The sequence below is a fragment of the Streptomyces corynorhini genome, from assembly GCF_003346515.1.
In the GTDB taxonomy this organism is placed as follows: Bacteria; Actinomycetota; Actinomycetes; order Streptomycetales; family Streptomycetaceae; genus Streptomyces; species Streptomyces corynorhini.
This window is the reverse complement of sequence record NZ_QQNA01000006.1, coordinates 1-56,377: the sequence shown is the minus strand read 5'-3', so window position 1 is coordinate 56,377 and position 56,377 is coordinate 1. Positions and strand designations below refer to the sequence as shown.

56 protein-coding genes and 1 pseudogene (1 of these 57 cut by a window edge) are annotated in these 56,377 nt (G+C 72.0%); 44 read left to right on the top strand and 13 right to left on the bottom strand.

All coding sequences use genetic code 11. The features are described from left to right. On the bottom strand, positions 1 to 518 hold the 5' portion of the coding sequence (locus DVH02_RS01555) for a MerR family transcriptional regulator (RefSeq protein WP_199566126.1). Its footprint begins 145 nt before the window's first position; only the first 518 of its 663 coding nucleotides appear in the window; it begins with the start codon at positions 516 to 518; the stop codon falls past the left edge of the window. A gap of 93 nt (positions 519 to 611) precedes the next feature. Here DVH02_RS01555 and DVH02_RS01550 point away from each other — a divergent pair, with 93 nt between their 5' ends. Further along, on the top strand, positions 612 to 1,100 hold the full coding sequence (locus DVH02_RS01550) for a DUF4188 domain-containing protein (RefSeq protein WP_233517974.1): 489 nt from the start codon (positions 612 to 614) through the stop codon (positions 1,098 to 1,100). 58 nt (positions 1,101 to 1,158) lie between these two features. Here DVH02_RS01550 and ndgR read toward each other — a convergent pair whose 3' ends face one another. Continuing rightward, positions 1,159 to 1,875, bottom strand: a complete 717-nt coding sequence (ndgR, locus tag DVH02_RS01545; RefSeq protein ID WP_114621840.1) for an IclR family transcriptional regulator NdgR — start codon at positions 1,873 to 1,875, stop codon at positions 1,159 to 1,161. Between the two features lie 181 nt (positions 1,876 to 2,056). Here ndgR and leuC point away from each other — a divergent pair, with 181 nt between their 5' ends. From leuC to DVH02_RS01525, 4 genes are all read left to right on the top strand, one after another. Further along, entirely contained in the window at positions 2,057 to 3,496 is a 1,440-nt protein-coding gene (leuC, locus tag DVH02_RS01540; protein ID WP_114621839.1) for a 3-isopropylmalate dehydratase large subunit, read from the top strand. 2 nt (positions 3,497 to 3,498) lie between these two features. After that, positions 3,499 to 4,107, top strand: coding sequence for a 3-isopropylmalate dehydratase small subunit (gene leuD, locus DVH02_RS01535; RefSeq protein ID WP_114621838.1), 609 nt, complete (start codon positions 3,499 to 3,501; stop codon positions 4,105 to 4,107). Between the two features lie 104 nt (positions 4,108 to 4,211). Then, the gene (locus tag DVH02_RS01530; RefSeq protein ID WP_114621837.1) at positions 4,212 to 4,439 is read left to right on the top strand and encodes an SCO5555 family protein; all 228 of its coding nucleotides are present in this window, start codon (positions 4,212 to 4,214) and stop codon (positions 4,437 to 4,439) included. Between the two features lie 143 nt (positions 4,440 to 4,582). Beyond that, positions 4,583 to 5,224, top strand: a complete 642-nt coding sequence (locus DVH02_RS01525) for an HU family DNA-binding protein (protein ID WP_114621836.1) — start codon at positions 4,583 to 4,585, stop codon at positions 5,222 to 5,224. A gap of 105 nt (positions 5,225 to 5,329) precedes the next feature. Here DVH02_RS01525 and DVH02_RS01520 read toward each other — a convergent pair whose 3' ends face one another. Together DVH02_RS01520 and cofC are read right to left on the bottom strand one after the other, a co-directional pair. Further along, positions 5,330 to 5,533 (bottom strand): hypothetical protein, encoded by a 204-nt coding sequence (locus tag DVH02_RS01520; RefSeq protein ID WP_114621835.1) that lies wholly within the window; start codon positions 5,531 to 5,533, stop codon positions 5,330 to 5,332. Positions 5,534 to 5,575: 42 nt separating this feature from the next. Beyond that, a complete protein-coding gene (gene cofC / locus DVH02_RS01515; RefSeq protein ID WP_114621834.1) occupies positions 5,576 to 6,265 on the bottom strand; it encodes a 2-phospho-L-lactate guanylyltransferase in 690 nt (229 codons plus the stop codon). A gap of 169 nt (positions 6,266 to 6,434) precedes the next feature. Here cofC and DVH02_RS01510 point away from each other — a divergent pair, with 169 nt between their 5' ends. Genes DVH02_RS01510 through DVH02_RS01500 form a run of 3 tightly spaced genes read left to right on the top strand, consistent with a single transcriptional unit; the run spans position 6,435 to position 9,414 of the window. Next, positions 6,435 to 7,181 carry a lysophospholipid acyltransferase family protein gene (locus DVH02_RS01510; RefSeq protein WP_114621833.1) on the top strand — a complete coding sequence of 249 codons (747 nt, stop codon included), beginning with the start codon at positions 6,435 to 6,437 and terminating at the stop codon, positions 7,179 to 7,181. Further along, positions 7,178 to 8,179, top strand: a complete 1,002-nt coding sequence (locus DVH02_RS01505; RefSeq protein ID WP_114621832.1) for an NAD(P)H-dependent glycerol-3-phosphate dehydrogenase — start codon at positions 7,178 to 7,180, stop codon at positions 8,177 to 8,179. The genes DVH02_RS01510 and DVH02_RS01505 overlap by 4 nt, the downstream gene beginning before the upstream one ends. Before the next feature lie 56 nt (positions 8,180 to 8,235). Further along, a complete protein-coding gene (locus DVH02_RS01500) occupies positions 8,236 to 9,414 on the top strand; it encodes a D-alanine--D-alanine ligase family protein (RefSeq protein WP_114621831.1) in 1,179 nt (392 codons plus the stop codon). A gap of 96 nt (positions 9,415 to 9,510) precedes the next feature. On the opposite strand, the gene DVH02_RS01495 is transcribed toward DVH02_RS01500, so the two are convergent. After that, the gene (locus DVH02_RS01495; protein ID WP_114621830.1) at positions 9,511 to 9,951 is read right to left on the bottom strand and encodes a DUF3515 domain-containing protein; all 441 of its coding nucleotides are present in this window, start codon (positions 9,949 to 9,951) and stop codon (positions 9,511 to 9,513) included. Positions 9,952 to 10,141: 190 nt separating this feature from the next. Next, positions 10,142 to 10,375 carry an Lrp/AsnC family transcriptional regulator gene (locus DVH02_RS01490; RefSeq protein WP_114621829.1) on the bottom strand — a complete coding sequence of 78 codons (234 nt, stop codon included), beginning with the start codon at positions 10,373 to 10,375 and terminating at the stop codon, positions 10,142 to 10,144. 206 nt (positions 10,376 to 10,581) lie between these two features. Here DVH02_RS01490 and DVH02_RS01485 point away from each other — a divergent pair, with 206 nt between their 5' ends. Together DVH02_RS01485 and thiD are read left to right on the top strand one after the other, a co-directional pair. Then, complete coding sequence (locus tag DVH02_RS01485; protein ID WP_114621828.1) at positions 10,582 to 11,553, top strand: thiamine-phosphate kinase; 972 nt, start codon at positions 10,582 to 10,584, stop codon at positions 11,551 to 11,553. A 24-nt stretch (positions 11,554 to 11,577) separates the two neighbouring features. Continuing rightward, positions 11,578 to 12,438, top strand: coding sequence for a bifunctional hydroxymethylpyrimidine kinase/phosphomethylpyrimidine kinase (gene thiD, locus DVH02_RS01480; protein ID WP_114621827.1), 861 nt, complete (start codon positions 11,578 to 11,580; stop codon positions 12,436 to 12,438). Between the two features lie 140 nt (positions 12,439 to 12,578). On the opposite strand, the gene rpmB is transcribed toward thiD, so the two are convergent. Further along, entirely contained in the window at positions 12,579 to 12,764 is a 186-nt protein-coding gene (gene rpmB / locus DVH02_RS01475; protein WP_078877327.1) for a 50S ribosomal protein L28, read from the bottom strand. A 277-nt stretch (positions 12,765 to 13,041) separates the two neighbouring features. Here rpmB and DVH02_RS01470 point away from each other — a divergent pair, with 277 nt between their 5' ends. Beyond that, on the top strand, positions 13,042 to 14,697 hold the full coding sequence (locus DVH02_RS01470; protein ID WP_114621826.1) for a DAK2 domain-containing protein: 1,656 nt from the start codon (positions 13,042 to 13,044) through the stop codon (positions 14,695 to 14,697). Between the two features lie 36 nt (positions 14,698 to 14,733). Continuing rightward, complete coding sequence (recG, locus tag DVH02_RS01465; protein WP_114621825.1) at positions 14,734 to 16,926, top strand: ATP-dependent DNA helicase RecG; 2,193 nt, start codon at positions 14,734 to 14,736, stop codon at positions 16,924 to 16,926. A 21-nt stretch (positions 16,927 to 16,947) separates the two neighbouring features. Here recG and DVH02_RS01460 read toward each other — a convergent pair whose 3' ends face one another. Then, positions 16,948 to 17,493, bottom strand: a complete 546-nt coding sequence (locus DVH02_RS01460; RefSeq protein WP_325051315.1) for a hypothetical protein — start codon at positions 17,491 to 17,493, stop codon at positions 16,948 to 16,950. 282 nt (positions 17,494 to 17,775) lie between these two features. On the opposite strand from DVH02_RS01460, the gene rsmD reads away from it, so the two are divergent. From rsmD to mutM, 7 genes are all read left to right on the top strand, one after another. Beyond that, on the top strand, positions 17,776 to 18,360 hold the full coding sequence (gene rsmD / locus DVH02_RS01455; protein WP_114621824.1) for a 16S rRNA (guanine(966)-N(2))-methyltransferase RsmD: 585 nt from the start codon (positions 17,776 to 17,778) through the stop codon (positions 18,358 to 18,360). Positions 18,361 to 18,386: 26 nt separating this feature from the next. Further along, complete coding sequence (gene coaD / locus DVH02_RS01450) at positions 18,387 to 18,866, top strand: pantetheine-phosphate adenylyltransferase (RefSeq protein ID WP_199566128.1); 480 nt, start codon at positions 18,387 to 18,389, stop codon at positions 18,864 to 18,866. Positions 18,867 to 18,966: 100 nt separating this feature from the next. Further along, on the top strand, positions 18,967 to 20,178 hold the full coding sequence (locus tag DVH02_RS01445; RefSeq protein WP_114621822.1) for an ATP synthase F0 subunit B: 1,212 nt from the start codon (positions 18,967 to 18,969) through the stop codon (positions 20,176 to 20,178). 157 nt (positions 20,179 to 20,335) lie between these two features. Further along, positions 20,336 to 20,977 (top strand): YceD family protein, encoded by a 642-nt coding sequence (locus tag DVH02_RS01440; RefSeq protein WP_199566127.1) that lies wholly within the window; start codon positions 20,336 to 20,338, stop codon positions 20,975 to 20,977. Between the two features lie 2 nt (positions 20,978 to 20,979). Beyond that, positions 20,980 to 21,153, top strand: a complete 174-nt coding sequence (gene rpmF, locus DVH02_RS01435; RefSeq protein ID WP_053675094.1) for a 50S ribosomal protein L32 — start codon at positions 20,980 to 20,982, stop codon at positions 21,151 to 21,153. 19 nt (positions 21,154 to 21,172) lie between these two features. Next, positions 21,173 to 22,048 carry a ribonuclease III gene (gene rnc, locus DVH02_RS01430; protein ID WP_114621821.1) on the top strand — a complete coding sequence of 292 codons (876 nt, stop codon included), beginning with the start codon at positions 21,173 to 21,175 and terminating at the stop codon, positions 22,046 to 22,048. Positions 22,049 to 22,144: 96 nt separating this feature from the next. Further along, complete coding sequence (gene mutM / locus DVH02_RS01425) at positions 22,145 to 23,005, top strand: bifunctional DNA-formamidopyrimidine glycosylase/DNA-(apurinic or apyrimidinic site) lyase (RefSeq protein ID WP_114621820.1); 861 nt, start codon at positions 22,145 to 22,147, stop codon at positions 23,003 to 23,005. Here the strand turns inward: mutM and DVH02_RS01420 are convergent. Next, positions 22,960 to 23,373, bottom strand: a complete 414-nt coding sequence (locus DVH02_RS01420) for a winged helix-turn-helix transcriptional regulator (RefSeq protein ID WP_114621819.1) — start codon at positions 23,371 to 23,373, stop codon at positions 22,960 to 22,962. The two genes, mutM and DVH02_RS01420, sit on opposite strands and share 46 nt — an antisense overlap. A gap of 128 nt (positions 23,374 to 23,501) precedes the next feature. Continuing rightward, a complete protein-coding gene (locus tag DVH02_RS01415) occupies positions 23,502 to 24,467 on the bottom strand; it encodes a CAP domain-containing protein (protein WP_114621818.1) in 966 nt (321 codons plus the stop codon). Positions 24,468 to 24,601: 134 nt separating this feature from the next. Between DVH02_RS01415 and DVH02_RS01410 the strand changes: the two genes are divergently transcribed. The 4 genes from DVH02_RS01410 to DVH02_RS01390 all read left to right on the top strand — a co-directional run bounded on the left by DVH02_RS01410 (position 24,602) and on the right by DVH02_RS01390 (position 31,135). Further along, positions 24,602 to 24,883 carry an acylphosphatase gene (locus DVH02_RS01410; protein WP_114621817.1) on the top strand — a complete coding sequence of 94 codons (282 nt, stop codon included), beginning with the start codon at positions 24,602 to 24,604 and terminating at the stop codon, positions 24,881 to 24,883. Between the two features lie 379 nt (positions 24,884 to 25,262). Next, a complete protein-coding gene (locus tag DVH02_RS01400) occupies positions 25,263 to 25,481 on the top strand; it encodes a hypothetical protein (RefSeq protein WP_114621816.1) in 219 nt (72 codons plus the stop codon). 198 nt (positions 25,482 to 25,679) lie between these two features. Continuing rightward, positions 25,680 to 29,474, top strand: a complete 3,795-nt coding sequence (locus DVH02_RS01395; RefSeq protein ID WP_114621815.1) for an AAA family ATPase — start codon at positions 25,680 to 25,682, stop codon at positions 29,472 to 29,474. Between the two features lie 239 nt (positions 29,475 to 29,713). Beyond that, the gene (locus tag DVH02_RS01390) at positions 29,714 to 31,135 is read left to right on the top strand and encodes a sugar porter family MFS transporter (protein WP_114621814.1); all 1,422 of its coding nucleotides are present in this window, start codon (positions 29,714 to 29,716) and stop codon (positions 31,133 to 31,135) included. Positions 31,136 to 31,139: 4 nt separating this feature from the next. Here the strand turns inward: DVH02_RS01390 and DVH02_RS01385 are convergent, their stop codons facing one another. Continuing rightward, positions 31,140 to 32,606 carry a cytosine permease gene (locus tag DVH02_RS01385; protein WP_114621813.1) on the bottom strand — a complete coding sequence of 489 codons (1,467 nt, stop codon included), beginning with the start codon at positions 32,604 to 32,606 and terminating at the stop codon, positions 31,140 to 31,142. A 171-nt stretch (positions 32,607 to 32,777) separates the two neighbouring features. Here DVH02_RS01385 and ftsY point away from each other — a divergent pair, with 171 nt between their 5' ends. After that, positions 32,778 to 33,980: a signal recognition particle-docking protein FtsY gene (gene ftsY / locus DVH02_RS01380; protein WP_114621812.1), complete on the top strand. Its 1,203-nt coding sequence runs from the start codon at positions 32,778 to 32,780 to the stop codon at positions 33,978 to 33,980. A 151-nt stretch (positions 33,981 to 34,131) separates the two neighbouring features. Here ftsY and DVH02_RS01375 read toward each other — a convergent pair whose 3' ends face one another. After that, positions 34,132 to 34,803, bottom strand: a complete 672-nt coding sequence (locus tag DVH02_RS01375; protein WP_114621811.1) for a bifunctional DNA primase/polymerase — start codon at positions 34,801 to 34,803, stop codon at positions 34,132 to 34,134. Positions 34,804 to 35,290: 487 nt separating this feature from the next. Between DVH02_RS01375 and nsdA the strand changes: the two genes are divergently transcribed. The 5 genes from nsdA (at position 35,291) to ffh (ending at position 42,954) form a co-directional block, all read left to right on the top strand. Then, positions 35,291 to 36,769, top strand: coding sequence for a transcriptional repressor NsdA (gene nsdA, locus DVH02_RS01370; protein WP_114621810.1), 1,479 nt, complete (start codon positions 35,291 to 35,293; stop codon positions 36,767 to 36,769). A 335-nt stretch (positions 36,770 to 37,104) separates the two neighbouring features. Next, the gene (locus DVH02_RS01365) at positions 37,105 to 38,394 is read left to right on the top strand and encodes an ammonium transporter (protein WP_114621809.1); all 1,290 of its coding nucleotides are present in this window, start codon (positions 37,105 to 37,107) and stop codon (positions 38,392 to 38,394) included. Further along, entirely contained in the window at positions 38,391 to 38,729 is a 339-nt protein-coding gene (locus DVH02_RS01360) for a P-II family nitrogen regulator (RefSeq protein ID WP_114621808.1), read from the top strand. Before DVH02_RS01365 ends, DVH02_RS01360 begins: the two co-directional genes overlap by 4 nt. Positions 38,730 to 38,745: 16 nt before the next feature. After that, positions 38,746 to 41,217 (top strand): [protein-PII] uridylyltransferase, encoded by a 2,472-nt coding sequence (locus DVH02_RS01355; RefSeq protein ID WP_114621807.1) that lies wholly within the window; start codon positions 38,746 to 38,748, stop codon positions 41,215 to 41,217. Positions 41,218 to 41,415: 198 nt separating this feature from the next. Then, positions 41,416 to 42,954 (top strand): signal recognition particle protein, encoded by a 1,539-nt coding sequence (gene ffh / locus DVH02_RS01350; protein ID WP_114621806.1) that lies wholly within the window; start codon positions 41,416 to 41,418, stop codon positions 42,952 to 42,954. A gap of 163 nt (positions 42,955 to 43,117) precedes the next feature. Here the strand turns inward: ffh and DVH02_RS01345 are convergent, their stop codons facing one another. Beyond that, positions 43,118 to 44,002 (bottom strand): class I SAM-dependent methyltransferase, encoded by an 885-nt coding sequence (locus DVH02_RS01345; RefSeq protein WP_114621805.1) that lies wholly within the window; start codon positions 44,000 to 44,002, stop codon positions 43,118 to 43,120. A 662-nt stretch (positions 44,003 to 44,664) separates the two neighbouring features. Here DVH02_RS01345 and DVH02_RS01340 point away from each other — a divergent pair. From DVH02_RS01340 to dprA, 15 genes and pseudogenes are all read left to right on the top strand, one after another. After that, positions 44,665 to 45,258 (top strand): hypothetical protein, encoded by a 594-nt coding sequence (locus tag DVH02_RS01340; RefSeq protein ID WP_114621804.1) that lies wholly within the window; start codon positions 44,665 to 44,667, stop codon positions 45,256 to 45,258. A 196-nt stretch (positions 45,259 to 45,454) separates the two neighbouring features. Next, a complete protein-coding gene (gene rpsP / locus DVH02_RS01335; RefSeq protein ID WP_114621803.1) occupies positions 45,455 to 45,892 on the top strand; it encodes a 30S ribosomal protein S16 in 438 nt (145 codons plus the stop codon). A gap of 2 nt (positions 45,893 to 45,894) precedes the next feature. After that, positions 45,895 to 46,134, top strand: a complete 240-nt coding sequence (locus tag DVH02_RS01330) for an RNA-binding protein (RefSeq protein WP_005311361.1) — start codon at positions 45,895 to 45,897, stop codon at positions 46,132 to 46,134. Positions 46,135 to 46,251: 117 nt separating this feature from the next. Continuing rightward, a complete protein-coding gene (gene rimM / locus DVH02_RS01325) occupies positions 46,252 to 46,884 on the top strand; it encodes a ribosome maturation factor RimM (protein ID WP_114621802.1) in 633 nt (210 codons plus the stop codon). After that, entirely contained in the window at positions 46,881 to 47,702 is an 822-nt protein-coding gene (gene trmD, locus DVH02_RS01320; RefSeq protein ID WP_114621801.1) for a tRNA (guanosine(37)-N1)-methyltransferase TrmD, read from the top strand. Before rimM ends, trmD begins: the two co-directional genes overlap by 4 nt. Positions 47,703 to 47,832: 130 nt before the next feature. Then, positions 47,833 to 48,183 (top strand): 50S ribosomal protein L19, encoded by a 351-nt coding sequence (gene rplS, locus DVH02_RS01315; protein ID WP_114621800.1) that lies wholly within the window; start codon positions 47,833 to 47,835, stop codon positions 48,181 to 48,183. Between the two features lie 73 nt (positions 48,184 to 48,256). Next, entirely contained in the window at positions 48,257 to 49,120 is an 864-nt protein-coding gene (gene lepB / locus DVH02_RS01310) for a signal peptidase I (RefSeq protein WP_199566125.1), read from the top strand. Continuing rightward, positions 49,113 to 50,202: pseudogene (gene lepB / locus DVH02_RS01305) on the top strand (signal peptidase I). Before lepB (DVH02_RS01310) ends, lepB (DVH02_RS01305) begins: the two are co-directional and overlap by 8 nt. Continuing rightward, positions 50,099 to 51,064: a signal peptidase I gene (lepB, locus tag DVH02_RS01300; protein ID WP_114621798.1), complete on the top strand. Its 966-nt coding sequence runs from the start codon at positions 50,099 to 50,101 to the stop codon at positions 51,062 to 51,064. The pseudogene lepB (DVH02_RS01305) and the gene lepB (DVH02_RS01300) overlap by 104 nt, the downstream one beginning before the upstream one ends. A gap of 83 nt (positions 51,065 to 51,147) precedes the next feature. Beyond that, positions 51,148 to 51,912, top strand: coding sequence for a signal peptidase I (gene lepB / locus DVH02_RS01295; RefSeq protein ID WP_114621797.1), 765 nt, complete (start codon positions 51,148 to 51,150; stop codon positions 51,910 to 51,912). Beyond that, positions 51,899 to 52,417, top strand: coding sequence for an NUDIX hydrolase (locus tag DVH02_RS01290; protein ID WP_114621796.1), 519 nt, complete (start codon positions 51,899 to 51,901; stop codon positions 52,415 to 52,417). The genes lepB (DVH02_RS01295) and DVH02_RS01290 overlap by 14 nt, the downstream gene beginning before the upstream one ends. 56 nt (positions 52,418 to 52,473) lie before the next feature. Further along, positions 52,474 to 52,782 (top strand): DUF2469 domain-containing protein, encoded by a 309-nt coding sequence (locus DVH02_RS01285; protein WP_114621795.1) that lies wholly within the window; start codon positions 52,474 to 52,476, stop codon positions 52,780 to 52,782. 172 nt (positions 52,783 to 52,954) lie between these two features. After that, positions 52,955 to 53,332 (top strand): YraN family protein, encoded by a 378-nt coding sequence (locus DVH02_RS01280; protein ID WP_114621794.1) that lies wholly within the window; start codon positions 52,955 to 52,957, stop codon positions 53,330 to 53,332. Continuing rightward, entirely contained in the window at positions 53,333 to 54,958 is a 1,626-nt protein-coding gene (locus tag DVH02_RS01275) for a YifB family Mg chelatase-like AAA ATPase (protein ID WP_114621793.1), read from the top strand. Beyond that, complete coding sequence (dprA, locus tag DVH02_RS01270) at positions 54,955 to 56,136, top strand: DNA-processing protein DprA (RefSeq protein WP_114621792.1); 1,182 nt, start codon at positions 54,955 to 54,957, stop codon at positions 56,134 to 56,136. Before DVH02_RS01275 ends, dprA begins: the two co-directional genes overlap by 4 nt. The last annotated feature ends 241 nt before the right edge of the window (positions 56,137 to 56,377 follow it).

The window sequence follows — 56,377 nt, the reverse complement described above, 5'->3', positions numbered from 1 at the left end:
AGATCGACCGCGCCCAGGTCGGCGGCCGAGCGCGCGTACGCCAGCAGATCCGCCGGCGCGCACGGATAGCCCGTCCGCGACAGCCCCGCCACCGCGTCCACCAGCATGCGGTACGCGGGAGAGCTGTCGCCCTCCGCACGGCTGAACGTCCAGCCGATCCGCTCCAGCGCCTCGTCCACGGCCCGCGTCGCCTCCTCCCGCACCTCGTCGGGGCCCTCGCCGTCCCCCGCCGGGCCGGGCGAGCCGTGCGGCAGCGCCCAGACCGCCGCCCCGATGCGCTTGTGGCGGTCGAGCGACTCGTCCTCCACCGCCACCAGCACCTCACGCGCCGTGGCCACCGGCATCCGGCCCACCTGGATCAGCGCCCGCACCAGCCGCAGCCGCCGCAGGTGGTCCTCGTCGTACTCGGCCTGGGTGGCGCTCACCCGGCGGCCCGGCCGCAACAGCCCCTCGCGCAGGTAGTACTTGATCGTGGCGGTGGCCACCCCACTGCGTTCACTCAGCTCCGCCATGCGCACGTGCTTGCACCTTTCCCTGGAGAGTGTCACTATCCAAGCATGGATAGTGGAGCTATCCAATGTGTGGGTGACATCACGACGAAGGGGACCGGTATGCCCGAGAAGCCGATCAAGGGGCGGATGACCGCACGCGCGGACGGGGAGGTGACCGTCTTCCTCATCGGGATGCGTATCAACAAGTTCCGCGCGCCGCGCGACTGGTGGCCGGTGGCCAGGGCGATGCCGCGCATGCTCAAGGAGCTGTCGCGGGAGGAGGGCAGCGGCCTGATCGGGGCGCGCACACTGATCGGCGGGCCCCGGCTGATCTACGTCGTCCAGTACTGGGACTCGAAGGAGAGACTGCTGGCCTACGCGTCGGCCGCCGACGGGGCGCACCGCCCGGCCTGGGCGGCCTTCAACCGCAGGCTGCGGGAGGCGCACGGCGGGGTGGGGTTCTGGCACGAGACCTACGCCGTACCGGCGGGGTCCTACGAGAACGTCTACGTCGACATGCCGGAGTTCGGTCTCGGGAAGGCCACCGGCGTGGTCCCGGTGGGCCGACGCGGGGAGAGCGCCGCCGAGCGGCTCGCCGCACGGGGGTGATCCGGGGTGGCCGCTGCGGCGCTGGAGCGGCCTTCCGGTGTCCGTGCTGGGCGGCGGCTCAGCTCGTGCGGCGCAGGGCCTCGCTCAGCCGCCCCGCCGCGTCGATCACCGCCTGTGCGTGCATACGGCCCGGGTGCCGGCTGAGTCGCTCGATCGGTCCTGAGACCGAGACCGCGGCGACCACCCGGTTCGACGGGCCGCGCACCGGCGCCGAGACCGAGGCCACCCCCGGCTCCCGCTCGCCGATCGACTGGGCCCAGCCCCTGCGCCGTACGCCCGAGAGCGCCGTCGCGGTGAAACGGGCGCCCTGAAGGCCCCGGTGCAGCCGCTCCGGCTCCTCCCAGGCCATCAGGATCTGGGCCGAGGAACCGGCTTTCATGGTGAGCGTCGAGCCCACCGGCACGGTGTCCCGCAGTCCGGAGAGCCGCTCCGCCGCCGCCACACATATCCGCATCTCGCCCTGGCGGCGATAGAGCTGCGCGCTCTCGCCGGTCAGGTCCCGCAGATGCGTGAGTACGGGTCCGGCCGTGGCCAGCAGGCGGTCCTCACCGGCCGCGGCGGCCAGCTCGGCCAGCCGCGGACCGAGGATGAACCGGCCCTGCATGTCCCTCGCCACCAGTCGGTGGTGTTCCAGTGCCACGGCCAGTCGGTGGGCCGTGGGCCGTGCGAGCCCGGTCGCCGCGACCAGCCCGGCGAGGGTGGCCGGACCGGACTCCAGGGCGCTCAGTACCAGAGCAGCCTTGTCGAGAACGCCGACGCCGCTAGAGTTGTCCATGAAACGATACTCGCGTCTCACTCTGTGAAACGCAAGTTCAATTTCCCGGGGAACTTGCCAACCTGTATGTACGGGCTCGCGGACCATCGGGCCCCAGCCGACGTCCGGTGCGTGGGGTACGGACGTAGGCCCACACATCTCTAGGAATGCCGGCCGCCAGAGGCCGGCCGGAGGGAAAGCGATGGGTAGGACACTCGCGGAGAAGGTCTGGGACGACCATGTCGTCCGGCGCGCCGAGGGCGAGCCCGACCTCCTCTTCATCGATCTGCACCTGCTGCACGAGGTGACCAGCCCCCAGGCGTTCGATGGACTGCGCAAGGACGGCCGGCCCGTCCGGCGGCTCGACCTCACCATCGCGACCGAGGACCACAACACCCCGACGCTCGACATCGACAAGCCGATCGCGGACCCCGTCTCCCGGGTCCAGTTGGAGACGCTGCGCAAGAACTGCGCGGAGTTCGGCGTACGGCTGCACTCGCTCGGCGACGTCGAGCAGGGTGTCGTCCATGTCGTGGGCCCGCAGCTGGGACTGACCCAGCCCGGCACCACCGTGGTCTGCGGCGACAGTCACACCTCCACCCACGGTGCCTTCGGCGCGCTGGCGTTCGGCATCGGCACCAGCCAGGTCGAGCACGTGCTGGCCACCCAGACGCTGCCGCTGGCCCGGCCCAGGACCATGGCCATCACGGTCGAGGGCGAACTGCCCGCCGACGTCACCGCCAAGGACCTGATCCTCGCCGTCATCGCGAAGATCGGCACCGGCGGCGGCCAGGGCTACATCCTCGAATACCGGGGACCGGCCATCGAGAAACTCTCGATGGAGGCCCGGATGACCATCTGCAACATGTCCATCGAGGCCGGTGCCAGGGCGGGCATGATCGCCCCGGACGACATCACCTTCGACTACCTCAAGGGCCGCGACCACGCCCCCGCGGGCGAGGAGTGGGACGCGGCGGTCGCCTACTGGCGCACCCTGCGCACCGACGACGACGCGGTCTTCGACGCCGAGGTCCTCGTCGACGCCTCCGCGCTCGCCCCGTTCGTCACCTGGGGCACCAACCCCGGCCAGGGCGCCCCGCTGTCCGCGCGGGTCCCCGACCCGGCTTCGTACGAGGACGCTTCGGAGCGGAACGCCGCCGAAAAGGCCCTGGAGTACATGGGGTTGACCGCCGGACAGCCGCTGCGCGACATCAAGGTCGACACCGTCTTCGTAGGCTCCTGCACCAACGGCCGTATCGAGGACCTGCGCTCGGCGGCCTCCCTGCTGGACGGCCGCAAAGTCGCCGACGGGGTACGGATGCTGATCGTCCCCGGCTCGGTACGGGTCGCCCTCCAGGCCGTCTCCGAGGGGCTGGACAAGGTCTTCACCGCCGCGGGCGCCGAATGGCGGCACGCGGGCTGTTCGATGTGTCTGGGCATGAACCCCGACCAACTCGCGCCCGGCGAGCGTTCGGCGTCCACCTCCAACCGCAACTTCGAGGGCAGGCAGGGCAAGGGCGGCCGGACCCATCTGGTCTCGCCGCAGGTCGCCGCCGCCACCGCGGTACTGGGCCATCTGGCCTCGCCCGCCGATCTGTCCGACGCCGATGCCACCGGCCGTACGCCCGCTGGAGCGCGATAACCATGGAAGCCTTCACCACGCACACCGGTCGCGCCGTCCCGCTGCGCCGCAGCAACGTCGACACCGACCAGATCATCCCGGCCCACTGGCTCAAGAAGGTCACCCGCGACGGCTTCGAGGACGGGCTCTTCGAGGCATGGCGCAAGGACGCCTCGTTCGTCCTCAACCGGCCCGAGCGCGCCGGGGCCACGGTGCTGGTCGCCGGACCCGACTTCGGCACCGGCTCGTCGCGCGAACACGCCGTGTGGGCGCTGCAGAACTTCGGCTTCAAGGCCGTGATCTCGTCCCGGTTCGCCGACATCTTCCGCGGCAACTCGCTCAAGAACGGCCTGCTGACCGTGGTGCTGGAGCAGTCGGTCGTGGACGCCCTCTGGAAGATCACCGAGAGCGACCCCCGGGCCGAGGTCACCGTCGACCTGGAGGACCGCCAGGTTCGCGCCACTGCCCCTGACGGAGCAACGCTTGTGGCCGATTTCGAGCTTGACGAGAACGCCCGCTGGCGGTTGCTGAACGGGCTGGACGACATCAGCCTCACCCTTCAGAACGAAGCCGACATCGCCGCGTACGAGGCCGTCAGGCCGTCCTTCAAACCGCGCACGATTACCGCCTGATCAGCGCTTTTCCCCTCCTGCACCCCCTGCCTTCGGGCAGGGGGTGCAGTTGCTTGTTGAGCCCCCGTCGGGCGACAACTCGCCCCAGATGGCACAATCGGCGCATGGAACGCGACAACCAACTCAAGCTTTACGGGTTGGTCGCCGAACAACTCAAAGAAGCGCACGCGACGGTGCGTGCACTGCAGGTCCCGGACGGCGTGCGCAAGGCGCTCTCCCGGAAGCTGCTCGTCATCACGGCGGCGGCGAAACACGATCTCCCGGACGCGGCAAGGCGTCTGGACCGCTTGATGAAGGACCTCGACGAGGGTCGTTTTCCCGAAGGTGACTGACCTCCGCGGAACTCCACCAGGTCGACTTCGTTGCGGCACTAGGGTGATTAGCCCGTTTCGTGTTTGATTTGCGGTATATATCTGCCTAACGTGCGAAAAAGCTTGAACACTTTCGTTCTGGCAATGTCTCCGAAGGGGAAGACGTGAACAAGGCACAGCTCGTAGAAGCGATCGCCGACAAGGTCGGCGGCCGCCAGCAGGCCGCGGACGCGGTCGACGCGGTACTCGACGCGATCGTCCGCGCGGTCGTCGCGGGGGACCGGGTCTCGGTGACGGGCTTCGGCTCGTTCGAGAAGGTCGACCGCCCGGCCCGTTACGCCCGTAACCCGCAGACCGGCGAGCGGGTCCGGGTCAAGAAGACCTCGGTGCCGCGCTTCCGCGCCGGTCAGGGCTTCAAGGACCTGGTCAGCGGCTCGAAGAAGCTCCCCAAGAACGACGTGGCTGTCAAGAAGGCCCCCAAGGGCAGCCTCTCGGGCGGATCTTCCAGCCGTACCACCGTGAAGGCGGCGGCGAAGAAGGCCACCGCCAAGAAGGCCACGGCGAAGAAGGCGGCGGTCAAGAAGACCACGGCCGCCAAGAAGACCACGGCGAAGAAGACCACCGCCAAGAAGACCAGCCCGGCGGCGAAGAAGACCACGGCGAAGAAGGCCACGGCCACCGCCACGGCCAAGAAGGCCACGGCGAAGAAGACCGCGCCGGCCAAGAAGACGACGGCCAAGAAGGCCCCCGCCAGGAAGGCCACCGCGCGCACCACCACGGCGAAGAAGACCGCCGCCAGGAAGTAGCGGCAGAGCAGAGGATGTAAAACAGGGCCACACGCGCCGGGCCGGGCTCCCCTCGGGGAGCCCGGCCCGCGGCGTTCGCGGCGCCCGCCGAGGGCGCCGCGGGCCTCAGAGCGTCTGGAGCGTCACCAGCGTGACGCGCAGCGAAGCGCCCTCTCCCTCGGTCTCGATCCGCACCCGCTGACCCGGCCGGAGCAGCCGCAGCCCGCCCGCGTCGAAGGCCGCCGCGTCGAACTCCACCGGAGTGCCGTCGTCCAGCAGCACACTTCCGGTGCGGGTCTCGGATTCATAGGTGTACGAGGTCGCCTGCATGACCGCAGCGTATCGGTCCGCGCGCCCTCGCGTTCCGGCCGCTCAGAGCCCGGAAGGCCGGGCCGCCGGGCGCTCGTCCCCGGCACGGCGGGACGCGGTGAACGTCCCCAGTCCCAGCAGCGCGGCCACCGAAAGATCGTCGCCCGTATCCACGTCGCGCCGTACGGAATCCACCCCGGCCAGCTCGATTTCCACCGCGCCCGACAACAAATGCCGGTGCCTGGAGGGCCCCCCGAAAGCCGGATTCAATTCCGCCCCCGGCGCCGCCGCCAGCAATGTCGTACCGATTCCGGCGGCGTCCGCGAGAAAGGCCCGGCGGAAAGCGCCGGCCGCGGTCAGCACCCGGTCCAGCTCCCGGGGGCGCAGCGCGGGCAGATCCGCGTTGAGCGCGGCCACCGCCGCCCGCGGTCTGGCCGCCCTGACGGCCCGCGCGCCGTGTGCCAGCGCCGCGTTGAGACCGTCCGCGGGGGTGTCGGGCACGACGCGCGCGCCCAGCGCGGTCAGCTCCTCGGCCGCCGCCGGATCGTCGGTGACGACCACCACATCGCGGACCGCGGCGCAGGCCAGGGCGGCGGCCACCGTGTCCTGCGCGAACGCCAGGGCCAGCCGGGGGCGCGGCGCGTCCCCGACGGAGGCGGCGAGCCTGCTCTTGGCCAGCCGCAGCGGCTTCAGCGGAACGACCAGGGACCAGCGGGCTGTCGGGTCGGTGTCCGTGGCGAACTCTCCGTCCATGCGTAGCGGCCTTCCATTGTCGCCCGGCGCCCCGGGCGACGCCCTCCCGGCCCATCGCCCCTGAGCGGGAAGTGAGGCGTACCGTGTTCTCGACAGAGCGGGGAACCGGGCCCACACTTGATCCCCGGCAGCCGGGCGTGCAGCCGGGCGAGAAGAGGAAGGTGTCCGAGTGTTCCGCCGCAGAATCGGCTTCTGGTACCGCCTTGCGGCGGTCATCGCGAAACCGCCGCTGATCGTACTGCTCAAGCGGGACTGGCAGGGGGCGGAGCACATCCCGGCCGAGGGCGGATTCATCACCGCGGTGAACCACAATTCCTACATCGACCCGTTCGCCTATGCGCACTTCCAGTACAGCACGGGACGCGTTCCGCGCTTCCTCGCGAAGAACAGCCTATTCACCTCGGGATTCATCGGCGCGGTGATGCGCGGTACGGGCCAGATCCCCGTCTACCGCGAGAGCACCAACGCGCTCAGCGCCTACCGGGCCGCCATCGACGCCGTCGAGCGCGGTGAGTGCGTGGCCTTCTACCCCGAGGGCACCCTGACCCGCGATCCGGCGCAGTGGCCGATGACCGCCAAGACCGGGGTGGCCAGGGTCGCGCTCCAGACGCGCTGCCCGGTCGTCCCCGTCGCGCAGTGGGGCGCCAACCTGCTGCTGGCTCCCTACGCCAAGAAGCCCGAGATCCTCCCGCGCAAGACGCACCGGGTGCTGGCCGGACCGCCGGTCGACATCTCGCGCTACTACGACGAGGAGATCACCCCCGAATTGCTGCGCGAGGTCACCGAGGTCATCATGGCCGCGATCACGGAACTGCTCGCCGAACTGCGCGGGGAGCCGGCGCCCGCCGCCCCGTACGACCATCGCGAGGCCAGGGCGGAACAGCGGCGCAAGGCCGCGGAAGAGGGGTCCAAGTGACGCGGGTCGCCGTATTCGGAGCCGGTTCGTGGGGCACGGCGTTCGCCATGGTCCTCGCCGACGCGGGGTGCGAGGTGACGGTCTGGGGCCGCCGCGCGGACGTCGTCGACTCCATCAACACCGCGCACGCCAACCCGGACTACCTGCCGGGCTTCGAACTGCCCGCGGGCATACGGGCCACGACGGACCCGGCCGAGGCCGCCCGGGACGCCGAGTTCACCGTGCTGACCGTGCCGTCGCAGACCCTGCGCGCCAACCTCGCCGCGTGGGCGCCCGTACTGCCCCGCGACACCGTCCTCGTCTCGCTGATGAAGGGCGTCGAACTCGGCACGGCCAAGCGGATGAGCGAGGTCGTCGAGGAGGTCGCCAAGGCGCCCGCCGAGCGGGTCGCCGTGGTCACGGGACCCAACCTCGCCAAGGAGATCGCGGGCCGGATGCCCGCCGCCGCCGTCGTGGCCTGCCGGGACGAGGCGGTCGCCCGGCGGCTCCAGGCCGCCTGCCACACGCCGTACTTCCGCCCGTACACCAACACCGATGTCGTCGGCTGCGAACTCGGCGGAGCCGTCAAGAACGTCATCGGCCTCGCGGTCGGCATCGCCGACGGCATGGGCCTCGGCGACAACACCAAGGCGTCCCTGATGACCAGGGGACTGGCCGAGACCACCCGGCTGGGCCTCGCCATGGGCGCCGACCCGCACACCTTCTCCGGACTCGCCGGAATGGGCGATCTGATCGCCACCTGTTCCTCGCCGCTCTCCCGCAACCACACCTTCGGCACCAACCTCGGCCGGGGCATGACCCTCCAGGAGACCATCGCGGTCACCAAGCAGACCGCCGAGGGCGTCAAGTCCTGCGAGTCGGTGCTGGATCTGGCGCGGCGCCACGACGTCGACATGCCGATCACCGAGACCGTCGTGGACATCGTGCACAACGGCAAGCCGCCGCTCGTCGCCCTCAAGGAACTCATGTCGCGCAGCGCGAAGCCCGAACGCCGCTGACTCGGCGGCCACCTACGCTGACTCCGGCCGCCTCCAACGGGTACTCTCATCGCGATATGAGCAGCGAGAACTCCTCCCACAGCCCTGAGCAGCAGCTCCGCAAGCCGCGCGTGGCCGTCGTCTTCGGCGGACGTAGCTCCGAGCACGCCATTTCGGTGGTCACGGCCGGCGCCGTACTGCGGTCCATCGACCGTACGAAGTACGACGTCCTGCCCATCGGCATCACCACCGAAGGCCGCTGGGCGCTCACCGCCGACGACCCGGAGCGGATGGCCATCGCCGACCGCGCCCTGCCGAGCGTCGAGCAGATCGCGGAGTCCACGGACGGCACGGTCGTCCTCTCCGCCGACCCCGGCAATCGCGAAGTCGTCTACAGCGAACCGGGCTCGGTGCCCAAGGCGCTCGGCGAGGTCGATGTCGTCTTCCCCGTGCTGCACGGCCCGTACGGGGAGGACGGCACCCTCCAGGGGCTGCTGGAACTCTCCGGTGTCCCGTACGTCGGCGCGGGCGTCCTCGCCTCGGCCGTCGGCCAGGACAAGGAGTACATGAAGCGGGTGTTCACCTCCTTCGGGCTGCCCGTCGGCCCGTACCTGGTGATCCGCCCGCGCGAGTGGGAGCGGGGGGCGGGCTCCGCCGACGACCGGGCCGCCGCCGTCCGCGCGAAGATCGTGGACTTCGCCGGTGAACACGGCTGGCCGCTCTTCGTGAAGCCCGCGCGGGCCGGCTCCTCCGTGGGCATCTCCAAGGTCGACGGCGTCGCGGGACTGGACGAGGCGATCGCCGAGGCGCGCCGCCACGACCCCAAGATCCTGGTGGAGTCGCTGCTGCGCGGTCGCGAGATCGAGTGCGGTGTGCTGGAGTTCGAGGACGGCCCGCGCGCCAGCCTGCCCGCCGAGATCCCGCCCGTCACGGCGCACGACTTCTACGACTTCGAGGCCAAGTACATCGACTCCGCCGCCGGGCTCGTCCCCGCGCCGCTCACCGAGGAGCAGACGGCGGAGGTCCGGCGGCTCGCCGTCGAGGCGTTCGACGCGGCTTCCTGCGAGGGGCTGGTCAGGGCCGACTTCTTCCTCACCGAGGACGGCGAGTTCGTCATCAACGAGATCAACACGATGCCGGGCTTCACCCCCATCTCCATGTACCCGCGCATGTGGCAGGAGAGCGGGGTCGGCTACGCGGAGCTGATCGACCTTCTGATCCAGGCGGCGCTGCGCCGTTCCACCGGCCTGCGCTGAGCGGCGGCCGGTCGGCGGTCTGGCCGGTTCAACGGTCTGGCCGGTTCAAGGGTCTGGCCGGTTCAGCGGCCGGGCGGGCTCGGCGGACGCGCGGGTTCAGAGGCTGGAGGGGATCGTCTCCTCGACGGGCGCGGCCAGCGCGGCGAGCGGGGTGGAGTCATGGGTGAAGCGCTCGTCCATGGTGACCTCCACATACGTCTCGCGGTACGTCGTGGTGAAGCGGGGCCCCGAGTCCCGTTCCTCCAGCATCCAGTTGACGCCGTTCGCCTCCACACCCTGCGCCTGCGGGTCGCTCATCCGCTCGGGCCGGGGGACCCCGCACCGCAGGACGATCGCGCCGTCGCCCCAGCCCGCGGTCAGCTCCGAGCGCGGGCGCGGATCGCTCCTGGCCAGCTCCGCGAGGGTCTTGGGCAACTCCTTGTGCAGCGCGCGGCACAGCGCGGTCTCCCGCGCGGTGGGGGTGGGAACCGTCACGGACGGCGGGCCGTCCGTGCTGGAACAGGCCACCGCTGTCGACAGAAGGGCGACGGCGGTCATACGGGCGGCGAGAAGGCCGGATAGCCTGCGGCGGGAACGTAGCACCGGTCAAGCGTAGACGGCGGCCGTCCGGGGCCGGCCGCCACGTGCGGGGTGGGAGAGGGAGCACGGCGAAGCCATGGTGAGCGACGACAGCGGCGTGTGCCGCGCGTACCGTCCCCGTGGAGCCGCCGTGCCCGTGCCCGTCCGGCTAGAGATGTACCACCGGGCAGGTCAGGGTGCGGGTGATGCCTTCCACCTGCTGGATTCTGGCGACGACCATGCGCCCCAGTTCATCGACGGTGTCGGCCTGTGCGCGCACGATCACGTCGTACGGGCCTGTGACGTCCTCGGCCTGGATGACTCCCGGAATCTTCGCGATGGTCTCGGCGACGGCCGTCGCCTTGCCCACCTCGGTCTGAATAAGGATGTACGCCTGTACCACGGAACCTCCAGGGCGGCCACGAGGATCATGTGGGGTGGAAAGAGACGCCACGGTATCGCGTCGCCGAGGACCGCGGGGAGACCCGCGGGCCCGGTGGCGCCCGACGGGTGGCATACGCGGGACGAAGTTGACGCGGGGCATGACGGAACCGACAGCAGTGCAGGACCGCGACCGCAGGCGCGGCCGGTGAGGAGAGGGGAGACTCGGTGAAGGGAACCGTGGGCGAGTTGGGGGAGTTCGGGCTCATCAGAGAACTCACCTCCCGGCTCACCACCACCCCGGCGGTCCGGCTCGGGCCGGGCGACGACGCCGCGGTCGTGGCCGCGCCCGACCGCAGGGTCGTGGCGAGTACGGATCTGCTGCTGGAGGGACGGCACTTCCGGCGTGACTGGTCGACGGCGTACGACGTGGGCCGCAAGGCGGCGGCGCAGAACCTCGCCGACATCGCGGCGATGGGCGCCGTCCCCACCGCGCTGCTGCTCGGCCTGGTCGTCCCGGCCGAACTGCCCGTCACCTGGCCCACCGAGCTGATGGACGGCATCCGGGACGAGTGCCAGGTCGCGGGCGCGGCCGTGGTCGGCGGCGATGTCGTCCGCGGTGACACGATCACCATCGCCATCACCGCGCTCGGCGATCTGCGCGAGCACGAACCGGTGACCAGGTCGGGCGCCAGGCCCGGCGACGTGGTCGCCTACACCGGCTGGCTGGGCTGGTCGGCGGCGGGCCACGCGGTGCTCTCGCGCGGATTCCGCTCGCCGCGCGCCTTCGTCGAGGCGCACCGCAGGCCGGAGCCGCCCTACCACGCGGGTCCCGCGGCGGCCGGGCTCGGCGCCACCTCCATGACCGACATCAGCGACGGACTCGTCGCCGACCTCGGCCACATCGCGGAGGCCAGCAAGGTCAGGATCGATCTGCGCTCGGGGCTGATCGACATCCCCTCGCAGATGAACGACATCGGTCAGGCGGTCGGTATCGACCCGTTGCAGTGGGTGCTGACCGGCGGCGAGGACCACGCGATCGTCGCCACGTTCCCGGCGGACACGAAGCTGCCCGCCCGCTGGAAGGTGATCGGCGAGGTCCTCAAGCCGTCGGCGCCGCCGCAGGTGACGGTCGACGGCCTGCCCTGGACCAGCAAGGGGGGCTGGGACCACTTCGGGGACGGCGACGAGGACCGCTGAGCGGCGCGCTTGTAGATTCGGACCATGCCGATATCCGCGTCAGCCGTGCCATCCGCAGGAGAGCGCTCCCCGGGGGCGCCTCCCCGGGTCCTCACCGTCGCCGGATCCGACTCCGGCGGCGGTGCGGGCATCCAGGCCGACCTGAAGACCATGCTGGCGCTCGGCGTGCACGGCATGAGCGTGGTCACCGCCGTCACGGCGCAGAACTCCCTGGGGGTACGGGGCGCCTGGGAGCTGCCGGTGGAGGCGGTACGGGCGCAGTACCGCGCGGTGGTGGACGATATCGGCGTCCAGGCCGTGAAGACCGGAATGCTCTCCTCCGCACCGCTGGTCTCCGCCGTCTCCGAACTCCTCGCCGCGACGGGCGTCCCCGTGGTCGTCGACCCGGTCGGCGTCTCCAAACACGGCGATCCGCTGCTGGCCGCCTCGGCGCTGGAGACCGTGCGGACCGAGCTGATGCCGGTCGCGACCGTCGCCACGCCCAATCTGGACGAAGTGGCGCAGCTCACCGGGGTACGGGTCACGGACGAGGCCGGACTGCGGCGCGCGGCCGGCGCCGTACTCGAATTCGGCCCCCGCTGGGCGCTGATCAAGGGCGGTCATCTGCCGGGCGACGCGGTCGACCTGCTGTACGACGGCACCGAGGAGCACTGGCTGCGCGCCCCGCGCCACGACAACCGGCACACCCACGGCACGGGCTGCACCTTCGCGGCGGCGATCGCCGCCGGGCTGGCCGACGGGCAGGACGTGGTGGCGGCGGTCGTGGCGGCCAAGGAGTACGTGACAGGCGCGATCGCGGGCGGATTCGCGCTGGGGGCCGGGATCGGCCCGGTGGACCACGCCTGGCGCACCCGTACCCGTACCCGTAGCCGTACCCGTGACTGAACCGGAGCGCGCGGGCCGGTTACGGGCACGGGCCGCCGGTTGCGGGTACGGGCCCCGCGAAACGGCACGGCAAAAAGCCGGTCCACCGAGGTGGACCGGCTTTTCAAGGCAACCGCAGGGGCTGCGCTACGACGCAGGCGTCAGCGCGAGACCTTGCCGGCCTTGATGCACGAGGTGCAGACGTTGAGCCGCTTCGGCGTCCGACCGACCACGGCACGCACGCGCTGGATGTTCGGGTTCCAGCGACGGGACGTACGGCGGTGCGAGTGGGAAATGCTGTTGCCGAAGCCCGGCCCCTTGCCGCAGACGTCGCAGTTGGCAGCCACGGGTCACTCCAAAGACTTCAGATGCTCGTACAGAGAAATCCGGCGTGGCTCGAATCAATGACTGATGTGGCGTTGCCGGAGGATTGGCCCGACTCTCATCGGGCAACCGCAGCAGCATACAACGCCTGCCTCGGTACAAGAAAACTACCATGACGCCGGTCGCCCCCGTTCCGCCGGTGGTCCGCCGCCCACCGGGAACAGGCGGGGTTACCGGCGGCTACCCTGCGGTTCGGGCAGGCTCGCAGCCCGTGCCACGGCCGCTCAAGGAGGACCCCCGGTGCCGCAGACCCTCGATGCCGCAGCCGTGCGGAGCTGGTGCTCGCTGGCGCTCGACGCCCTCGGCAGGGAACGCGAGGAGATCGACGCGATCAACGTCTATCCGGTCGCGGACGGCGACACCGGCACCAACCTGTATCTGACCGTGGAGTCCGCCGCCCAGGCCGTGGAGGCGGTCTTCGCCGCGCACGCGACGCGCGCCACCGCGCCGGAGCCCACGCCCGCCGACGCCGTCCGGGCCATGGCACACGGGGCGCTGATCGGCGCCCGGGGGAACTCGGGCACGATCCTCGCCCAGTTGCTGCGCGGAATGGCCCAGGTCCTCGCGCCGACCGGCTCCGGTGACGGGGATCACCCGGATCAGGGCCTCGCCCCGGCGCTGCGGCGGGCCGCCGAACTCGCCCGCGCCGCCGTCGCCCACCCCGTCGAGGGCACGATCCTCAGCGTCGCCTCGGCGGCGGCGGACGCGGCCGGGGCCACGGACGCGGAGGCCGGTGCGGGCGCCACCGCCCGCGCCGCGTACGCCGGGGCGCGCGCCGCGCTCGCCGCCACCCCGGACCAGCTGGCCGTGCTCGGCCGCGCGGGCGTCGTGGACGCGGGCGGGCGCGGGCTGCTCACCGTGCTCGGCGCGCTCGTACGGGCCCTCACGGGCGAGGTGCCCGCCGCCCCGCCCGTGCGTCACCGGCGCCACGAGGCGCCCGCCCCGCCCGCCCCGGAAGGCGGCGGGCCGGAGGGCGACGGCTCGGAGGGCGGCGGCCCCGCGTTCGAGGTGATCTACCTGCTGGAGGCCGAGGACGCCGCCGTGACACGGCTGCGCGCGCGGCTCGACGCGCTCGGCGACTCCCTCGTCGTGGTGGGCGGCGACGGACTGTGGAACGTCCACGTCCACGTCGACGACGCGGGCGCCGCCGTCGAGGCGGGCGTCGAGGCGGGACGCCCGTACCGCATCCGCGTCACCCACTTCGGCGCCGCCGCCGGACACCCTCCCGAGCAGGTCCAGCGGGCCGTCGTCGCGGTGGTCCCGGGCGAGGGGCTCGCCGGGCTGTGCGCCGAGGCCGGTGCCACCACGGTCCTCGCCCGCCCCGGGGAGCCGCCCGCCAGCGGCGAACTGGTCGAGGCCATCCGGCGCGCCCACGCGCGCGAGGTCGTCCTCCTGCCCAACGACGCGGCGCTGCGCCACACCGCCGCCGCGGCGGCCGAGCAGGCGCGGAGCGAAGGGGTACGGGTCGCCCTGATCCCCACCAGGGCCGCCGTCCAGGGCATCGCCGCGCTCGCCGTGCACCAGCCCGACCGGCGCTTCGACGAGGACGTGGTCGCCATGACCAGCGCCGCCGGAGCCACCCGCTACGCCGAACTGGCCGTCGCCGAACGGCAGTCCTGGACGATGGCGGGCATCTGCCAGGCCGGGGACGTGCTGGGGCTGATCGAGGGCGACGTCGCGGTCATCGGCGCCGACCTCGCCGCCACCGCGGAGGCGGTCCTCACCCGGATGCTGGCGGCCGGCGGCGAACTGGTCACCCTGGTGCTCGCCGAGGACGTGCCGGACACCCTCGCCGACCGGCTGGAGCGGTACGTACGCGAGGGCCATCTGGCCGTCGACACCGTCGTCCACCGGGGCGGCAGGCAGTCCGTACCGCTGCTCGTCGGGGTCGAGTAGCGTCGCGCCGCCCCGCTGTCGGTGGTCCCTGCGAAGATGGATCGCGTGTCCGCGCTGGATGAATCCCTCAAGAAGACGCTCGGCCCCGCCACCGCGAAGGTGATGGCCGAACACCTCGGCCTGCACACGGTCGGCGACCTGCTGCACCACTACCCCCGGCGGTACGAGGAGCGCGGCCAGCTCACCAAGCTGGCCGATCTCCCGCTGGACGAGGACGTCACGGTGGTCGCGCAGGTCGCCGACTCCCGTGTGCTGACGTTCAACGGGGGGCGCGGCAAGCGGCTGGAGATCACCCTCACCGACGGCAGCGGCCGGCTCCAACTGGTCTTCTTCGGCAAGGGAATCCACAAGCCGCAGAAGGACCTGCCGCCCGGCGGCCGGGGGATGTTCGCGGGCAAGGTCTCCGTCTTCAACCGCAAGCTCCAGCTCGCGCACCCCACCTATGTCCCGCTGGGCGGGGACGACGGGGAGGAGGCCGTCGACTCCTTCGCGGGCAAGCTGATCCCGATCTATCCCGCCTGCAAGGGGCTGGAGTCCTGGAAGATCACCAAGGCGGTCGACGCGGTCCTGCCCCGGGCCGTCGAGGCCGTCGACCCGCTGCCGCCCGCGCTGCGCGAGGGGCGCGGCTTCGTCCCGCTGCCCGAGGCGCTGCTCAAGATCCACCGGCCCGGGACCCGGGCCGACATCGAATCCGCCAGGGCCCGGCTGAAGTGGGACGAGGCGTTCGTCCTCCAGGTCGCCCTGGCCCGGCGGCGGTACGCGGACGCGCAGCTGCCCGCCGTGGCCCGTACCCCGGTGGCGGATGGCATCCTCGACGCCTTCGACGCCACGTTGCCGTTCACCCTCACCGAAGGCCAGCGGAAGGTCACCGCCGAGATCTTCGCCGACCTCGCCACCGAACACCCCATGCACCGGCTGCTCCAGGGCGAGGTCGGCTCCGGCAAGACGCTCGTCGCGCTGCGCGCGATGCTCGCCGTGGTGGACGCGGGCGGCCAGGCGGCGATGCTCGCGCCCACCGAGGTCCTCGCCCAGCAGCACCACCGCTCCATCACGGAGCTGATGGGCGCACTGGCCGGGGGCGGAATGCTGGGCGGCGCGGAGAACGCGACGAAGGTCGTGCTGCTCACCGGCTCCATGGGCACGGCCGGGCGGCGCCGGGCCCTGCTCGACCTGGTCACCGGCGAGGCCGGGATCGTGATCGGCACGCACGCGCTGATCGAGGACAAGGTCCGCTTCCACGACCTGGGGCTGGTCGTCGTCGACGAGCAGCACCGCTTCGGGGTGGAGCAGCGCGACGCGCTGCGCTCCAAGGGCAAGCAGCCCCCGCATCTGCTGGTCATGACGGCCACGCCCATTCCGCGTACGGTCGCGATGACCGTCTTCGGCGATCTGGAGACCTCCGTCCTGGACCAACTTCCGGCGGGCCGCTCACCGATCGCCAGCCATGTCGTCCCCTCCCAGGACAAGCCGCACTTCCTGGCCCGCGCCTGGGAGCGGGTGCGCGAGGAGGTCGGCAAGGGGCATCAGGCGTATGTCGTCTGCCCCCGGATCGGCGACGACGAGGACGAGAAGGCCACGGCGAAGAAGAAGACCGCGGCCGACGAGGCGGACAAGCGTCCGCCGCTCGCGGTGCTGGAGGTCGCGCGGGAGCTGGCCGAGGGGCCGCTGGCGGGACTGCGCGTCGAGGTGCTGCACGGCCGGATGGCGCCCGACGACAAGGACGCCGTGATGCGCCGCTTCGCGGCGGGCGAGGCGGACGTCCTCGTCGCGACCACGGTCATCGAGGTCGGGGTGAACGTGCCCAACGCCACCGCGATGGTGATCATGGACGCGGACCGGTTCGGCGTCTCCCAGCTGCACCAGCTGCGCGGCCGGGTCGGCCGGGGTTCGGCGCCGGGCCTGTGCCTGCTGGTCACCGACGCGCCGGAGGCGAGCCCGGCGAGGGGCAGGCTCGGCGCGGTCGCCACCACCCTCGACGGCTTCGAGCTGTCCCGTATCGACCTCGAACAGCGCCGTGAGGGCGACGTCCTGGGCCAGGCACAGTCCGGCGTGCGCTCCAGCCTGCGGATGCTCGCCGTCATCGAGGACGAGGAGATCATCGCCGCCGCCCGCGAGGAGGCCGTCGCGGTGGTGGCGGCCGATCCCGAGCTGACGGGCAGCCCGGAGCTGCGGACGGCGCTGGACGCGCTGCTGGACGCCGAGCGCGAGCAGTTCCTCGGCAAGGGCTGACCTGCCGGGCCGACCGGCACCTCACGTCCCGGTGACGTCCCGGCCCGGGGCGGCGGGCCCTGCCCCGCCGGGGCCCGGCAGGACAGGGTCCGCCGCCCCCGAGGCGCCCGCTGTCCGCCCGTCCTGGGGCGAGGCCCCCTCCGGCGGGGCCTCCTCCCGCCTCCGCAGCGCGAAGGCGCACCAGAGCGCCGCCAGCACCAGGCAGGCGGCCCCCAGAGCGCCGACAAGAGCGGGTTCAGGCCGCTGGCTCAGCGATATGCGCGTGCCCACGAAGGTGAGGAACGAGGCGACAAATCCCGGGGAGTAGACCGGAATCCGGGCGGCGGTGGCACGCAGGACGGCCGCTGTCACCAGACCGATCACGGTCCAGGCGACCAGATACCCCCAGACCGGTCCTGGTGCCGCGAGGGGCAGCCCGTACTCGTCGGGGCCGAGCCGGAACGACGCGGTGAACCATCCGAAGCCCACGCCGAAGCCCGTCACGACCACCGCCCACAGCGCGTGGCGCCACAGCGGACCGTGTCGCACGGTCTCGTCGTCCATGTCGAAGGAATCCTGATGCAGCATCACACTCCTGAGAACCCGGATCGGCGGCCCGACGTTGTCCCGCGGTCGCTTCGTGACCGGATCGACATCTCCGCGCGGGCCGTCGGCGGCCGGAGGACCGGCAACGGTGCGGCGGGGAGCCGGGCGGCACGGGCCGGGCGTCCCCGGTCGGGCGGCGAAGCCAGGGGGTCACCGGTCGGGCCCGCCCGGCCGGTACGCCATATCGTGGGGGGCAGCACACCCGTCCCGCCCGCCACGTGGACGGGACCGCCCGTCCCGCCCACGAACCGAGGACCGACACCCATGACCCGCGTGATCGCCGGTGCCGCCGGCGGACGCCGTCTCGCCGTACCGCCGGGCACCGGCACCCGCCCCACCTCCGACCGCGCCAGGGAGGGCCTCTTCTCCAGCTGGGAGTCGCTCCTCGGCACGCTGGAAGGCCGCCGGATCGCCGATCTGTACGCCGGCTCCGGCGCCGTCGGCCTGGAGGCGCTCTCGCGCGGCGCCGCGCACGCGCTCCTGGTGGAGGCCGACGCCCGCGCCGCCCGTACCGTCCGGGACAACGTGCGGGCGCTCGGACTGCCCGGCGCGGAGGTCCGTACCGGCAAGGCGGAGCAGATCGTCGCGGGACCGCCCCCGCCGACCCCCTACGACCTGGTCTTCCTGGACCCGCCGTACGCCGTCACCGATGACGATCTCCGGGAGATCCTCCTCACACTCCGCTCAGGGGGCTGGCTCGACGGCGATGCGGTCGCCACCGTGGAACGCAGCACAAGAGGCGGGGAATTCGGCTGGCCGCCGGGGTTCGAACCACTGCGCTCCCGTCGCTACGGCGAGGGCACGCTTTGGTACGGTCGCGCCGCCTCTATGTGCGAAGACGCACGATGACCGGACCGGAGAGCGAGGGAATTCAGTTGCGCCGCGCCGTCTGTCCGGGGTCCTTCGACCCCATCACCAATGGACACCTCGACATCATCGCCCGCGCCTCCAAGCTGTACGACGTCGTACACGTCGCGGTGATGATCAACCAGTCCAAGAAGGGCCTCTTCTCGATCGAGGAGCGGATCGAGCTGATCCGTGAGGTGACGGCCGAGTTCGGCAACGTCGAGGTCGAGTCCTTCCACGGTCTGCTGGTGGATTTCTGCAAGCAGCGCGACATCCCGGCCATCGTCAAAGGCCTGCGCGCCGTCAGCGACTTCGACTACGAACTCCAGATGGCCCAGATGAACAACGGGCTCTCGGGCGTCGAGACGCTGTTCGTGCCCACCAACCCCACCTACAGCTTCCTCTCCTCCTCGCTGGTCAAGGAGGTCGCGACCTGGGGCGGTGACGTCTCCCATCTGCTGCCTCCCGCGGTCCACCGGGCCGTCACGGAGCGCCTGGGCCGACGCTGAGGTCTCCGACGGCCCCTCACCGGGTGTCGGCGGGGCGCGAACTGGCCGTACAGTCGTTGCGTCCGTCTCCATACCAGCTGTAGAGAGTGGCGAGCACCCGGTGGACGTGCAGAAGAAGCTCGACGAGATCGTCGACACGGTCGGCAGCGCCCGTTCCATGCCCATGTCGGCGTCCTGCGTGGTGAACCGCGCCGAGCTGCTCGCGCTGCTCGAAGAGGTACGGGAGGCGCTCCCCGGATCGCTCGCCCAGGCACAGGAGCTGCTCGGCGGCCAGGAGCAGCTGGCCGAGCGGGCCCGCCAGGAGGCCGACCGGATCATCGAGAGCGCGCACGCCCAGCGCTCCACCCTGATCTCCGAGACCGCCGTCGCCCGCCAGTCCCAGGACGAGGCCGACCGCATCCTCGCGGAGGCCCGCAGGGACGCCGAGGAGATCCGCGCGGAGGCCGACGACTACGTCGACTCCAAGCTCGCCAACTTCGAGGTCGTCCTCACCAAGACGATCGGCTCCGTGGACCGGGGCAGGGAGAAGCTGCTCGGACGCTCCCCGGGCGGTGCGGCCGGTTACGGCGAGGACGACGACGCGCCCGAGTACAGCTCCGACCCCGAGACTCTGATCCGGCGGGCCGACGAGTACGTCGACGCCAAGATCGGCGCCTTCGAGGCCGTGCTCTCCAAGACGCTCGAAGCCGTCGGCCGCGGCCGGCAGAAGCTGCACGGCCGCACCGAGTCGGACGAGCTGGGCGCGCACATGGCGGCCCAGGACGCGGCGGGCCCGCAGGCCCGCACCAGCGACGCGGACTATCTGGCGGACCTCGCCGGGACACCCCGGGAGCCGTCGCGCGCCGCCGCGCCCGCACAGGTTCCGGCCGAGGTGCCCCCCGCGCCCGTCCGGCAGCCGTACGCCGACCCCGGCTACCCGGGCCAGGACACCGGCTACCAGGACCCCGCCTACGCCCCGGCGGAGCCGGGCTACCAGGACCCGGCGTACGCCGCCGCCGACGCCGGCGGATACCCCGCCTACCAGCAGCAGGACGCCTACGGCTACCAGCAGCAGGACCCGTACGCGTACCAGGGGCAGGAGTACGGGCAGGTCCCGGCGCAGACCCAGGGCTACGCCCCGGACTACGGCTGGCAGCAGACCGGCGCCCCGGCACAGCCCCCGATGCCCGCGCTGCCCCCGGCCCTGCCCGCCGCGCCGCACGCCGTCCCGGGCCAGGGCGGCGACCCGCAGAGCGCGCTGGACGAGACCAGCCTCTTCGACACCAGCATGATCGACATCGAGCAGCTGCGCCGGTACGAACAGGGGCTGTGAGGCCGCGGACCCCCTCCGGGCGCCACCTGGATTGGGCCTACGGCGGCCGGTCCAGTACCCTGGTCCTTCGGCCGCGTGCATATCCGCGGCTCAGGCTGCCCGCTTCGCTCTCGCGACGGTGGCGGCCCTCCTCACGATCCGAAAGCGGGAACAAGCCCTGAACGCGCGCCTCGACCACCTCAACCCCCTCGTGTTCGACACACACGAGCTGGGGCGGCGTCCTGGCGCGCTCAGGAAGGTGACCCGCTCGGTGCCCGCTCCCAAGGACTTCGGTATCGCGGGAGTGATCGGAGCGCCCGAGGGCGCGCCCGTGGCGCTCGACCTCCGTCTCGAATCGGTCATGGAGGGGGTCCTCGTCACGGGCACCGCCCGTGCGTCGGCCGAGGGGGAGTGCGTAAGGTGTCTGGAGCCGCTCAGCCAGGAAGTGGCGGCGGATTTCCAGGAGATGTTCTCGTACCACGAGTCCGACAGCAGGGGCCGCGTCCGCGCGGAACCGGCCGACGACGCCGAGGGCGAGGACGAGGACAGGCTCTACGTCGAGGACGGCCTGTTCGACCTCGAACCCGTGCTGCGTGACGCGGTGGTGCTCGCACTGCCGATGCAGCCGGTGTGCCGGGAGACCTGTGCCGGTCTGTGTTCCACGTGTGGGATCAGGCTGGACGAGAACCCGGACCATCATCACGACGCCGTCGACATCCGTTGGGCGGCACTGCAGGGACTCGCCGAGACCGTCAAGGACGGCGAGAAGGACAACATGGGCGGCGCCGAAGCGGGCGTCGACGAGAAGCAGGAGAAGTAGCCGTGGCTGTTCCGAAGCGGAAGATGTCGCGCAGCAACACGCGCCACCGCCGGTCGCAGTGGAAGGCTGCGGTCCCCAACCTGGTTTCGTGTGAGCGTTGCCAGGAGCCGAAGCTCCAGCACATCGCGTGCCCGAGCTGCGGCACCTATAACAAGCGCCAGGTCCTCGAGGTCTGAGCGGCTGGTGAGAGGCTCAATGTCTGAACTGTCCCCTGCCAAGAAGCAGACAGACAACGTCAGTACAGCCTCGTCCCACACGCTTCTGGAAGGGCGGCTCGGGTATCAGCTCGAGACCGCCCTTCTGGTACGTGCGCTGACCCATCGCTCGTTCGCGTACGAGAACGGCGGTCTGCCCACCAACGAACGGCTCGAATTCCTCGGGGACTCGGTGCTCGGCCTGGTGGTCACGGACACGCTCTACCGGATCCACCCCGACCTGCCTGAAGGCCAGCTGGCCAAATTGCGGGCCGCGGTGGTCAATTCGCGTGCGCTTGCGGAAGTGGGACGCGGCCTCGAACTCGGCTCCTTCATCCGGCTCGGCCGGGGTGAAGAGGGCACGGGTGGCCGGGACAAGGCGTCCATCCTCGCCGACACCCTTGAAGCGGTGATCGGCGCCGTCTATCTGGACCAGGGTCTCGACGCGGCGTCCGAGCTGGTGCACCGGCTCTTCGACCCGCTGATCGACAGGTCCTCGAACCTCGGGGCGGGCCTGGACTGGAAGACCAGTCTCCAGGAACTCACCGCGGCGGAGAGCCTCGGCGTGCCCGAGTATCTCGTCACGGAGACGGGACCCGACCACGAGAAGACCTTCACCGCTGCCGCCCGCGTCGGTGGTGTCTCGTACGGCACCGGCACCGGCCGCAGCAAGAAGGAAGCGGAGCAGCAGGCCGCGGAGTCCGCCTGGCGGGCCATCCGGGCCGCCGCGGACGAGCGGACGGCCGCGGGGGGAACCGCGGCCGAGGCGAAGCCCGGTACCGAAGCGGACGCCGACACCACTTCGGGGGCCTCCGGGCAGGTTCCGCCGGACTCCGGTCCCGAGGACCGGACCCCGGTGGACCCGGCCGGCGCCTGAGCTTCGGCTGCCCTTCCTTCCTGATACGCCCCTCGCGTCGCCTCCGGCGCGAGGGGCGTCTCCCGTTCCCGTATCACCGATGAGGAGCCGACCGCCGTGCCCGAACTGCCCGAGGTCGAAGTCGTCAGGCGTGGACTCGAACGCTGGGTCACCGGCCGTACCGTCGCCGCGACCGAGGTGCTGCACCCGCGCGCGGTACGGCGCCACCTCGCCGGGGGCGAGGACTTCGCGGCCCGGCTGACGGGGCACACCATCGGCGCGGCCCGCCGGCGCGGCAAGTATCTGTGGCTGCCGCTCGCGGACACCGACGCCTCGGTCCTCGGCCACCTCGGGATGAGCGGGCAGCTGCTCGTCCAGCCCGGATCCGCGCCCGACGAGAAACACCTGCGCGTCCGGATCCGCTTCGCCGACGACCTCGCCACCGAGCTGCGCTTCGTCGACCAGCGCACCTTCGGCGGGCTCTCGGTCCACGACAACGCCCCCGACGGGGTGCCGGACGTCATCGCGCACATCGCCCGCGACCCGCTGGACCCGGAGTTCGACGACGCCGCGTTCTTCGCCGCGCTGCGCTCGCGCCGTACGACGGTCAAGCGCGCGCTGCTCGACCAGTCCCTGATCAGCGGCGTGGGCAACATCTACGCGGACGAGGCGCTCTGGCGCGCCAAGCTGCACTACGAACGCCCCACCGCGACGCTCGGCACGCCGCGCGCGGCCGAACTGCTCGGACACGCGCGGGACGTGATGAACGCGGCCCTCGACGCGGGCGGTACCAGCTTCGACGCCCTGTACGTCAACGTGAACGGCCAGTCCGGGTACTTCGACCGGTCGCTGGACGCCTACGGGCGGGAGGACGAGCCCTGCCGCCGCTGCGGGACCCCGATGCGGCGGCGGCCGTGGATGAACCGCTCCAGCTACTTCTGCCCGCGCTGCCAGCCGGCGCCGCGCGCCGCGTCGTAGCGCTCCTGGGCCGAGAGCACCTCGGGCATCCGCTCTTCGAGCAGCGCGATGACGTCCAGCAGCCGCCCGGCGACGTCCCGGCCCAGCGGCGTCAGCTCGTAGTCCACGCGCGGCGGGTTGACCGGCTGGGCCTCGCGGTGGACGAGCCCGTCCCGTTCCAGCGTGTGCAGGGTCTGGGAGAGCATCTTCTCGCTCACCCCGTCCACCCGGCGGCGCAGCTCGTTGAAGCGCAGCCGACCGTGGCACAGGGCGCCGAGCGTCAGCGAGCCCCAGCGGCCGGTCACGTGTTCCAGGGTGCGCCGCGAGGGACACCCCCGGGCGAAGACGTCGAAGCCGGGGAGGTCGCGGTCGGCGGGATGACCGTCCATATCGGTCACCTTACAACCGAAAGCGCCACCTCATGGATGGCGCTTTCGGGCGGTGAGCGGCGTATGGGCCGGAAGGTGCTGGGTCGGAAACCTCAAAAACCTCAGAAACCTCAGAAACGTCAGAAACGTCAGAATCCGAAGTCCTGGGTCCACCACGGACCGCCCGCGCCGGTGTGCACGCCGACGCCGAGCCGCGTGTAGTCGCAGTTCAGTATGTTCGCGCGGTGGCCGTCGCTGTTCATCCACGACTCCATCACCGCCTGCGCGGTGGCCTGCCCCCTGGCTATGTTCTCGCCACCGAGGTTCTTGACGCCCGCCTTGTCGGCCCGGTCCCAGGGCGTCCTGCCGTCCGGGTCGGTGTGGTCGAAGAAGCCGCGCGCCGCCATGTCGTCGCTGAACGCCTGCGCCAGCGCGTCCAGGCTTCCGTCGGCGCGCACCGCCGCGCAGCCCACCTTGGCCCGCTCCTGGTTGACCAGGGAGAGGACGGCGGCGGCCGCGGAGGCGTCGGGCGCGGAGGCCCCACGGTCCTCGGTGGCGTTCTCGGTCGAGGGCGCCGTACCGGAGGCCGGTCCGGTGGCAGCTCCCGAGCCCGAGCCCGACCCGGAGCCCGAGGGGCTCTCGGTCGCCTTCTGCTTCGGCGGCGCGGCGGCGGCCTTGGATTCCTTCGAAGGGGTGACGCTCGGCTTGGTGGCCGAGGGAGACGCCGACTTCGTGGGGGCCTTCGTCCGCTCGGCGCCCCGGCTCGGGGAGGCCGACGCGTCGCGGGTGGGCTCCTCGGAGGCGCCGCCCTGCTGCTCCAGCTCGGGCGCGATGTCGCTGCGGATCTGCTCGCCGGTGGCGCCGCCGCCGTTGACGGTGAACTGGCCGCCGCCGGGCAGCAGGCCGGAGGCGACCGCGACCGCCCCCACCGCCATGGCGGCGGAGGCCCCCAGCAGCCCGGTCTTCACCGGCCTGGCGACCCGCCCCTTGCGGCGCGTGGCACCGCGCGAGGTGTGTCCGGCCGCCGCGGCGCCGTCTCCGTACGAGTCCGACGCGTGGGCGTCGGGGGAGACGACGGGCGCGCCGGTCGCGTCGTTCCGTCGATGGCGTCCCATCCGCTGTGCCTTCCTCATACTCTCGACGACAACGTGACTCACCCGTACGAGTGAGGCTCATTGCGAGGGGACTGTACGGCATGGCACGTGGGGGCGCCGGGCCCAGCGGGCAATTGGCCGGTTAGCTTGGCGGCATGGACGAAGAGGTACGTGTCACCGCGTGGGTACGCGGCCGAGTACAGGGAGTCGGCTTCCGCTGGTTCACCAGGGCCAACGCTCTGGAGATCGGAGGGCTCACCGGATTCGCGCTCAATCTGGAGGACGGCAGGGTGCAGGTCGTCGCCGAGGGGCCACGTGAGAATTGCCACCGCCTGCTGGAGTGGCTGCGGTCCGCCGACACACCCGGGCACGCCACGGGAGTCACTGAGATCTGGGACACCCCGCGCGGCGGCTACGAGAGCTTCGCGATCCGCTGATCCGTCCACCGCCCGGCCGGCCTCCGGAGGCCCCATGATGCCCTTGGCATATCCGCAGGTCAGCGATGACCTGGTAGGTGCCAGGATCGGCCGGTCGTGCCAGGCTTCGGCGGGAGACGACGATCTCCGGCCCCAGAGCCCCGCGAGAGAGCCGGCGCCGCGCCAGGAGCGGCCCCGAGCCCCCGGCCGCCCATGGGTACGCGCTGTGATCGTGTTGACCGTCAAACTTTTTGGTGAGACTCTGGAATCCCCGCGCACCTCAGCTGTTTGGCAGTAGGAACCACAGTGAAGAACAAGCGCTGCCAGGCACCGCGGGTGCAATTTCCCTCACGACCCACACCGCATTCGGTCGGTCACTCAGTGTGGAGGACCATTCATCATGGCAAAGGCGCTTCTCGGTTATGTCGGCGGCTCCGACCCGCGACTCCTCGCCGAGATGCGACGGCTCCAGCAGCGCGTCCAGGACCTCGAATCCGAACTCGTACGGATCCAGTCCGAGAACGACGTGCTGAATGCCGCTGTCGCACAGCACCCCGGAGAGTCGCTGCTCGACGGCATCGACATTGACGTACCCCAGGCGGAGCCCGCGCTCACCTGACGACAGCCCCCGCCGGGGTCAGGTGAGAGACACTCTCGCAAGATATGCAAGGGACGCTTCGGCGTCCCTTCTTTCTTTCATCTTCCGTTCTGTGAACCGTCGTTGGCGCCGCGGGCTCTTTCTTAACGACTGATGTGCCCCGCGCGTTCGCCGGTGAAACCGCCGAAGGACGATCCGCGCCGGGTAGAGTCCGGCGGCGTGCACCTCAAGGCCATGACCCTGCGCGGTTTCAAATCCTTCGCCGCCGCCACGACACTGCGCTTCGAGCCCGGTATCACCTGTGTCGTGGGCCCGAACGGGTCCGGCAAGTCGAATGTCGTGGACGCGCTCTCCTGGGTCATGGGAGAGCAGGGCGCGAAGTCCCTGCGCGGCGGAAAAATGGAAGACGTGATCTTCGCGGGCACCACCGGAAGGCCACCGCTCGGCCGCGCCGAGGTCTCTCTCACCATCGACAACTCCGACGGCGCGCTGCCCATCGACTACGCCGAGGTCACCATTACGCGGATCATGTTCCGCAACGGCGGCAGCGAATACCAGCTCAATGGCGATACCTGCCGCCTGCTCGATATCCAGGAACTCCTCTCCGACTCCGGTATCGGCCGCGAGATGCATGTGATCGTCGGGCAGGGCCAGCTCGACTCCGTCCTGCACGCCGATCCGATGGGCCGCCGCGCCTTCATCGAAGAGGCCGCCGGGGTACTGAAACACCGCAAGCGAAAAGAGAAGGCGCTGCGGAAACTGGAGGCGATGAAGGCGAATCTCGCCCGCGTCCAGGACCTGACCGACGAACTGCGCCGCCAGCTCAAGCCGCTCGGACGGCAGGCCGCGGTCGCCCGGCGGGCCGCCGTCATCCAGGCCGACCTGCGCGACGCCCGCCTGCGGCTGCTCGCCGACGATCTGGTGACCCTGCGTGAGGCGCTGCGTACGGAGATCGCCGACGAGGCGGAACTCAAGCGCCGCAAGGAGGCCGCGGAGACCCGGCTGAAGGCCGCGCTGACCCGGGAGACGGAGCTGGAGGGCGAGGTGCGGCGGCTCGCGCCCCGGCTCCAGCGCGCCCAGCAGACCTGGTACGACCTCTCCCAGCTGGCCGAACGGGTACGCGGCACGATCTCGCTCGCCGACGCGCGGGTCACCAGCGCCACCGCCGCGCCCCCGGAGGAGCCCCGTGGCCGCGACACGGAGGACCTGGAGCGCGAGGCCGCCCGGGTCCGCGAGCAGGAGGCCGAGCTGACCGCCGCGCTGGAGGCCGCCGAGCACGCGCGCGAGGACACCGTCGCGCACCGCGCCGAGCTGGAACGCGAACTCGCCGCCGAGGAACGCCGGCTCAAGGACGCCGCCCGCGCCCTCGCCGACCGCCGCGAGGGGCTCGCCCGGCTCTCCGGCCAGGTCACCGCCGCCCGCGGCCGGGCCGCCTCCGCCCAGGCGGAGATCGGCCGCCTCGCCGCCGCCCACGAGGACGCCGCCGCGCGCGCCGCCGCGGCGCGCGCGGAGCACGATCAGCTCGCGGCCGAGGTGGCAGGACTGGATTCCGCGGACCAGGAGCTGGCGCACCGGTACGAGACGGCCCGGCGCGCGCTGTCGGAGGCCGAGAGCGCGCTGACCGCCGCGCGCGAGGCCGCCACCGCCGCGGAACGCGCCCGCGCGGCGCTCGCCGCCCGCCACGACGCCCTCGCCCTCGGGCTGCGCCGCAAGGACGGCACCGGCGCGCTGCTCGACGCCCGCGACCGGCTCGGTGGGCTGCTCGGCCCGGCGGCCGAGCTGCTGACCGTCGCCCCCGGCCACGAGGTCGCGGTGGCCGCCGCCCTCGGCGCCGCCGCCGACGCCATCGCCGTCTCGGGCCGCGCGGCCGCCGCCGAGGCCATCAGGCTGCTGCGCCGGGACGACGCGGGCCGGGCCGCGCTCCTGCTGGGCGGCGCGGTACCCGAAGCGGTGGCGGGCGAAGCGGCCGTACCCGAACCGGTGGCGGGCGAAGCGGCCGTACCCGAACCGGTGGCGGGCGAACCGGTGGCGGGCGTCCCCGGCCAGGCCACCGAACCCCCCGCCCGGCCGGAGCCCCCGGCCGAGCCCCCGTCCGAGCCCCCGTCCGGCACGGTCCCGCCGCAGGGCGCGGGATCCGGCGGCGGGGGCGGCGCGCGGCGGGCGGCGGCCGAGGAGCCGGGCGCCGTACGTACCGCCGTCCGCGCGCCCTACGTCGCCGACCTCGTCCGGGGCCCCGCCGAGCTGATGGCGGCCGTGGGACGGCTGGTGCGTGACACCGTGGTCGTCGCCACCCTCGAAGACGCCGAGGAGCTGCTGGCCGCGCACCCCGCGCTGACCGCCGTGACCGCCGAAGGCGACGTGCTCGGCAGCCACTTCGCGCACGGCGGCTCGGCGGGCGCGCCCAGTCTGCTGGAGGTCCAGGCGTCCGTCGACGAGGCCGCCGCCGAACTGGCCCGGCTGGACGTACGGTGCGCCGAACTCGCCGAGGAGCAGGGCGCGACCGCCGAGCGCCGCGCCGGATGCGCCGCGCGCGCCGAGGAGCTGGACGGCCTGCGCCGGACGGCCGACCGGGAGAGGTCCGCCGTGTCGGGACGGCTGGGACGGCTCTCCGGACAGGCCAGGGCCGCCGAGGCCGAGGCCGAGCGCACGGCCGCGGCCGTCGCCCGCGCCGAAGAGGCGCTGGAGCGCGCCACCGCCGAGGCCGAGGAGCTGGCCGAACGGCTGCTGAGCGCCGAGGAGTCCTCGCCCTTCGGGGAGGGGGACGACGAGCCGGACACCTCCGTACGCGACCGGCTCGCGGCCGACGGCGCCAACGCCCGGCAGACCGAGATGGAGGCGCGCCTCCAGGTGCGTACCCACGAGGAGCGGGTGAAGGGCCTCGCGGGCCGCGCCGACGGCCTCGACCGGGCCGCCCGCGCCGAGCGCGAGGCGCGGACCCGCGCGGAACGCCGCAGGGCGCGGCTGCGCCACGAGGCCCGGGTCGCCGGCGCGGTCGCGGCGGGCGCCCGGCAACTGCTGGCGCACATCGAGGTGTCGGTCGTACGCGCCGGGACCGAGCGGGCCGCCGCGGAGGAGGCCAGGACCCTACGGGACCAGGAGCTGACCGCCGAGCGCGAGCGGGGCCGCGTTCTCACGAGCGAGCTGGACCGGCTCACCGACTCGGTGCACCGGGGCGAGGTGCTCGGCGCCGAGAAGCGGCTGCGGATCGAGCAGCTGGAGACCAGGGCCCTGGAGGAACTCGGCGTCGAGCCGGCCGGGCTGATCGCCGAGTACGGGCCCGAGGAGCCCGTACCGCCGTCACCGCCCGCCGAGGGCGAGGAGCTGCCGGACGACCCCGAGCACCCGCGCCACCGCCCGGTGCCCTACGTACGGGCCGAGCAGGAGAGGCGGCTGCGGGCGGCCGAACGGGCGTATCAGCAGCTCGGAAAGGTGAATCCGCTGGCCCTTGAGGAGTTCGCGGCGCTGGAGGAGCGCCACCGGTTCCTCTCCGAGCAGCTGGCCGACCTGAAGAAGACCAGGGCCGATCTGATGCTGGTCGTCAAGGACGTCGACGAGCGGATCGAGCAGGTCTTCACCGAGGCGTACCGGGACACCGCAGAGCAGTTCGAGGGCGTCTTCTCCCGGCTCTTCCCGGGTGGCGAGGGCCGACTGGTCCTGACCGACCCGGCGAACATGCTCACCACCGGAGTGGACGTCGAGGCCAGGCCGCCGGGGAAGAAGGTCAAGCGGCTGTCGCTGCTCTCCGGCGGCGAACGGTCGCTGACGGCGGTGGCGCTGCTGGTGTCGATCTTCAAGGCCAGGCCCAGTCCGTTCTATGTGATGGACGAGGTGGAGGCGGCGCTGGACGACACCAACCTCCAGCGGCTGATCGGGATCATGCGGGAGCTGCGGGAGAGTTCCCAGCTGATCGTGATCACGCATCAGAAGCGGACCATGGAGGTCGCGGACGCGCTGTACGGGGTCTCCATGCGGGGGGACGGGGTGTCCAAGGTCATCAGCCAGCGACTCCGGTGAGCCGGGACCGCGTCGGCCCGCGTCCCCTGCCGCATGAGGGGTCCATGCTTTGAACATCATGTGTGGGTGGTGGTCAGGAATATGTCCGAGGTGCCCCCGAATATCACTTCATGAAGTGAAGGCATAACCTCGTTCGCGTTGCTTTTCCCTTCAAGTGGTGCCTGTGGCGACGTCATGTACCACTGGAAGGGCTCACCCCCCACGCCCGGCGACGCAGCCGGGCGGCCCCAGGAGAACACGTGACCAGCACAGCGCAGGTTCCGCCGTCCGGAGGCCGAGCGGCTCATCCGGACCATCTCGGCCATGTCATCTTCATCACGGCGGCCGCCGCGATGGGCGGTTTCCTCTTCGGCTACGACAGCTCGGTGATCAACGGCGCCGTGGAAGCCATCCGCAGCCGCTACGACATCGGCTCGGCCGCTCTCGCCCAGGTCATCGCCATCGCCCTGATCGGCTGCGCGATCGGGGCGGCCACCGCGGGCCGGATCGCGGACCGGATCGGCCGCATCCGCTGCATGCAGATCTCCGCCGTGCTCTTCACCATCAGCGCGGTCGGCTCCGCGCTGCCGTTCGACATCTACGACCTCGCGGTCTGGCGCGTCATCGGCGGCTTCGCGATCGGTATGGCGTCGGTGATCGGCCCGGCCTACATCGCCGAGGTCTCCCCGGCCGCCTACCGGGGCCGGCTCGGCTCCTTCCAGCAGGCCGCCATCGTCGTCGGCATCGCCATCTCCCAGCTGGTGAACTACGGCATCCTCCAGCTGGCCGACGGCGACCAGCGCGGCAAGCTGCTCGGGCTGGAGGCCTGGCAGTGGATGCTCGGCGTGATGGTGATCCCGGCGCTGCTCTACGGTCTGCTCTCCTTCGCGATCCCCGAGTCGCCGCGCTTCCTGATCTCCGTCGGCCGGGTGGGCCGCGCCAAGGAGGTCCTCGCCGAGGTCGAGAGCAAGGACGTCGACCTGGACGCCAGGGTCGCCGAGATCGAGCAGGCGATGCGCCGTGAGCACAAGTCGACCTTCAAGGACCTGCTGGGCGGCGGCGGTTTCTTCTTCCTGCCCATCGTCTGGGTGGGCATCGGGCTCTCGGTCTTCCAGCAGCTCGTCGGCATCAACGTCGCCTTCTACTACTCGGCGACGCTCTGGCAGTCGGTCGGCATCGACCCGTCCAGCTCGTTCTTCTACTCGTTCACGACCTCGATCGTGAACATCATCGGCACTGTGATCGCGATGGTCCTGGTGGACCGGGTCGGCCGCAAGCCGCTCGCGCTGACCGGCTCCATCGGTATGGCGGTCGCGCTCGCCTGCGAGGCGTGGGCGTTCTCGGCGAAGCTGGTCGACGGCAAGCTGCCCGGCACCGAGGGGACCGTCGCGCTGATCGCGGCCCATGTGTTCGTGCTGTTCTTCGCGCTGTCCTGGGGCGTCATCGTCTGGGTCTTCCTCGGCGAGATGTTCCCCAACCGGATCCGCGCCGCCGCCCTCGGTGTCGCCGCCTCGGCGCAGTGGATCGCCAACTGGGCGATCACCGCGAGCTTCCCCAGTCTGGCCGACTGGAACCTGTCGGGCACCTACGTCATCTACGCCTGCTTCGCCACGCTCTCCATCCCCTTCGTGGTCCTGTTCGTGAAGGAGACGAAGGGCAAGACCCTGGAGGAGATGGGCTGAACCGTCACACGGGCAGCCGCTCCGTACCCTCTCCGGCCCCTGCCCCCGCCGCCGGCCCGGCGGCGGGCGCGGGGGTCGTCGCGCGCTCGCGCGGCAGCACCGCGTACAGCGCCGCCGCCACCAGCGCCGTCACGGCCCAGCCCAGCCCGTTGCGCCCGATCCAGGTCCCGGCCAGCGGCCCGGCGAACCACTCCACCTCGGTGAAGAGCAGCCCCACCACCAGCGCCGCGCCCCAGGCCGCCATCGCCGACGGCGCGAAGCCGCCCCGGTACCAGTAGGCGCTGGTGCGCCCGGTGTCCAGCAGCGCCGTCCCGTCGTAGGTACGCCGCCGGAGCATGTCCACGCCGAACACGCCGATCCACGCGGAGAACGCCACGGCGAGCAGCGTCAAAAACGAGATGAACGAGCCGATGAAACCGGTGGCCACCACCATCAGCAGGAAGCCGAGGACCAGGCTGATCACCGCGTTGACACTCACGGCCCACGCGCGGGGCACCTTGATGCCCAGGGTCTGCGCGGTGAAGCCCGCCGAGTACATCGACATCGAGTTGATCAGCACCATGCCGACCAGCGCGATCAGCAGGTACGGCACCGAGATCCAGGTCGGCAGCAGCTCGCCGATGAAGGACACCGGGTCCCGCGCCGCGGCCAGATCCGGCGTGGCGACCGCCATCACCGCGCCCATCAGCACCATCGGCGCCACCACGATCCCGGCGCCGCCGATCGTCGAGCCGACCATGGCCCGGCCGGAGGCGGTACGCGGCAGGTAGCGGGTGAAGTCCGGCCCCGAGGGCACCCAGCTGATCCCGCCCGCCGCGATCGTGCCGATACCGGCGATCATCGCGGCGGTCGATCCGGCCGGCCTGGCGAAGACGGCCGACCAGTCCGTGTGCGTGAGGAGATGGATCAGCACCAGCACGCTGAACGCGCCGAAGAGATACGCGGACCACTTGCTGCACACCCGCAGCGCGTTGATGCCCAGCCCCGAGACGAGGAAGGTGCACGCCACGAAGAGCAGCAGCGTCACCACGATCAGCGGCGTACCGCTCCGCACCCCGAAGAGCAGGTCCAGCACCGACAGCAGCGCGTAGGCGCCGGTCACCGCGTTGATCGTCTCCCAGCCCCAGCGGGCCACCCAGATCAGCGTCCCGGGGAAGCGGTTGCCGCGCTGGCCGAAGACGGCGCGCGAGAGCGCCATCCCGGGCGCCCCGCCGCGCTTCCCGGCCACGGAGATCAGCCCCACGATGCCGTAGGAGACGACGGGCGCCGCCAGGGCGACGGCCAGCACCTGCCAGAGGTTCAGACCGTTGAGGACGATCAGCCCGGCGCCCATGGTGAGCAGCAGCACGCTGATGTTCGCGGCGACCCAGGTGGGGAAGAGCTGCCGGACGTGACCGGTGCGCTCGCTGTCGGGGACGGGCTCCAGACCGCGGGTCTCTATCGCGCCTTCGGATGCGGAGGCGTGGGGCATGAAGAGGCTCCGTACAGAGGTGGGGGCTCCTGGGGGAGGCGGAGTCCGGGCGATGCCCAGAACCACCAGCATCGTACGTACAGGGCAAAAGGTCCATATCGCAATCGCGTCGCCGGTTCGGTCCCGCCGAATCCGGGGCCGGGGGCGGTCGTGGCTGATACTGGGTGGGTTATGGAAACCGTCATCCTTGTTGTAGTCATCGCCCTGGTCGCCATCGGCGCCATCGGCGGGCTCGTGGTCGGCACCCTCAAGAAGAGGAAGCTGCCGCCCCCGGAGTCGTCGAGCACGCCGACCATCACCGCTCCGCCCGCCGAGCCGCATGTCGGTGACGAGGCGGAGACTCCGCGCGACGAACCGCGCCGCACCATCGAGGAGGTCGGCCTCCCGGACTCCGGTGGTGCGCCGGTCGTCGTCGAGGAGCCGGCCGCGCCGCCCGCGATCGAGATCCCCGAGCCGTCCGCCGGCCGGCTGGTCCGGCTGCGCGCGCGGCTCGCCCGCTCGCAGAACTCCCTCGGCAAGGGGCTGCTCACCCTGCTCTCCCGGGAGCACCTGGACGAGGAGACCTGGGAGGAGATCGAGGAGACCCTGCTGACCGCCGACGTCGGCGTCGCGCCCACCCAGGAGCTGGTGGAGCGGCTGCGCGAGCGGGTGCGGGTGCTGGGGACGCGCAGCCCGCAGGAGCTGCGCACCCTGCTCGCCCAGGAGCTGGTGCAGCTGCTCGACCCGCAGCTCGACCGCGTCGTGAAGACCGAGAGCGGGCTGGACACCCCGGCCGTCGTGATGGTCGTCGGCGTCAACGGCACCGGCAAGACCACGACCACCGGCAAGCTGGCGCGGGTGCTCGTCGCGGACGGGCGCTCGGTCGTGCTGGGGGCGGCGGACACCTTCCGCGCCGCCGCCGCCGACCAGCTCCAGACCTGGGGCGAGCGGGTCGGGGCCCGTACGGTACGCGGCCCGGAGGGCGGCGACCCGGCGTCGGTGGCCTTCGACGCGGTCAAGGAGGGCATCGCCGAGGGCGCGGACGTCGTCCTGATCGACACGGCGGGCCGGCTGCACACCAAGACCGGGCTGATGGACGAGCTGGGCAAGGTCAAGCGGGTCGTGGAGAAGCACGGTCCGCTGGACGAGGTGCTGCTCGTCCTGGACGCCACCACCGGGCAGAACGGGCTGGTGCAGGCGCGGGTGTTCGCGGAGGTCGTGGACATCTCCGGCATCGTGCTGACCAAGCTGGACGGCACGGCCAAGGGCGGCATCGTGATCGCGGTCCAGCGGGAGCTGGGGGTGCCGGTGAAGCTGGTGGGGCTGGGCGAGGGGGCGGACGACCTCGCGCCGTTCGAGCCCGAGGCGTTCGTGGACGCGCTGATCGGCGACTGAGCCGACGCGGGCGGGAGGGGGAGCGGGACCGCGGGCCGGTCCCGTCTCCCCGCCGGGTGCCGGACGCCGGGTGCCGGACGCCTGGCGCTGGACGCCTGGTGCTGGACGCCGGACGCCGGGTGCCGGGCGCGCTGTGGGGCCGGGCGCGCGGTTACGCCGTGGCCGAGCGGTGGCAGATGTACGCCAGGGTGCCGAGCAGCAGCCGGGCCTGGGGCGGGTCGGCCGCCGTGTCCAGGGACGGCGGGCGCAGCCAGCGGACCGGGCCGAGACCGGCCACCCGGGACGGCGGGGCCGCCACGTGCGACCCGGGCCCCAGGGCGTGCAGGTCGAGGTCCGCGTCGTCCCAGCCCATCCGGTAGAGCAGCTGGGGCAGTTCGGCCGCGGCGCCCGGCGCGACGAAGAAGTGCGCCCGCCCCGCCGGAGTCGCCAGGACCGGCCCCACGGGCAGCCCCATCCGCTCCAGCCTGACCAGCGCCCGGCTGCCCGCCGACTCCGCCACGTCGATGACGTCGAAGCACCGGCCCACCGGGAGCAGCACCGCCGCGCCCGGCACCCGGGACCACGTAGCGCTCACCTCGCCGAGCGTCGAGCCCGCCGGGATCTCGTCCTGGCCCAGCGGGTGGGCGCCGGGCGCGGCGCAGCCGGGATCGCCGCAGGAGCATCTTCCGTCCGTCCCCGGGGCGCCGGGGACCACGTCCCAGCCCCAGAGCCCGGTGTACTCCGCCACCTCGGTGCACTCCGTGGCGCGGCCGCGGCGGCGCGAGCCGGAGCGCATCTCGCGGATGCCGCCCATCGTGCGGATACCGCCGATCGTGAAGACCATGCCCCCTCCAACGGGTTGGACTCGCCGGTGGTTACGACCTGGCGCACGACAGGGAGTGGGCCAAGTCGTTACGACTCGCAGTGTGCCCGTTACACTCCGTCGCCACCGGGGCGATTCGGGTGGCGCCAAGAAGCATTGACGGCGCGCGCTGCGATTCATGCGCCCCGAAATGCCCCTGTGCGCCGTCCCTGACCGTGGCGTGTCAAGTCAATCGCGCTTTGTCGGGGGCGAGTTCATTCGAAGGGGTGGCGAATGGTGGCGATTGTGCCGCCGGCCTCGCTGAAGGGGTGATCGTAGGATTACTTTCGGTGCACGGGGTTCGGGAGAGATGCGCCCATGGGTATGCCAAGGGCAACTCGGTTTCCTGTTCGAAGGGGCACAAGCTCCGGACAGACGGCCGTCGCTCGCGGCATTCTGATAGCGGTTCGCGCGGTGACACCTTCAACGCGGCAGGGCTTCACAGGTTTCGGTGGATGGGGGCTTTCCAGTGGACGGCAGTGGCGCAGACGGTACGAACTCCGGCAAGCGTCCGAATGGGCAACTCGACTCGTGGTTCCTGCGCAGCGGCTGGTCCAAGGGCGAGCTGGCGCGGCAGGTCAACCGCAGGGCCCGCCAGATGGGCGCGCACCACATCAGCACGGACACCTCCCGCGTACGCCGCTGGCTCGACGGCGAACAGCCGCGCGAGCCGATCCCGCGCATCCTCTCCGAGCTGTTCTCCGAGCGCTTCGGCGCCGTCGTCGCGGTCGAGGACCTCGGGCTGCGCTCCGCGCACCAGTCGCCCTCCGTCTCCGGCGTCGACCTGCCGTGGTCGGGCCCGCAGACCGTCTCGCTGATCAGCGAGTTCTCCCGCAGCGACCTGATGCTGGCCCGCCGCGGCTTCCTCGGCAGCTCACTGGCGCTGGCCGCGGGCCCCGCGCTGGTCGAGCCCATGCAGCGCTGGCTGGTGCCCACCCCGGCCGGTGACTCCGGCCGTGGCGAGCCCCGGCCGGAGCCCCTGCCGCGCTCCACCCGGCTGTCAGGACCCGAACTCGACCTGCTGGAGTCGACCACCGCGATGTTCCGCGGGTGGGACGCCAAGTGCGGCGGCGGACTGCGCCGCAAAGCCGTCGTCGGCCAGCTCCACGAACTGACCGACCTCCTCCAGGAACCGCAGCCCGAGGCCACCTCCCGGCGGCTGTTCCGGTGCGCCGCCGAACTCGCCGAGCTGGCGGGCTGGATGAGCTACGACGTCGGGCTCCAGCCCAACGCCCAGAAGTACTTCGTGCTCGCCCTGCACGCAGCCAAGGAGGCCGGGGACAAGCCGCTCGGCTCGTACGTCCTCTCCTCCATGAGCCGCCAGATGATCCACGTCGGCCGGCCCGACGACGCGCTGGAGCTGATCCATCTCGCGCAGTACGGCAGCCGCGACAGCGCCACCCCCAGGACCCAGGCGATGCTGTATGCGATGGAGGCGCGGGCCTACGCCAATCTGGGCCAGCCGAGCAAGACCAAGCGCGCCGTCCGGATGGCCGAGGACACCTTCTCCGACATCGGCCTGGACGGCGAGCCCGAGCCCGACTGGATCCGCTTCTTCTCCGAGGCCGAGCTGAACGGGGAGAACGCCCACTCCTACCGCGACCTGGCCTATGTCGCGGGCCGCAGCCCCACCTACGCCTCCCTCGCCGAGCCGGTCATGCGGCGCGCCGTCGAACTGTTCGGCAAGGACGAGGAGCACCAGCGGTCGTATGCGCTGAACCTCATCGGGATGGCCACCGTCCACCTCCTCAAGCGCGAGCCCGAGCAGTCCACGGCCCTTGCGGAACAAGCCATGGAGGTGGCCGGCAGCGTGCGCTCCGAACGCGTCAACACCCGGCTGCGCAAGACGCTCTCCACGGCCGCCAGGGACTTCGGCGACGTCGGCGACGTCATCGACCTCACCGAGCGGATCGCCGCCCGGTTGCCCGAGTCCGCGGAGGCCGTCTGACCGACGGGCGCCCTCGCACGGCCCGCGCCCGGCCCCAGACCCCGGCCGCGGCTCTCACCCCGTACAGCCCGACACGGCTCCCCCGCCGCCAGGACAGCAGGGTGACGGCCGCGGCCGGTTTTCGATGCTCCGGCGACGGCCGCGGACGGTAGCCGCGGTCACCCCGCCGGACCCGCCGGTTCATCGGCTCGTAACACGCGGGACGCCTTCGTCACTGCCGTGAAACATCGAGCGGCACTGGCCGAAACCGCGCTGCGCCAATCTCCTCAGCACAGTCGGCCCCAGAAACCTGAGCATCCGCACGGGCCGTTCCGACCCACGAGGAGACGCTGGCCTTGAATGGCGCAGATACCGCATTCGTACTGATCAGTGCCGCGCTCGTCATGCTGATGACGCCCGGCCTGGCATTCTTCTACGGCGGCATGGTGCGGGTGAAGAGCGCCCTCAACATGCTCATGATGTCCCTGATCTCGCTCGCGATCGTCAGCGTCGTGTGGGTCCTCTACGGATACTCACTGACCTTCGGCGACGACATCGGCGGCGGGCTCCTGGGCAACCTGGACCACATCGGCTTCAAGGGCATCTCGGTCGACCTCCTGACCGACGGCAAGACCGGAATCCCGGTCTTCGCCTTCGCGCTCTTCCAGATGATGTTCGCGATCCTCACCCCGGCCCTGATGAGTGGCGCGCTCGCGGACCGCGTGAAATTCAGCGCCTGGGCGCTGTTCATCACCCTCTGGGTCTCCGTGGTGTACTTCCCGGTCGCCCACTGGGTCTGGAGCAGCGACGGCTGGCTGCACAGCCTCGGGGTCATCGACTTCGCCGGTGGTACGGCGGTCCACATCAACGCCGGTGTCGGCGCCCTCGCCGCGGTCCTCGTGGTCGGCAAGCGCATCGGATTCAAGAAGGACCCGATGCGGCCGCACAGCCTGCCGCTCGTCGTCCTCGGCATGGCGCTCCTGTGGTTCGGCTGGTTCGGCTTCAACGCCGGTTCCGAGCTGGCCGCCGACGGCACCGCCGCGCTCATGGCCTTCAACACCCAGATCGCCACCGCCGCCGCGATGATCGGCTGGCTCGCCTACGAGCGGATCCGGCACGGCGCGTTCACCACGCTGGGCGCCGCCTCCGGCGCCATCGCCGGTCTCGTCGCGATCACGCCCTCCGGAGCCAACGTCAGCCCCTTCGGCGCCCTCCTCATCGGTGTCGTCGCCGGCGCCGTCTGCTCCTGGGCCGTCAGCCTCAAGTACAAGCTCGGTTACGACGACTCCCTCGACGTCGTCGGCGTCCACCTCGTCGGCGGTGTCATCGGCACCCTGCTCGTGGGCCTGCTGGCCACGGACGGCATGGGTGGCCTGGAGCAGCTCGGCAAGCAGGCCGTCGGCGCCTTCTCCGTCATGGCGTACTCCTTCGCCGTCTCCTGGATCCTCGCCAAGATCGTCGACGTCACCATCGGCTTCCGTGCCTCGGAGGACGACGAGACCAGCGGTGTCGACATGGCGTACCACGCGGAATCCGCCTACGACTACAGCGCGGTCGGGGGCTCCCCGTCCGGCCGTAGTAGCGTCGCCGCCCCCAGCCAGGACCGGACCGTCGCCTCCGCGACGAGCAAGAAGGTGGACGCATGAAGCTCATCACCGCAGTCGTGAAGCCGCACCGGCTGGACGAGATCAAGGAAGCCCTCCAGGGCTTCGGCGTCCAAGGGCTCACGGTCACGGAGGCCAGCGGATATGGCCGTCAGCGCGGCCACACCGAGGTCTACCGGGGTGCGGAGTACACCGTCGACCTCGTACCGAAGATCCGTATCGAGGTACTGGTCGAGGACGACGACGCCGAACAGCTCATCGAAGTGGTGGTCAAGGCCGCCCGCACCGGCAAGATCGGTGACGGGAAGGTATGGAGCGTGCCGGTCGAGACGGCGGTCCGGGTGCGGACCGGCGAGCGCGGCCCGGACGCACTTTAGAGACGGGAACGACTGGGTGACGAGCCTCGAAGAGACGACCGAACAGACAGACTCGGGACCCAGCGGTTACGCGGCGGCCCGGCTGCGCCTCCTCCAGGAGAAGGCGCGGTCCGGGCCGCCGCGCCGTGCCGGACTCGCCCGGCTCACCGACGACTGGCTGAACGCGCTGTTCACCACCGCCGCCCGGGAGACCTCGGTCCAGGGCGCCGCCCTCGTCGCCGTCGGCGGCTACGGACGCGGCGAGCTGTCCCCGCGCAGCGACCTCGACCTGCTGCTCCTGCACGACGGCAAGTCGGCCCCGGCCGCCGTCGCGGCCCTCGCCGACCGGGTCTGGTACCCGGTCTGGGACCTCGGCCTCGCCCTCGACCACTCCGTACGCACCCCCGCCGACGTGCGCAAGGCCGCCGCCGACGACCTCAAGGTGCAGCTCGGACTCCTCGACGCCCGGCATGTCGCAGGCGATCTCGGCCTCGTCACCGGCGTACGCACCGCGATCCTCGCCGACTGGCGCAACACCGCCGCCAGACGCCTCCCCGCCCTGGACGAACTCTGCCGGGAACGCGCGGAGCGCCAGGGCGAGCTGCAGTTCCTGCTCGAACCCGACCTCAAGGAGGCCAGGGGCGGCCTGCGCGACGCCACCGCGCTGCGCGCCGTCGCCGCCTCCTGGCTCGCCGACGCGCCCCGCGAAGGACTCGCCGACGCCCGCCGCCGCCTCCTCGACGCCCGCGACGCCCTGCACCTGACCACCGGCCGGGCCACCGACCGGCTCGCCCTCCAGGAACAGGACAGCGTCGCCACCGAACTCGGCCTCCTCGACGCGGACGCCCTGCTGCGCCAGGTCTACGAGGCCGCGCGCACCGTCTCGTACGCCTCCGACGTCACCTGGCGCGAGGTGAACCGGGTGCTGCGCTCCCGGGCCGTACGCCCCCGGCTGCGCGCCATGCTCGGCGGCAAACCCGTCCCCGACCGCACCCCGCTCGCCGAAGGCGTCGTCGAACAGGACGGCGAGGTCGTCCTCGCCCGCACCGCGCGGCCCGAGCGCGACCCCGTGCTGCCGCTGCGCGCCGCGGCCGCCGCCGCGCAGGCCGGGCTGCCGATCTCGCTGCACGCCGTACGCCGGCTCGCCGCCACCGCCACACCGCTGCCGGTGCCCTGGCCCGCCGAGGCCCGCGAGGAACTCGTCACGCTGCTCGGCGCCGGCGAGCCGACCGTCCCCGTCTGGGAGGCGCTCGAAGCCGAGGGGCTGATCAGCGGGCTGCTGCCGGACTGGGAGCGGGTCCGCTGCCGCCCTCAGCGCAACCCCGTCCACACCTGGACCGTCGACCGGCACCTCGTCGAGACGGCCGTCCGGGCGTCCTCGCTGACCCGCCGCGTCAGCCGCCCCGACCTGCTGCTCGTCTGCGCCCTGCTGCACGACATCGGCAAGGGCTGGCCCGGCGACCACTCCGTGGCGGGCGAGGTCATCGCCCGCGACGTCGCCGCCCGGATCGGCTTCGACCGCGAGGACATGGCCGTCGTCGCCACCGTGGTCCGCCACCACCTGCTGCTGATCGACACGGCGACCAGGCGCGACCTGGACGACCCCGCCACCGTCGGCTCGGTCGCCGCCCGCGTCGGCTCCCTCACCACGCTGGAACTCCTGCACGCCCTCACCGAGGCCGACGCCCTCGCCACCGGGCCCGCCGCCTGGTCGTCCTGGCGTGCCTCGCTCGTCGCCGACCTCGTCGCGCGGGTGGCCGCCGTCCTCGTGGGCGACGACGCCGCGGAGCCGGAGCCCGCCGCGCCCAGCGCGGAACAGGAGCGCCTCGCCGTCGAGGCGCTGCGCACCGGCGGCCCCGTCCTGGCGCTGCACGCCCAGACGGAGCCCCCGAGGGACGGGGCCGCGGACGGCGAGGGACCGGACAGCGCGCCGGAACCGGTCGGCGTCGAGCTGCTCATCGCGCTGCCCGACCGGCCGGGCGTCCTGCCCGCGGCCGCCGGAGTGCTCGCCCTGCACCGGCTCACCGTACGGGCCGCCGATCTGCGCGCCGTCGAACTCCCCACCGAGCTGGGCACCTCAGAAGTGCTGCTGCTGAGCTGGCGGGTGGCCGCCGCCTACGGCTCGCTGCCCCAGGCGGCCCGGCTCCGCGCCGATCTCGTACGCGCCCTGGACGGCTCCCTGGACATCCGCGCCAGGCTCGCCGAGCGCGAGGCCGCCTACCCGCGCCGCCGGGGCGTGCAGGCCCCGCCGCCGCGCGTCACGGTCGCCCCGACGGCCTCCCGGCACGCCACCGTCATCGAGGTGCGCGCCCAGGACGCCCCGGGGCTGCTGCACCGCATCGGCCACGCGCTGGAGACCGCGGCGGTACGGGTGCGCAGCGCGCACGTCTCCACGCTGGGCGCCAACGCCGTCGACGCCTTCTACGTCACCACGGAGCGGGGCCGCCCGCTGCCCGCGGCGGCCGCCGCCGAGCTGGCGGAGGCGGTCGAGACGGCGCTGCGCGGCTGACCCCGGACCGCTTCGCGCGGGGCGGTCCTCGCGGCCGGGGGCGGCGCCGCCGTGCCCCGCCGCAGCGGCCCGCAGCGGCTCCACCCACCCACGGGGCAGACCGCACCGCGCGCGGCCGGATACCCTGGGGGACGGTCTGTCCCGCACCACGCGGCGCCGGCCCCCACCCGCTCCCGACACCGAGGATTCGCGACCGCCGTGTTCGATACTCTCTCCGACCGCCTCGCAGCCACGTTCAAGAGCCTCCGGGGCAAAGGGCGCCTCAGCCCGGAGGACATCGACGCCACGGCCCGCGAGATCCGCATCGCCCTGCTCGAAGCCGACGTGGCGCTGCCCGTCGTCCGCGCCTTCATCGCGAAGGTCAAGGAGCGCGCGGCCGGCGCCGAGGTCTCCCAGGCGCTGAACCCCGCCCAGCAGGTCATCAAGATCGTCAACGATGAGCTGATCGGCATCCTCGGCGGCGAGACCCGCGTCCTGCGCTTCGCCAAGCAGCCGCCCACCGTGATCATGCTCGCCGGTCTCCAGGGCGCCGGTAAGACCACCCTCGCCGGAAAGCTCGGCCTCTGGCTCAAGGGCCAGGGCCACACCCCGCTGCTCGTCGCCTGTGACCTCCAGCGTCCCAACGCCGTCACCCAGCTCTCCGTGGTCGCCGACCGCGCCGGTGTCGCCGTCTACGCCCCCGAGCCCGGCAACGGCGTCGGCGACCCGGTCAAGGTCGCCAAGGACTCGATCGAGTACGCCAGGACCAAGCAGTACGACGTCGTCGTCGTCGACACGGCCGGCCGGCTCGGCATCGACCAGGAGCTGATGACGCAGGCCGCGGACATCCGCGACGCCGTCAGCCCCGACGAGGTCCTCTTCGTCGTCGACGCGATGATCGGCCAGGACGCCGTCAACACGGCGGAGGCGTTCCGCGACGGCGTCGGCTTCGACGGCGTCGTGCTCTCCAAGCTCGACGGTGACGCCAGGGGCGGCGCGGCCCTCTCGATCGCGCACGTCACCGGCAAGCAGATCATGTTCGCCTCCAACGGCGAGAAGCTCGACGAGTTCGACGCGTTCCACCCGGACCGCATGGCCTCCCGCATCCTCGACATGGGTGACCTGCTCACCCTGATCGAGCAGGCCGAGAAGACGTTCAGCCAGGCCGAGGCCGAGAAGATGGCCTCCAAGCTGGCGAGCAGCAAGGGTGGCAAGGACTTCACCCTGGACGACTTCCTGGCGCAGATGGAGCAGGTCAGGAAGATGGGCTCCATCTCCAAGCTGCTCGGCATGCTGCCCGGCATGGGGCAGATCAAGGACCAGATCAACAACATCGACGAGAAGGACGTGGACCGCACCGCCGCGATCATCAAGTCGATGACCCCGGCCGAGCGCCAGGACCCGGTCATCATCAACGGCTCGCGCCGGGCCCGTATCGCCCGTGGTTCCGGCGTCGAGGTCAGCGCCGTGAAGAACCTCGTGGAGCGCTTCTTCGACGCCCGCAAGATGATGTCCAAGATGGCGCAGGGCGGCGGGATGCCGGGCATGCCCGGCATCCCGGGCATGGGCGGCGGCCCCGGCCGCGCGAAGAAGAAGACGAAGCAGGCGAAGGGCAAGCAGCGCTCCGGCAACCCGATGAAGCGCAAGGCCGAGGAGCAGGCCGCGGCGGCACGCCGCGCGGAGGGCGGCGCTCTGCCGGCGGCGGAGCCGGACAAGTCCTTCGAACTGCCGGACGAGTTCAAGAAGTTCATGGGCTGAGCGGTCCCGCACCGCACCGCGTCGCTCCGTACCGCACCGCTTCGTGCCGCAACCGCGCTCGTAGCGCACCGCGTCGTACGGTCCGAGCCGGAACGGGCCCCCGCCTCCGGGTGGGGGCCTCCGTGCTTCCGGCGGCCCCCAGAAGCCCTTCGGCGCGCTCGCGTCAGGGCGTTCTGGCGATCAGATACCGGAAGACATTGGGCATCCACACCGTTCCGTCCCGCCGCAGATGGGGATGGAGCGCCTCGCCGATCTCCTTCTCCACCTGCCGCCGGTCCGTCGCCCGGATCGCCCCGTCGAACACCCCGGTCGACAGCAGCCCCCGTACGGCGCTGTCCTGATCCGCGTACCCGAAGGGGCACGCCACCCGGCCCGACCCGTCCGGCCGCAGACCGGCGCGCGCCGCGACCTCCTCCAGGTCGTCCCGGTGCGCCGGGCGCCAGCCGCCCTTGCGCAGCCGGTCGGTCAACCGGCCCGCGACCCGCAGCACCGCGTCCGTGGCGCACCGCTCGGGCGGCCCCCAGCCGGCCAGCACCACCGGGGTGCCGTGCCCGGCCAGCGGGATGGCCGTGCGCAGGGCCGGTGTCAGCTCCCGTACGTCGTCCGCCGCGCTGCCGATCGGCTGGAACGCGGTGATCAGGTCGTACGGCGCACGCCCCGGCTCCGTACCGGCGTCGGCCATGCGCTCCTCGGGCAGCAGCGTCCCGGCGCCCTCGGCGGGCGCGGCGGCGCTCTCGTGGTCCGCGCTCGCGGCCAGCCGCTCCCGGGCCAGCGCGAGCCGTGCCGTGTCGGAGTCGACGCCGGTCACGCGCGCGCCCCGGGTGGTGGCGAGCAGCAGCGCCAGACCGGTGCCGCAGCCGAGGCCGAGCACCCGGGTCCCGGCGCGCACCTCCAGGCGTTCGTACACCGCTTCGTAGAGCGGGACCAGCATGCGTTCCTGGATCTCGGCCCAGTCCCTGGCCCGTCCGCCGGCGTCCGCGCCGGGCACCGGAGCCGCCGGAGCCGCGTTCGACGGCCGCTGATCGTGCTGGGTGAGCGTACGTGTCATGGATAGCGCCCCAATCCGCCGAGAGGTGTTGGCCGTGCCTGCCGTGCCGGCCCCCCGTGTACGTACGCGCTCAGTCCCCCCGTAAGCCAGAGAACTCCCCATCCGTGCCCGCGTCCAGTGGATGACCGGGCCCGGCGGGCGTCATGGGGGCGCGCTCCGGGAGCGCGCCCCCTGGAGAATGGCCGGTTCCCGCCGCCCCGGGTGTGGTGTCCGGCTCGGGGGATCGAAAGTGCCGAGGTCGGGGGACCGGGCCTCCGGAGTCGCTCCCCAGCCCGATGGAAATAGGCCAAATGGGTGAGGATCGACATGCCGTGAACCGGTCCGGGACCGGGTGTCGCGGGGCGGGGCGGTGCGCAAAGCGGGCGCCGCCCCCGGTACTGTCGCCGTCGGGCGCCGTGCCGCGCGCGGGCCGTGCGGCCGTGCGGCGCCGTTGCCGTGCCGCGCCCGCCGAACGGTCCGCCGGCACCGCCGGACGTAGATCGTCTACGCGCTGCTGCGTACCCGGCGCTACGTACCGGCTTGCGACGGGCTGCGAGGCTTTCTCCGCAGATCGACGCACCCGCCCTCGTCAGGACGCATCAACGGCAACTGACGGGTACGTGCAAATTATTTGGGATGCCCCGTAATGGAACCCGGGAGGCTTCCGGCTCGTTGTTCACGACGTGAGCACGACACCACCTGTTCTCGCCGCAGAGCTGGCGCAGGCGTGGGCCGACATTCAGCGGTCCCACCCCGAGCTGCCGGATCTAGCCGCGCCAGAGTCCCTGATCGGAGAGTCGTCGTCCGCCTGCGGCGCCGAGCTTTCCTTCGAACGACTGCTTCACGAAGCGGTCCACGGCATCGCCGCGGCCAGAGGAGTCCGCGACACCTCCCGCGCGGGCCGCTACCACAACCGCCGATTCCTGGCGATCGCCGAGGAGATGGGCCTCGACCACCCCGACGAACCGCATCCCAGCAGCGGTTTCTCGCTGGTCTCGCTCAGCCCCGAGGCCAAGCGCCGCTACCGCCCGACCATCGAACGGCTCCAGCGCGCCCTCAAGGCGCACACCGTCGCGACGGCCGCCGACACCAAACGCAGTTTCCGCGGCCCGGCCGCCCGGCACGGCTCCTCCGGCGGAGGGGTGCGCGTCAAGGCGGTCTGCGACTGCGGGCGGAACGTACGGGTCGTCCCGTCGGTCCTCGCCCAGGCGCCGATCGTCTGCGGCGGCTGCGGCAAGCCCTTCCGTATCCCGGAAGCGGTCGCCGCCGCGAGTTGAGCGACCGCCGTTCAGCCCCGCCCGGGGCCGGGTCCGCCCCCGGCGCCGGGTGTGGCAGAATGGCCAGCTGTACTCGACAGTCGCACAGGACCCCTCTCTCCTCCGGCTGACGCGTCCATCGGGCGGATCGGGTACCGCAACCCCACGCGGCATCCCGGTGTGCCCAACCACGTCAAGACCAGGAGACACCACTCCAGTGGCAGTCAAGATCAAGCTGAAGCGTCTGGGCAAGATCCGTTCGCCTCACTACCGCATCATCGTCGCCGACTCCCGGACCCGCCGTGACGGCCGGGCCATCGAGGAGATCGGCCTGTACCACCCGGTGCAGAACCCCTCGCGGATCGAGGTCGACTCGGACCGCGCGCGTTACTGGCTGTCCGTCGGCGCCCAGCCGACCGAGCCGGTTCTCGCGATCCTGAAGCTCACCGGTGACTGGCAGGCGCACAAGGGCCTGCCGGCCCCCGCGCCGCTGCTCCAGCCGGAGCCGAAGGCCGACAAGCGGGCCCTCTTCGAGGCGCTCACGAAGGACGGCGACGAGCCGAAGGGTGAGGCCATCACCCCGAAGGCGAAGAAGGCCGACAAGAAGGCGGACGAGGCCGAGACCCCGGCCGCCGCCGAGTCGACCGAGGCCTGAGCATGCTCGAGGAGGCTCTTGAGCACCTCGTGAAGGGCATCGTCGACAACCCGGACGACGTGCAGGTCGCCTCGCGCAATCTGCGGCGTGGCCGGGTGCTGGAGGTCCGGGTGCACCCCGACGACCTCGGCAAGGTGATCGGCCGCAACGGTCGCACCGCACGTGCTCTGCGGACGGTCGTGGGCGCCATCGGCGGCCGCGGCATCCGCGTCGACCTCGTCGACGTGGACCAGGTCCGCTGACACAGCTGAACACCGGCTCGGGCCGGGGAAGGCCACGGCGGCCCTCCCCGGCCCGTGTCCGTTTCCGGCGCTGACACCGGCCGCCACATTCGAGGAACCACCAAGGAGCAGCGCAGCGTGCAGTTGGTTGTCGCGCGGATCGGCCGCGCTCATGGCATCAAGGGTGAGGTCACCGTCGAGGTGCGGACGGACGAGCCCGAGCTGCGGCTCGGACCGGGCGCCGTACTCGCCACGGAGCCGGCCGCGGCCGGACCGCTGACGATCGAGACCGGCCGGGTGCACAGCGGCAGGCTGCTGCTGCGCTTCGCGGGCGTCCGCGACCGTACCGGCGCCGAGGCGCTGCGCAACATCCTGCTGATCGCCGAGATCGACCCCGAGGAACTCCCCGAGGACCCGGAGGAGTTCTACGACCATCAGCTGATGGACCTCGACGTGGTGCTGGCCGACGGTACGGAGATCGGCCGGATCACCGAGATCTCCCATCTGCCCTCGCAGGACCTGTTCATCGTGGAGCGCCCCGACGGCAGCGAGGTGATGATCCCCTTCGTCGAGGAGATCGTCACCGAGATCGACCTGGAGGAGCAGCGGGCCGTGATCGACCCGCCGCCCGGACTGATCGACGACCGCGCGGAGATCGCCGCGGGCGAGGGCCCCGCGGACGACGTGCCCGCGGACGACGTGCCCGCCGACGACGTGCCCGCGGGCGAGGGGCCCGCGCGCGACGGGCGTGCCGAGGACGGCGTCCGATGAGGCTCGACGTCGTCACGATCTTCCCGGAGTATCTGGACCCGCTGGACGTCTCGCTCGTGGGCAAGGCCCGCGCCAGCGGCCGGCTCGACGTCCAGGTGCACGACCTGCGGGGCTGGACCCACGACCGGCACAACACGGTGGACGACACCCCGTACGGCGGCGGTCCCGGCATGGTCATGAAGACCGGGCCCTGGGGCGAGGCGCTGGACGAGGTGCTGGCCGACGGGTACGAGACGGGCGCCCGGGGCCCCGTCCTGGTCGTCCCCACCCCCAGCGGCCGTCCCTTCACCCAGGAACTCGCCGTCGAGCTGTCCGGGCGTCCCTGGCTGATCTTCGCGCCCGCCCGCTACGAGGGCATCGACCGCCGGGTCGTGGAGGAGTACGCGACCCGGATACCGGTCGTGGAGGTCTCCATCGGGGACTATGTGCTCGCGGGCGGCGAGGCGGCCGTACTCGTGATCACCGAGGCCGTGGCCCGGCTGCTGCCCGGAGTCCTGGGCAACGCCGAGTCGCACCGCGACGACTCCTTCGCCCCCGGCGCCATGGCCGATCTGCTGGAGGGGCCCGTCTACACCAAGCCGCCCGAGTGGCGCGGCCGGGGCATCCCCGGTGTCCTGCTCAGCGGCCACCACGGCCGGATCGCGCGGTGGCGGCGGGACGAGGCGTTCCGCCGTACGGCGCTCAACCGGCCGGATCTGATCGAGCGTTGCGACCCGGCGGTCTTCGACAAGAAGGACCGCGAGACGCTCTCCATCCTGGGCTGGTCGCCCGAGCCCGGCGGCCGATTTTGGCGCAGGCCGGACGGCGTGGAAGAATAGGCCGCTGCCGTACGTCCGATGTGCGCCCCTGCCACAGGGGGAACGACGCCCGTCCGACGTGAACGGCGCCCCTGACTCTCTCTCGATCATCCGCTGATGACCTGTGGCATCAGCGAGGAAGCAGAACGACATGCCCAACCTGCTCGACGCCGTCGCCTCCGCGTCGCTCCGCAGCGACCTGCCCGCCTTCCGTCCCGGCGACACGGTGAACGTCCACGTACGCGTCATCGAGGGCAACCGCTCCCGTATCCAGCAGTTCAAGGGCGTCGTCATCCGCCGCCAGGGCTCGGGCATCAGCGAGACCTTCACGGTCCGCAAGGTCTCCTTCTCCGTCGGTGTGGAGCGCACCTTCCCCGTCCACAGCCCGATCTTCGAGAAGATCGAGCTGGTGAGCCGCGGTGACGTCCGCCGCGCCAAGCTCTACTACCTCCGTGAGCTGCGCGGCAAGGCCGCGAAGATCAAGGAGAAGCGCGACAGGTAAACCCGTCGCGACCGGGCGCGGGGTGCCACTCCCGCCCGGGGTCCACAGGGCCGCCGGATAAGATCTGGCACCGATGGACACCGAAGCACGGCACACGGAGCGTGACCGCTCGCCCCTTTCCCCCGAGGGGGAGGGAGACCGGTCGCGCTCCGCGCGTGTTTCCGGACGCGGCCCGGGGGTCGGTGCTGGTGCCGAGGCCGAGGCCGAGGCGGGTGACCGGGCCGGGCGTGGCCACGGGGCCGTGGCGGGCCCGGCCGTCCGGCGGCTCGGCCGACTCTCCTGGCGGCGGGCGGGTCTGCTGAGTCTTACCTGCGCCGTTTTCGTACTCCTCTTCAGCACCTTCGTGCTGCAGCCCTTCCTGATCCCCAGCGGCTCGATGGAGCCGACCCTCCGGGTGGGGGACCGGGTGCTCGTCAACAAGTTGGCGTACCGTTTCGGTACCGAGCCGGAGCGCGGTGATGTGGTCGTGTTCGACGGGACCGGATCCTTCGTCCAGGAGTCCCCGGGGCAGAACCCCGTCACCGGCCTGCTGCACGGGGCCGCCGCGGCCCTCGGTCTCGCGGAGCCCGCCGAGACCGACTTCGTCAAGCGCGTGGTCGGGGTGGGAGGCGATCGGGTGGTCTGCTGCGACAAGAGGGGCAGGATCGAGGTGAACGGCCGCGCGGTCCAGGAGCGCTATCTGTACCCCGGCGACGAGCCCTCCGCCGTCCCCTTCGACATCGTCGTACCCGGGGGAAGACTCTGGGTCATGGGCGATCACCGCGCCCACTCGCGCGACTCCCGGGACCACCTCGGCGAGCCCGGCGGCGGCATGGTGCCGGTGGACCGGGTGATCGGCAGGGCCCAGTGGATCGGCTGGCCGCCGGGCCGCTGGACGGCTCCGGGGCGTACGGACGCCTTCCGGGACGTCCCGGCCCCGGGGGGCGCTCATGGGTAAGCGCCGCCGTATCGCGGCCCACGGGTCCGACACCCGGCTGCCGACCGGCAGCCGGCCCACGACGGGCCGGGCCCTGCCGGGGCGCGCCGAGCGTCGCAAGCTCGCCCGGCGGGTCAAGACGCGCCGCCAGCGCAACGCGATGAAGGAGATCCCGATCCTCGTCACGGTGGCGCTGGTCATAGCGGTCGTCCTCAAGACCTTCCTCGTGCAGGCGTTCGTCATCCCGTCGGGGTCCATGGAACAGACGATCAGGATCAGCGACCGGGTGCTGGTGGACAAGCTGACGCCCTGGTTCGGCTCGAAACCCCAGCGCGGCGACGTCATGGTCTTCAAGGACCCCGGCGGCTGGCTGGACGACGAGAAGCCCCCGCCGGACAACTCCCCGGTGCTCATCAAGGGGGCCAAGCAGGCGCTCACCGCCATCGGGCTGCTGCCGTCGGCCGACGAGCAGGACCTGATCAAGCGGGTCGTCGCGGTCGGCGGCGACACCGTCAAATGCTGTGACCAGAACGGCAAGGTCACCGTCAACGGCATGCCGCTGACCGAGCCGTACATCCAGCCGGGCGACGCGCCCTCCACCATCTCCTTCGAGGTGAAGGTGCCCGTCGGCCGCTACTTCGTGATGGGCGACCACCGGTCCAATTCGGCCGATTCCCGCTTCCACCTCCAGGAGGAGTACAGCGGTACGGTCTCGCAGAGCGAGGTGGTCGGCCGGGCCGTCTACATCGCCTGGCCCTTCGGGCACTGGACCGGTCTGGAACAGCGCGGCGCCTACGCCTCCGTCCCTGATCCGAGTCCCGCGCCGACGCCCGTACCTGCCCTGTCGAATAGTGTGTCCCCGCGAGATCTGAACGGATTGCCGCGGCTCCCGAGCCCTGCGGAACTCCCGCTCGTTATGGGAGTGGTGGGCCTGTCCCGTCTCCGGGACAGGCGATCTCACGGAGTATTCGCACGGAGTAAGGAGTGGATGTGGGGGATGTGGCGGTCGGCGCACGATCCGGACACGACGATCCCGAGGAGGGACGCGAGCAGCTCGCCGAGTCGCCCGAACCCGTGACGGACCGGACAGCGCGATTCGGTGACGACGACGGCGAACGCGGCGGCGGCGGACCGGGCCGCGCCGAACGGGGCGACAGCGAGCAGGGCGACGGGGAAGGCGAACCGACGAAGGCCAAGCCCCGCTCCTTCTGGAAGGAGCTGCCGCTCCTGATCCTGATCGCACTGGCGCTCGCGCTGGTGATCAAGACCTTCCTGGTACAGGCGTTCTCGATCCCCTCGGACTCCATGCAGGACACCCTGCAGCGAGGCGACCGGGTGCTGGTGGACAAGCTGACGCCCTGGTTCGGGGCGGAGCCCCAGCGTGGCGAGGTCGTGGTCTTCCACGACCCGGACAGCTGGCTGGGAGACACCCCGACAGCGGAGCCCAACGTGGTGCAGCACTTCCTGAGCTTCATCGGACTGATGCCGTCCGCCGAGGAGAAGGACCTGATCAAGCGGGTCGTCGCGGTCGGTGGCGACACGGTGGAGTGCAAGAAGGGCGGCAAGGTCACGGTCAACGGCCACGCGCTCGACGAGACGGACTTCATCTACCCGGGCAACACGCCCTGCGACGACAAGCCGTTCGGGCCGATCAAGGTTCCCAAGGACCGGATCTGGGTGATGGGCGACCACCGGCAGAACTCGCTGGACTCCCGCTACCACCAGGAGCTGGAGGGCAACGGCACGGTCCCCAACGACCAGGTCGTCGGCCGCGCCGTGGTGGTGGCCTGGCCCGTCAACCGCTGGTCGACGCTCCCGGTGCCGGACACCTTCGACCAGTCGGGGCTCAGCGCCGCGGCCGCGCTGGCCCCCGCCGCGGTGCCGGGCGCGCTCGGCCTCGCCGGAGCCGTCCCGCTCGTTCTCTGGCGCAGGAGGAGGCTGACCCGCGGGCGAACCGACGGGTAGGGTGCCGTCCCGGATCGTCGAAGCCCGAGGATCACGCTCCGCCGCGCGGAGCGACGTTCTCCGGAGACCGGGGGAGTGCTGGGATGAGCGCGACAGGACGTAGGAACGACGGCCGCGGCCGTCTCGGCAGTGTGCTGTCGGGACTGGCCGTGGCCGTCGGCTGTGTGCTCTTCGTCGGCGGATTCGTCTGGGCGGCCGTCGTGTACCGCCCGTACGCCGTGCCCACCAACTCGATGGACCCGACCGTGAAGGCCGGGGACCGGGTGCTGGCCCAGCGGATATCCGGCGGCGAGGTACGCCGGGGCGACGTGGTGGTCTTCAAGGACGCGCAGTGGGGCGACATGCCGATGCTGAAGCGGGTGGTCGGCGTCGGCGGCGACAGGATCGCCTGCTGCGGCACCGGCGGCCGGCTCACCGTCAACGGCGAGCCGGTCGAGGAACCGTATGTCCAGGGCATGCCCGGCGGACAGGCGTCCATGACCGGCTTCGACGCGAAGGTGCCCGCGGGGCAGCTGTTCCTGCTCGGCGACGAACGCGGCGGCTCCCTGGACTCCCGGGTCCACCTGCAGGACGCGGGACAGGGCTCGGTGCCGCGCTCGGCGGTGAGCGCCCGGGTGGACGCGGTGGTCTGGCCGCTGGGAAGTCTGGTCGCCCGGCCGGACGGTTTCGCGGCGCTGCCGGGCGGTGTCTCCGCGCCGGGCCCGGTGAAGCCGATCACCGCGGCGGTGCTGGCGGGGGTGGCGCTGATCTTCGGCGGCGCGCTGTACGGGCCGGTCGTACGGCTCGCCTCCCGCTCGCGCGGGACCGGTCGGGGTACGGAGGGGGTGGCCGCGCGTGGCACGCGATGAGACGGCGCCCGATGAGCGCGGCGGGACGCCGCGCAAGGTGGCCCGGGTGGTGCTGCTCGACCCGCGGGACCGGATTCTGCTGCTGCACGGCTACGAGCCGGACGACCCGGACACCAACTGGTGGTTCACGCCGGGCGGCGGACTGGAGGGCGACGAGAGCCGGGCTCGGGCCGCGCTGCGCGAGCTGGCCGAGGAGACCGGGATCACCGAGGTGGAGCTGGGGCCCGTGCTCTGGCAAAGGACCTGCTCCTTTCCGTTCGACGGACGCCGCTGGGAACAGGACGAGTGGTACTTCCTGGCCCGTACGGCACAGACCGAGATCTCCCCGACCGGACTGACCGAGCTGGAGCTGCGCAGCGTCGCCGGGTCGAGGTGGTGGACCTCCGCCGAACTGTCGGCGGCGCGTGAGACGGTGTACCCGACCAGGCTCGCCGAGCTGCTGCGCACGCTGCTCGACGAGGGTCCGCCCGATGCGCCGGTGGTCCTCGCCCCCGAAAACGTCTAGAGGGCGCGGCGGCCGGAGCACAATGGGGGGACCGTACGGCTGAAGGGGAACATGCCATGAGCGCCGAGGACCTCGAAAAATACGAGACCGAGATGGAGCTGAAGCTCTACCGGGAGTATCGAGATGTCGTCGGTCTGTTCAAGTACGTGATCGAGACCGAGCGGCGTTTCTATCTCACGAATGACTACGAGATGCAGGTGCACTCCGTCCAGGGTGAGGTCTTCTTCGAGGTCACCATGGCCGATGCCTGGGTCTGGGACATGTACAGGCCGGCCAGATTCGTCAAACAGGTCCGCGTGCTCACTTTCAAGGATGTGAATATCGAGGAGCTGAACAAGAGCGACCTCGAAATGCCGGGCGGCTGAGTGCACGCCGCGACCGGGGCGGCGACCGGGGGTACGCCCCGGCTGAGGGGGCTGGGGCCGGATCTCGTTCACTCCGACGGGTGAGCGAGATATCCACAACCCTGGGGTTTTCCACCAAGATCCACTGACTTCGGCGGATCACGGCAGAGTCGGTGCCGGAGGTGGTGCCGATATGAACGCTACGGGGGCGCTCGGGCGGTACGGCGAGGATCTGGCGGCGCGACGGCTGGTCGCGGCGGGGATGACCGTGCTGGCCCGCAACTGGCGGTGCGGCAGGACCGGCGAGATCGACATCGTGGCCGGGGACGTCGAGTCCCGGGGCCGGGAGGTGCTGGTCGTCTGCGAGGTCAAGACCCGCAGGGCCGACTCGTTCGAACATCCGATGGCCGCGGTCACGCCCGTCAAGGCGGACCGGCTCAGACGGCTCGCCGCCTGCTGGCTGGAGCGGTCCGGCGGACCGCCGCCCGGGGGAGTGCGCATCGACCTGGTCGCGGTGGTGCTGCCCAGCAGGGGCGCCCCCGTGGTCGAGCACGTGCGGGGGGTGGTCTGAATGGGATTCGCACGCGCGTGTGCGGTGGCACTGGTCGGGGTCGAGGGCGTCGTGGTCGAGGTCCAGGCCGATCTGGAGCCGGGCGTCGCCGCCTTCACCCTGGTCGGGCTGCCGGACAAGAGCCTGGTGGAGAGCCGGGACCGGGTCAGGGCCGCGGTCGTGAACTCCGGCGGGGAGTGGCCCCAGAAGAAGCTCACGGTGGGGCTCAGCCCCGCCTCCGTGCCCAAGGGCGGCAGCGGCTTCGACCTCGCCGTCGCGGCGGCCGTGCTCGGCGCCGCCGAGCGGATCGATCCCCGGGCCATCGCCGATCTGGTGCTGATCGGCGAGCTGGGGCTCGACGGCCGGGTCAGGCCGGTGCGCGGAGTGCTGCCCGCCGTGCTCGCCGCCGCCGAGGCCGGCTACCGGCAGGTGGTCGTCCCGGAGCGGACGGCGGGCGAGGCGTCCCTCGTGCCCGGCGTATCGGTCCTCGGGGTACGGAGCCTGCGCCAGCTGATCGCGGTGCTGACCGACGAGCCGGTGCCCGAGGAGCCGGGGCTGCCCGAGCCGGGCCGCCCCGACCCGACCCTGGCCGGGCTGCTGGTCCCGGGAGCCGGTGTGGGCACCGGCCTGGCCGTCCGTACCGAGGCCGGGGACCACCGGCCGGATCTGGCGGACGTGGCCGGTCAGCACGCGGCCCGTAGGGCTCTGGAGGTGTCCGCGGCGGGCGGACACCATCTGCTGCTGCACGGTCCGCCGGGCGCGGGCAAGACCATGCTGGCCGAGCGGCTGCCCGCCGTTCTGCCGCCGCTCGGCGACCAGGAGTCCCTGGAGGTCACCGCCGTGCACTCGGTGGCCGGGATACTCCCACCGGGCGAGCCTCTGGTCCGCACCGCGCCCTACTGCGCGCCACACCACTCGGCCACCATGCAGTCGCTGGTCGGCGGAGGGAACGGACTGCCGAGACCGGGCGCGGTCTCCCTGGCACACAGAGGAGTTCTCTTTCTGGACGAGGCCCCGGAGTTCTCGGTGCGGGCGCTGGACGCGCTGCGCCAGCCGCTGGAGTCCGGCCATGTGGTGGTCGCGCGCAGCGCCGGGGTGGTGCGCCTGCCGGCGCGCTTCCTGATGATCCTGGCGGCCAACCCGTGCCCGTGCGGACGGCACAGCCTGCAGGGCGACGGGTGCGAATGCCCGCCCTCTGCGGTCCGCCGCTACCAGTCGCGGCTGTCGGGCCCGCTGCTCGACCGCGTCGATCTGCGCGTCGACGTCCAGCCCGTCAGCCGGGCGGAGCTGCTGGGGCAGGGCCGCCGGGGGGAGTCGACCGCGGTCGTCGCGGCACGGGTGCGGGAGGCCAGGGCGCGGTCGGCGGGCCGGCTGGAGGGCACTCCCTGGTCGGTCAACAGCGAACTCCCCGGCCATGAGCTGCGCACCCGCTGGCCGGTCGCCCCCGGGGCGCTCGCCGCGGCCGAACGGGACCTGGAGCGCGGGCTGCTGACCGCGCGTGGTATGGACCGGGTGCTGCGGGTGGCCTGGACGGTCGCGGATCTGGCCGGGCACGACCGCCCCGACGCGCGTGACGTGGCGCTCGCGCTGGAGCTGCGCACCGGTATCGCGCGCGGCGCCACCACGGTGGCCGGAGGCGTGTCATGACGCCCGTCGGTACGGACGAGCGGCTGGCGCGGGCCGCGCTCACCCGGGTGTTCGAGCCGGGGGACGAGCGCGGCGGCCGGTGGCTGCGACGGTTCGGGGCCGTCGCACTGCTGGAGCTGCTGACCTCGCCGGACGCCGGGCGCGAGCGGCTCATGGGTGTTCCGGGCGCCGCCGAGGTCGGCGCGGAACGGCTCGGCGGGTACCGGATCCGGGCCGGCGCGGCGGCCCCCGAGCGCGATCTGGCCGCCATCGCGGCGCTCGGCGGCCGGTTCGTCTGCCCCGGGGACACGGAGTGGCCCAGTCAGCTCGACGACCTCGCGGCGGCCCGCCCCATCGGGCTGTGGGTGCGGGGCAGTCCGGATCTGCGGATCTGGTCGCTGCGCTCCGTCGCCGTCGTGGGCGCGCGGGCGTGTACTCCTTACGGGGCACATATGGCGGCGAGTCTGGGCTCCGGTCTGGCCGAGCGCGGCTGGGTGGTCACCTCCGGCGCCGCCTTCGGAGTCGACGGGGCCGCACACCGGGGCGCGCTGTCGGCCGGCGGCGCCACCGTCGCCGTACTGGCCAGCGGGGTCGACAAGGTCTATCCACCCGGCCACGCCGAGCTGATCGGCCGCGTCGCGCGGCAAGGACTGCTGGTCGCGGAGCTGCCGCCCGGCGACCACCCCACCCGCAGCAGATTCGTCCTGCGCAACCGGGTGATCGCCGCCCTCACCAGGGGGACGGTGGTGGTGGAGGCCGAGTACCGCAGCGGATCCCTGGTCACGGCGCGCTGCGCGCAGCGGCTCGGCCGGTTCACGATGGGCGTTCCCGGCCCCGCCACCAGCGGGCTGTCGGCCGGCGTGCACGAACTGCTGCGCGGGGAAGGGGCGCTGGTCACCGACGCGGCCGAAGTGGTGGAACTGGTGGGCGACATCGGCGAACTGGCCCCGCCGCGCCGCGGCCCCGTACTCGCCAGGGACCTGCTGGACCCGGTCAGCGTCCGGGTGCTGGAGGCGCTGCCGGCCCGGGGCGCGGCCGTCGGACGGGAGGTCGCCAGGGAGGCCGGGACGACGGCGGACGAGGCGCTCGGCAGACTGTACGAACTCCACTCGTTGGGGTTCGTGGAGCGGCGCGGCGACGGATGGCGGCTGGCGTCCCGGCCGGCACCTGCCGGTGCCGCCCGGCGAGGCGGTACTTGACCTGGGGCATTCGGGTGAAAGGGTGGAGACGGATGATCCTCGTTCCTCCGTCGGTGGCACCCGGAGGGCCGGCGCGACCCACGTCGGCCCCGTGATCGAAGGTGTGACCGACGGAGGAGGCCCGGGGCGGACCTCGCCGTCCGCTCCTCGCGCAGAGCGACTCGCCAATCACGCTACGCTCACCTGCGTTCCCGCTCCGCCGGAACTCCCCCGACCCGTACGTCCCCGACCCGCACCCCCG

Coding starts and splice junctions, on each gene's coding strand:
- DVH02_RS01550 (WP_233517974.1), top strand. CDS start 612: ATGCCCGAGAAGCCGATCAAGGGGCGGATGACCGCACGCGCGGACGGG.
- ndgR (WP_114621840.1), bottom strand. CDS start 1,875: ATGGACAACTCTAGCGGCGTCGGCGTTCTCGACAAGGCTGCTCTGGTA.
- leuC (WP_114621839.1), top strand. CDS start 2,057: ATGGGTAGGACACTCGCGGAGAAGGTCTGGGACGACCATGTCGTCCGG.
- leuD (WP_114621838.1), top strand. CDS start 3,499: ATGGAAGCCTTCACCACGCACACCGGTCGCGCCGTCCCGCTGCGCCGC.
- DVH02_RS01530 (WP_114621837.1), top strand. CDS start 4,212: ATGGAACGCGACAACCAACTCAAGCTTTACGGGTTGGTCGCCGAACAA.
- DVH02_RS01520 (WP_114621835.1), bottom strand. CDS start 5,533: ATGCAGGCGACCTCGTACACCTATGAATCCGAGACCCGCACCGGAAGT.
- cofC (WP_114621834.1), bottom strand. CDS start 6,265: ATGGACGGAGAGTTCGCCACGGACACCGACCCGACAGCCCGCTGGTCC.
- DVH02_RS01500 (WP_114621831.1), top strand. CDS start 8,236: ATGAGCAGCGAGAACTCCTCCCACAGCCCTGAGCAGCAGCTCCGCAAG.
- DVH02_RS01495 (WP_114621830.1), bottom strand. CDS start 9,951: ATGACCGCCGTCGCCCTTCTGTCGACAGCGGTGGCCTGTTCCAGCACG.
- thiD (WP_114621827.1), top strand. CDS start 11,578: ATGCCGATATCCGCGTCAGCCGTGCCATCCGCAGGAGAGCGCTCCCCG.
- recG (WP_114621825.1), top strand. CDS start 14,734: ATGGATCGCGTGTCCGCGCTGGATGAATCCCTCAAGAAGACGCTCGGC.
- DVH02_RS01460 (WP_325051315.1), bottom strand. CDS start 17,493: ATGCTGCATCAGGATTCCTTCGACATGGACGACGAGACCGTGCGACAC.
- rsmD (WP_114621824.1), top strand. CDS start 17,776: ATGACCCGCGTGATCGCCGGTGCCGCCGGCGGACGCCGTCTCGCCGTA.
- rnc (WP_114621821.1), top strand. CDS start 21,173: ATGTCTGAACTGTCCCCTGCCAAGAAGCAGACAGACAACGTCAGTACA.
- DVH02_RS01420 (WP_114621819.1), bottom strand. CDS start 23,373: ATGGACGGTCATCCCGCCGACCGCGACCTCCCCGGCTTCGACGTCTTC.
- DVH02_RS01415 (WP_114621818.1), bottom strand. CDS start 24,467: ATGGGACGCCATCGACGGAACGACGCGACCGGCGCGCCCGTCGTCTCC.
- DVH02_RS01410 (WP_114621817.1), top strand. CDS start 24,602: ATGGACGAAGAGGTACGTGTCACCGCGTGGGTACGCGGCCGAGTACAG.
- DVH02_RS01400 (WP_114621816.1), top strand. CDS start 25,263: ATGGCAAAGGCGCTTCTCGGTTATGTCGGCGGCTCCGACCCGCGACTC.
- DVH02_RS01385 (WP_114621813.1), bottom strand. CDS start 32,606: ATGCCCCACGCCTCCGCATCCGAAGGCGCGATAGAGACCCGCGGTCTG.
- ftsY (WP_114621812.1), top strand. CDS start 32,778: ATGGAAACCGTCATCCTTGTTGTAGTCATCGCCCTGGTCGCCATCGGC.
- DVH02_RS01375 (WP_114621811.1), bottom strand. CDS start 34,803: ATGGTCTTCACGATCGGCGGTATCCGCACGATGGGCGGCATCCGCGAG.
- DVH02_RS01360 (WP_114621808.1), top strand. CDS start 38,391: ATGAAGCTCATCACCGCAGTCGTGAAGCCGCACCGGCTGGACGAGATC.
- DVH02_RS01345 (WP_114621805.1), bottom strand. CDS start 44,002: ATGACACGTACGCTCACCCAGCACGATCAGCGGCCGTCGAACGCGGCT.
- DVH02_RS01330 (WP_005311361.1), top strand. CDS start 45,895: ATGCTCGAGGAGGCTCTTGAGCACCTCGTGAAGGGCATCGTCGACAAC.
- trmD (WP_114621801.1), top strand. CDS start 46,881: ATGAGGCTCGACGTCGTCACGATCTTCCCGGAGTATCTGGACCCGCTG.
- rplS (WP_114621800.1), top strand. CDS start 47,833: ATGCCCAACCTGCTCGACGCCGTCGCCTCCGCGTCGCTCCGCAGCGAC.
- lepB (WP_199566125.1), top strand. CDS start 48,257: ATGGACACCGAAGCACGGCACACGGAGCGTGACCGCTCGCCCCTTTCC.
- lepB (WP_114621797.1), top strand. CDS start 51,148: ATGAGCGCGACAGGACGTAGGAACGACGGCCGCGGCCGTCTCGGCAGT.
- DVH02_RS01285 (WP_114621795.1), top strand. CDS start 52,474: ATGAGCGCCGAGGACCTCGAAAAATACGAGACCGAGATGGAGCTGAAG.
- DVH02_RS01280 (WP_114621794.1), top strand. CDS start 52,955: ATGAACGCTACGGGGGCGCTCGGGCGGTACGGCGAGGATCTGGCGGCG.
- DVH02_RS01275 (WP_114621793.1), top strand. CDS start 53,333: ATGGGATTCGCACGCGCGTGTGCGGTGGCACTGGTCGGGGTCGAGGGC.
- dprA (WP_114621792.1), top strand. CDS start 54,955: ATGACGCCCGTCGGTACGGACGAGCGGCTGGCGCGGGCCGCGCTCACC.